The organism is Dyella flava (assembly GCF_016904955.1).
GTDB lineage: Bacteria > Pseudomonadota > Gammaproteobacteria > Xanthomonadales > Rhodanobacteraceae > Dyella_B > Dyella_B flava.
Genome location: NZ_JADIKE010000035.1, coordinates 284507 through 342177 on the forward strand (window position 1 = coordinate 284507; position 57671 = coordinate 342177).

Annotated in this window: 46 protein-coding genes, 1 tRNA gene and 1 pseudogene (1 of these 48 cut by a window edge); 26 read left to right on the forward strand and 22 right to left on the reverse strand. The window is 61.0% G+C overall.

Translation table 11 applies throughout. From position 1 onward, the window contains the following. The 12 genes from ISP19_RS11070 to metX all read left to right on the forward strand — a co-directional run. Window positions 1-1229 carry the 3' portion of an FAD-dependent oxidoreductase gene (locus tag ISP19_RS11070; RefSeq protein ID WP_204681978.1) on the forward strand. The gene continues 142 nt to the left of window position 1, outside the view, so 1229 of the gene's 1371 nt are visible here — the last part of the coding sequence; the start codon falls outside the window, past its left edge; the stop codon is at window positions 1227-1229. Beyond that, window positions 1222-1656, forward strand: a complete 435-nt coding sequence (locus ISP19_RS11075) for a DUF3293 domain-containing protein (RefSeq protein WP_204681980.1) — start codon at window positions 1222-1224, stop codon at window positions 1654-1656. Before ISP19_RS11070 ends, ISP19_RS11075 begins: the two co-directional genes overlap by 8 nt. Window positions 1657-1680: 24 nt before the next feature. Next, the gene (gene ccmA / locus ISP19_RS11080) at window positions 1681-2316 is read left to right on the forward strand and encodes a cytochrome c biogenesis heme-transporting ATPase CcmA (RefSeq protein WP_204681982.1); all 636 of its coding nucleotides are present in this window, start codon (window positions 1681-1683) and stop codon (window positions 2314-2316) included. Continuing rightward, the gene (gene ccmB, locus ISP19_RS11085; RefSeq protein WP_204681984.1) at window positions 2309-3004 is read left to right on the forward strand and encodes a heme exporter protein CcmB; all 696 of its coding nucleotides are present in this window, start codon (window positions 2309-2311) and stop codon (window positions 3002-3004) included. Before ccmA ends, ccmB begins: the two co-directional genes overlap by 8 nt. Before the next feature lie 210 nt (window positions 3005-3214). Further along, complete coding sequence (locus ISP19_RS11090; RefSeq protein WP_204681986.1) at window positions 3215-3973, forward strand: heme ABC transporter permease; 759 nt, start codon at window positions 3215-3217, stop codon at window positions 3971-3973. Continuing rightward, window positions 3970-4179: a heme exporter protein CcmD gene (gene ccmD / locus ISP19_RS11095; RefSeq protein WP_204681988.1), complete on the forward strand. Its 210-nt coding sequence runs from the start codon at window positions 3970-3972 to the stop codon at window positions 4177-4179. The genes ISP19_RS11090 and ccmD overlap by 4 nt, the downstream gene beginning before the upstream one ends. 25 nt (window positions 4180-4204) lie before the next feature. Continuing rightward, complete coding sequence (gene ccmE / locus ISP19_RS11100) at window positions 4205-4675, forward strand: cytochrome c maturation protein CcmE (RefSeq protein WP_204681990.1); 471 nt, start codon at window positions 4205-4207, stop codon at window positions 4673-4675. Next, on the forward strand, window positions 4672-6645 hold the full coding sequence (locus ISP19_RS11105; RefSeq protein WP_204681992.1) for a heme lyase CcmF/NrfE family subunit: 1974 nt from the start codon (window positions 4672-4674) through the stop codon (window positions 6643-6645). Before ccmE ends, ISP19_RS11105 begins: the two co-directional genes overlap by 4 nt. Beyond that, complete coding sequence (locus ISP19_RS11110) at window positions 6642-7184, forward strand: DsbE family thiol:disulfide interchange protein (RefSeq protein WP_204681994.1); 543 nt, start codon at window positions 6642-6644, stop codon at window positions 7182-7184. Before ISP19_RS11105 ends, ISP19_RS11110 begins: the two co-directional genes overlap by 4 nt. After that, entirely contained in the window at window positions 7184-7627 is a 444-nt protein-coding gene (locus ISP19_RS11115; RefSeq protein WP_204681997.1) for a cytochrome c-type biogenesis protein, read from the forward strand. The genes ISP19_RS11110 and ISP19_RS11115 overlap by 1 nt, the downstream gene beginning before the upstream one ends. Beyond that, window positions 7624-8688 carry a tetratricopeptide repeat protein gene (locus tag ISP19_RS11120; protein WP_204681999.1) on the forward strand — a complete coding sequence of 355 codons (1065 nt, stop codon included), beginning with the start codon at window positions 7624-7626 and terminating at the stop codon, window positions 8686-8688. Before ISP19_RS11115 ends, ISP19_RS11120 begins: the two co-directional genes overlap by 4 nt. 14 nt (window positions 8689-8702) lie before the next feature. Next, a complete protein-coding gene (metX, locus tag ISP19_RS11125; RefSeq protein ID WP_204682001.1) occupies window positions 8703-9803 on the forward strand; it encodes a homoserine O-acetyltransferase MetX in 1101 nt (366 codons plus the stop codon). A gap of 162 nt (window positions 9804-9965) precedes the next feature. Here metX and ISP19_RS11130 read toward each other — a convergent pair whose 3' ends face one another. Next, window positions 9966-10238, reverse strand: a complete 273-nt coding sequence (locus ISP19_RS11130) for an XAC0095 family protein (RefSeq protein WP_204682003.1) — start codon at window positions 10236-10238, stop codon at window positions 9966-9968. A gap of 582 nt (window positions 10239-10820) precedes the next feature. After that, window positions 10821-11138: a hypothetical protein gene (locus ISP19_RS11135; protein WP_204682005.1), complete on the reverse strand. Its 318-nt coding sequence runs from the start codon at window positions 11136-11138 to the stop codon at window positions 10821-10823. Between the two features lie 132 nt (window positions 11139-11270). Between ISP19_RS11135 and ISP19_RS11140 the strand changes: the two genes are divergently transcribed. After that, window positions 11271-11852 (forward strand): cysteine dioxygenase family protein, encoded by a 582-nt coding sequence (locus ISP19_RS11140; protein WP_204682007.1) that lies wholly within the window; start codon window positions 11271-11273, stop codon window positions 11850-11852. A gap of 28 nt (window positions 11853-11880) precedes the next feature. Next, a tRNA-Leu gene (locus tag ISP19_RS11145) sits at window positions 11881-11966 on the forward strand. 103 nt (window positions 11967-12069) lie between these two features. On the opposite strand, the gene ISP19_RS11150 is transcribed toward ISP19_RS11145, so the two are convergent. From ISP19_RS11150 to ISP19_RS11170, 5 genes are all read right to left on the reverse strand, one after another. Beyond that, on the reverse strand, window positions 12070-12474 hold the full coding sequence (locus tag ISP19_RS11150) for a nuclear transport factor 2 family protein (RefSeq protein WP_204682009.1): 405 nt from the start codon (window positions 12472-12474) through the stop codon (window positions 12070-12072). A 96-nt stretch (window positions 12475-12570) separates the two neighbouring features. Then, a complete protein-coding gene (locus tag ISP19_RS11155) occupies window positions 12571-12990 on the reverse strand; it encodes a styrene oxide isomerase (RefSeq protein ID WP_204682011.1) in 420 nt (139 codons plus the stop codon). Window positions 12991-13065: 75 nt separating this feature from the next. Beyond that, window positions 13066-13800, reverse strand: a complete 735-nt coding sequence (locus ISP19_RS11160; protein ID WP_204682013.1) for a DJ-1/PfpI family protein — start codon at window positions 13798-13800, stop codon at window positions 13066-13068. A gap of 330 nt (window positions 13801-14130) precedes the next feature. Then, a complete protein-coding gene (locus ISP19_RS11165; RefSeq protein ID WP_204682015.1) occupies window positions 14131-14271 on the reverse strand; it encodes a hypothetical protein in 141 nt (46 codons plus the stop codon). 112 nt (window positions 14272-14383) lie between these two features. Then, window positions 14384-15721 carry a PDDEXK nuclease domain-containing protein gene (locus ISP19_RS11170; RefSeq protein ID WP_239556724.1) on the reverse strand — a complete coding sequence of 446 codons (1338 nt, stop codon included), beginning with the start codon at window positions 15719-15721 and terminating at the stop codon, window positions 14384-14386. Window positions 15722-16077: 356 nt separating this feature from the next. Between ISP19_RS11170 and ISP19_RS11175 the strand changes: the two genes are divergently transcribed. Further along, window positions 16078-17019, forward strand: a complete 942-nt coding sequence (locus tag ISP19_RS11175; RefSeq protein ID WP_204682017.1) for a helix-turn-helix domain-containing protein — start codon at window positions 16078-16080, stop codon at window positions 17017-17019. 50 nt (window positions 17020-17069) lie between these two features. Here the strand turns inward: ISP19_RS11175 and ISP19_RS11180 are convergent, their stop codons facing one another. The 5 genes from ISP19_RS11180 to pgaA form a co-directional block, all read right to left on the reverse strand. Next, window positions 17070-17783, reverse strand: a complete 714-nt coding sequence (locus ISP19_RS11180) for a hypothetical protein (RefSeq protein ID WP_239556725.1) — start codon at window positions 17781-17783, stop codon at window positions 17070-17072. Window positions 17784-17970: 187 nt separating this feature from the next. Beyond that, window positions 17971-18426, reverse strand: a complete 456-nt coding sequence (pgaD, locus tag ISP19_RS11185; protein ID WP_204682019.1) for a poly-beta-1,6-N-acetyl-D-glucosamine biosynthesis protein PgaD — start codon at window positions 18424-18426, stop codon at window positions 17971-17973. Further along, entirely contained in the window at window positions 18423-19673 is a 1251-nt protein-coding gene (gene pgaC / locus ISP19_RS11190; protein WP_204682022.1) for a poly-beta-1,6-N-acetyl-D-glucosamine synthase, read from the reverse strand. The genes pgaD and pgaC overlap by 4 nt, the downstream gene beginning before the upstream one ends. Beyond that, a complete protein-coding gene (gene pgaB / locus ISP19_RS11195) occupies window positions 19670-21541 on the reverse strand; it encodes a poly-beta-1,6-N-acetyl-D-glucosamine N-deacetylase PgaB (protein ID WP_204682024.1) in 1872 nt (623 codons plus the stop codon). The genes pgaC and pgaB overlap by 4 nt, the downstream gene beginning before the upstream one ends. Before the next feature lie 2 nt (window positions 21542-21543). Continuing rightward, window positions 21544-23625, reverse strand: a complete 2082-nt coding sequence (gene pgaA / locus ISP19_RS11200) for a poly-beta-1,6 N-acetyl-D-glucosamine export porin PgaA (protein ID WP_204682026.1) — start codon at window positions 23623-23625, stop codon at window positions 21544-21546. 796 nt (window positions 23626-24421) lie between these two features. Between pgaA and ISP19_RS11205 the strand changes: the two genes are divergently transcribed. From ISP19_RS11205 to ISP19_RS11250, 10 genes are all read left to right on the forward strand, one after another. After that, window positions 24422-26905 carry a type VI secretion system Vgr family protein gene (locus tag ISP19_RS11205; protein WP_204682028.1) on the forward strand — a complete coding sequence of 828 codons (2484 nt, stop codon included), beginning with the start codon at window positions 24422-24424 and terminating at the stop codon, window positions 26903-26905. A gap of 45 nt (window positions 26906-26950) precedes the next feature. Further along, window positions 26951-28294 carry a hypothetical protein gene (locus ISP19_RS11210; RefSeq protein ID WP_204682030.1) on the forward strand — a complete coding sequence of 448 codons (1344 nt, stop codon included), beginning with the start codon at window positions 26951-26953 and terminating at the stop codon, window positions 28292-28294. Window positions 28295-28298: 4 nt separating this feature from the next. Beyond that, complete coding sequence (locus ISP19_RS11215; RefSeq protein ID WP_204682032.1) at window positions 28299-30188, forward strand: esterase/lipase family protein; 1890 nt, start codon at window positions 28299-28301, stop codon at window positions 30186-30188. 98 nt (window positions 30189-30286) lie between these two features. Next, window positions 30287-31300: a T6SS immunity protein Tli4 family protein gene (locus ISP19_RS11220; RefSeq protein ID WP_204682034.1), complete on the forward strand. Its 1014-nt coding sequence runs from the start codon at window positions 30287-30289 to the stop codon at window positions 31298-31300. Window positions 31301-31476: 176 nt separating this feature from the next. Further along, complete coding sequence (locus tag ISP19_RS11225) at window positions 31477-33369, forward strand: esterase/lipase family protein (RefSeq protein ID WP_204682037.1); 1893 nt, start codon at window positions 31477-31479, stop codon at window positions 33367-33369. 98 nt (window positions 33370-33467) lie between these two features. After that, window positions 33468-34478: a T6SS immunity protein Tli4 family protein gene (locus tag ISP19_RS11230; protein WP_204682039.1), complete on the forward strand. Its 1011-nt coding sequence runs from the start codon at window positions 33468-33470 to the stop codon at window positions 34476-34478. Window positions 34479-34654: 176 nt separating this feature from the next. Continuing rightward, window positions 34655-36547, forward strand: coding sequence for an esterase/lipase family protein (locus ISP19_RS11235; RefSeq protein WP_204682041.1), 1893 nt, complete (start codon window positions 34655-34657; stop codon window positions 36545-36547). Window positions 36548-36645: 98 nt separating this feature from the next. Next, on the forward strand, window positions 36646-37659 hold the full coding sequence (locus ISP19_RS11240) for a T6SS immunity protein Tli4 family protein (protein WP_204682043.1): 1014 nt from the start codon (window positions 36646-36648) through the stop codon (window positions 37657-37659). Between the two features lie 37 nt (window positions 37660-37696). Then, entirely contained in the window at window positions 37697-37984 is a 288-nt protein-coding gene (locus ISP19_RS11245) for a PAAR domain-containing protein (protein WP_204682045.1), read from the forward strand. 84 nt (window positions 37985-38068) lie between these two features. Next, window positions 38069-41572 (forward strand): ImcF-related family protein, encoded by a 3504-nt coding sequence (locus ISP19_RS11250; RefSeq protein WP_204682047.1) that lies wholly within the window; start codon window positions 38069-38071, stop codon window positions 41570-41572. Between the two features lie 453 nt (window positions 41573-42025). Here ISP19_RS11250 and lspA read toward each other — a convergent pair whose 3' ends face one another. The 4 genes from lspA to murJ all read right to left on the reverse strand — a co-directional run bounded on the left by lspA (window position 42026) and on the right by murJ (window position 48273). Then, a complete protein-coding gene (gene lspA, locus ISP19_RS11255) occupies window positions 42026-42511 on the reverse strand; it encodes a signal peptidase II (RefSeq protein WP_204682049.1) in 486 nt (161 codons plus the stop codon). A 134-nt stretch (window positions 42512-42645) separates the two neighbouring features. Then, window positions 42646-45504, reverse strand: a complete 2859-nt coding sequence (gene ileS, locus ISP19_RS11260) for an isoleucine--tRNA ligase (protein WP_204682060.1) — start codon at window positions 45502-45504, stop codon at window positions 42646-42648. 191 nt (window positions 45505-45695) lie between these two features. Beyond that, the gene (locus tag ISP19_RS11265) at window positions 45696-46649 is read right to left on the reverse strand and encodes a bifunctional riboflavin kinase/FAD synthetase (protein ID WP_204682062.1); all 954 of its coding nucleotides are present in this window, start codon (window positions 46647-46649) and stop codon (window positions 45696-45698) included. A gap of 16 nt (window positions 46650-46665) precedes the next feature. After that, on the reverse strand, window positions 46666-48273 hold the full coding sequence (gene murJ / locus ISP19_RS11270; RefSeq protein WP_204682064.1) for a murein biosynthesis integral membrane protein MurJ: 1608 nt from the start codon (window positions 48271-48273) through the stop codon (window positions 46666-46668). 251 nt (window positions 48274-48524) lie between these two features. Between murJ and rpsT the strand changes: the two genes are divergently transcribed. After that, window positions 48525-48788 (forward strand): 30S ribosomal protein S20, encoded by a 264-nt coding sequence (gene rpsT / locus ISP19_RS11275; protein WP_128897499.1) that lies wholly within the window; start codon window positions 48525-48527, stop codon window positions 48786-48788. A 76-nt stretch (window positions 48789-48864) separates the two neighbouring features. Here the strand turns inward: rpsT and ISP19_RS11280 are convergent, their stop codons facing one another. The 6 genes and pseudogenes from ISP19_RS11280 to cgtA form a co-directional block, all read right to left on the reverse strand. Further along, window positions 48865-49611, reverse strand: a complete 747-nt coding sequence (locus ISP19_RS11280) for a copper homeostasis protein CutC (RefSeq protein WP_204682066.1) — start codon at window positions 49609-49611, stop codon at window positions 48865-48867. Next, window positions 49611-50663, reverse strand: a complete 1053-nt coding sequence (locus tag ISP19_RS11285; protein WP_204682068.1) for a glycosylasparaginase — start codon at window positions 50661-50663, stop codon at window positions 49611-49613. The genes ISP19_RS11280 and ISP19_RS11285 overlap by 1 nt, the downstream gene beginning before the upstream one ends. Window positions 50664-50771: 108 nt before the next feature. Continuing rightward, a pseudogene (locus ISP19_RS11290) lies at window positions 50772-54182 on the reverse strand (ATP-binding protein); the annotation flags it as partial. Next, entirely contained in the window at window positions 54172-54843 is a 672-nt protein-coding gene (locus ISP19_RS11295) for a DUF4194 domain-containing protein (RefSeq protein ID WP_204682072.1), read from the reverse strand. The gene ISP19_RS11295 and the pseudogene ISP19_RS11290, both read right to left, overlap by 11 nt. After that, window positions 54830-56299 carry a DUF3375 domain-containing protein gene (locus tag ISP19_RS11300; RefSeq protein WP_204682074.1) on the reverse strand — a complete coding sequence of 490 codons (1470 nt, stop codon included), beginning with the start codon at window positions 56297-56299 and terminating at the stop codon, window positions 54830-54832. Before ISP19_RS11300 ends, ISP19_RS11295 begins: the two co-directional genes overlap by 14 nt. Before the next feature lie 223 nt (window positions 56300-56522). Next, window positions 56523-57590, reverse strand: coding sequence for an Obg family GTPase CgtA (gene cgtA, locus ISP19_RS11305; RefSeq protein ID WP_204682076.1), 1068 nt, complete (start codon window positions 57588-57590; stop codon window positions 56523-56525). Window positions 57591-57671: the final 81 nt, after the last annotated feature.

The following is a 57671-nucleotide window of genomic DNA, read 5'->3' on the forward strand; positions in this document are numbered from 1 at the left end:
CGATCAACCTCGCCCTCGCCGAGCGTGGCTTGCAGGCGCTGCGCACCGCCGGACTGTCCGACGATGTGCTGCCGCGCGCGGTGATGATGCGCGGCCGGATGGTGCACCCGCTCGAAGGTACGTCCGGTTTGCAGCGTTATGGCGTGGACGACAGCGAAGTGATCTGGTCGGTGTCGCGCGGCGGCCTGAACATGCTGCTGCTGGATGCCGCCGAGGCTGCCGGCGTCAGGCTGCATTTCGGCCAGTCGCTGGTCAACGCCGATCTTGATGCGCGGCGCATGGTGCTCGCTGATGAAGAGGGCACGATGCGTCCGCACGACGCACCGGTGCTGATCGGCGCCGATGGCGCAGGCTCGGCCCTGCGCACGGTCATGGACCACTATCGGCCGCTGGGCATCCGCGTCGAGCCGCTGGGCCATGGCTACAAGGAACTGGAAATTCCGCCCGCAGCAGGCGCCAACCGGTTTGCGATCGAACCGAACGCGCTGCATATCTGGCCGCGCGGCGGCTACATGTGCATAGCGTTGCCAAACACCGAAGGCAGTTTCACGGTCACCCTGTTCCTCCCGGCGCAAGGCCCGCACCCGAGCTTCGACACCGTGCCCGATTCTGCCGCTGCGGCAGCCTTCTTCCGCCAAGATTTCCCCGACCTGTTGCCGCTGATCCCGCGCTTTGCCGAGGACTACGACAGCCACCCGGTCGGCGGCCTGTCCACGCTCTATCTCGACCGCTGGCATATCGACGGCCGCGCGCTGCTGATTGGTGATGCGGCGCATGCCATCGTGCCGTTCCACGGCCAGGGCATGAATTGCGGTTTCGAAGACACCGTGGTGCTCGCCGACCTGCTGGCCGAGTCCGGACGCGATACCGGCGATGCCTTCGCCGAGTTCCAGCGCATCCGCCAACCCAACGCCAACGCCATTGCCGCGATGGCGGTGGAGAACTACATCGAGATGCGCGATTCGGTCGCCGATCCGCGCTATCTCGCCAAACGCGAGCTGGGGGCGCGGCTCGCCGAACGTGCGCCCAAACACTTCATGGCACGTTATCGCATGGTCACGTTTACGCACCTGCCCTACGCCTATGCGTATGAACGCGGCCGCGCCCAGGACCAACTCCTCGAACAATTGCTGCGTGGTTCGACCAGCGCCAACGACGTGCAACTCGATGCCGCCGTCAACACGCTGCAGGCTACGCTGCCCCCGCTACCCCAATTACGCCATGGATAACTCACTGATCGACACCTATCGGACCACCGACTACCGCGTGCGACTCGCACAAGGCGGGTGGGTTTCCATCCAGGTGGATGCTGCACTGCCAGCGTCATTGCATTCGCTTATCGGCGAACGCAACTGGGCCTTCATTACCGCCTGGAACCCCGGCTCGCAGGCACAACCGCTGGCCCAGAACCGCGCCGCGCAGCAAGCCCTGCTGATCGCCCTGCGCAAGCTGCCACGAACCACCTGCATACGTCCCGGCCTCGGCGTCGGCGACGCCTGGCGTGAAGCCAGTCTTTTCGTGGTCGGCCCCAGCCTTGCCGATATCGACGAGCTGGCGCAGCAATTCCAGCAGAACGCCTATGTGCACGGTCTTGGCCATGGTTATGCGCGCCTGCGCCTGAGCAGCGACAGACCGCCGCATGCACAAGCTGGATAGGCCCAATTCCCGATAATGCCTGGAATGAGTGCCAGCCCTTCCGCTACGCCACTGCTAGAGGCCCGCGCCCTGAGCTTTCACCGTCAGGACGAGCCCGTGTTCGGGCCGCTGGATTTCTGTCTCGACGCCGGCGAACTCACCCTGATCGAAGGCGACAACGGCAGCGGCAAGACCACCTTGATGCGCATCCTCACCGGTTTGCTGCACCCGGAGGAAGGCGAATTGTTCTGGCGCGGCCAGCCGCTGACCTGGGATCGATGCAGCGGCGAAGTGGTGTTTCTCGGTCACCAGCTGGGACTGAAGGCCGAACTCAGTCCGCGCGAAAACCTGCGCTTTGCGATCGGGCTGCACGGCCACCGCGAACACAGCCACATCGACGACGCGCTTGCCCGGGTTGGCCTGGCCGGTTACGAAGAAGAACCGGTGCGCAAGCTTTCTGCGGGGCAGAAAAAGCGCGTCGCGCTCGCTCGCCTGCTGCTGATCCCGGCCGCCCTCTGGCTGCTGGATGAGCCCTACGCCAATCTGGATCGCACCGGCATTGAACTGGTCAATGGCCTGCTGGAAGCGCATATCGCGCACGGCGGCGCGGCCCTGGTCACCAGTCACGGCGCCGTGCAATTCCACGGTGGCGAGCCGCAACGGATCCGTCTGCATGACTGATACGCGGCGTCCGGGCCTGGGTCATGCCTGCATGGCTGTACTACGTCGCGATCTCACCCTAGCCTGGCGCCAGCGCGGCGACATGGTGCTGCCGGTGCTGTATGCGCTGATCGTCACCTCGCTGTTTCCGTTTGCATTGGGTCCGGAAGAAGCCTTGCTGCGCCGCATTGCCGCAGGCGCCGTGCTGGTCACGGTGCTGTTGGCGATGCTGCTGGCACTCGATGCGATGTTCCGCAGCGATATCGAAGACGGCTCGCTGGAACAGCTGATGCTCGCCCCGCAACCGCTGGCGCTGATGCTGGGCATGAAAATCCTGGCGCATTGGCTGGCAACCGCCGTACCGCTGATCGTGATCGCGCCGCTGCTGGCCGGCATGCTGCACCTGCCGCCACCGGTCATACCCGTACTACTGCTGGCCCTGCTGCTGGCGACGCCGCTGCTCAGCCTGCTTGGCGGCGTGCTGGTCGCGCTGACGGCGGGGACAAGACGCTCTGGTATGCTCCTTGCGCTGATGCTGCTGCCGCTGTGCGTGCCGGTGGTGATCTTTGCCGCCGGGGCTCTGGCAGCCGCCCAAGAGGGGCTGCCGTGGATCGCCCCCATCGCATGGTTAGGCGCCGCCCTGGTCTTGGCTGTCGTGCTTGCCCCGCTGGCTTGCGCGGCCGCACTTCGTATTGCGCTGGACTCATGAGGAACGATCCATGTCCGTGTATCGCCCGCATCGTGCCTGCATCACCTTATGACAGCCGCAAAGCTGCAACCTTCCGTGCCGAATGTGCGACACACGGGTTTGTGGCGTCGCCGCTCCTTGTATCGGCATACACTCCCTATCTGCTGCGCCGGTGCTCGCGTCACGCGCTGCCTGCGCGGGCTAGACGGTCACCTGGATTAAGCCGCTGATATGGCCAACTGGATCCCACTGTGGTTGCACAAATTGAGCTCGCCACCGGTGTTCTACCGCTTCGCCGGTACGCTGCGGCCGTGGGCCATCGCGCTGGCGCTGGTGCTCGGCATCGTCGCCATGTATGGCGGCCTGGTGTTGGCTCCGCCGGATTATCAGCAAGGCAATGACTACCGCATCATCTTCATCCACGTACCCAGTGCGTGGATGAGCCTGTTCATCTACGCCGTCATGGGCATCGCTGCGTTCATCGCACTGGTCTGGCGCATCAAGCTGGCCGAAGTGGTGGCGATGGCGTCGGCGCCGATCGGCGCCGCCTTTACCTTCATCACGCTGGTGACCGGATCACTGTGGGGCGCGCGCATGTGGGGCACCTGGTGGACCTGGGATGCACGACTCACCTCGGAACTCGTGCTGCTGTTCCTGTACCTGGGCGTCATCGCGCTGTATCACTCCTTCGAAGACCGCCGGCAAGGTGCACGCACCGCCGGCTTCCTTGCGCTGATCGGTGTCGTCAACGTGCCGATCGTGCATTTCTCGGTGAACTGGTGGAACACCCTGCACCAGGGCTCGACCATTCGCCTGCTCGGTCCGTCGACGATCGCGTCATCGATGCTCTGGCCGCTGCTGACCATGATGGCGGCCACCAAGTTTTATTACTTCGCCAGCCTGTTCGGCCGCGTGCGCGCCGATCTGCTGGCGCTGGAAAGCGGCAAGGACTGGGTGCGCCAGATTGCCGAGAACGAGGTGCGCCGATGAGCGGTTCGCTGCAATCGTTCTTCGCCATGGGCGGTTATGCCGCCTATGTGTGGCCGGCGTACGGCGTGTTCTTTACGGTGCTGCTGATCGACTGGCTGGCCCCGCAATTCCGCCGCCGCCGATTGCTGCGCGACCTGCGCGGGCGCATGGCGCGCCAGAACGCACGCAACGAACGCACTGGCCGAAAATCCACGGCATCGACCTGAGCGACTGGAAACCTGTAAAGCAACCATGAATCCCACGCGCCAACGCCGACTCACCATCATCATTGCCGTACTTGCCGCCGTAATCATTGCCTCGGCGCTGACCGTGTATGCCCTGCAGCAAAACATGAGTTACCTGTTCACGCCGAGCCAGGTGCAGGCCGGTGATGCAACGAGCTACAAAACATTCCGGCTCGGCGGCATGGTGAAACAAGGCTCGATCGAGCGCAGCAATGATTCGCTGAAGGTCACCTTCACCGTCGTCGATGCCGCCGGCGCGATGCCCGTGGAATACACCGGCATCCTGCCCGACCTGTTCCGCGAGAACCAATCGGTGATCGCGACCGGCCATATGGCCGGCGCCCGTTTCGTCGCGACCGAAGTGCTGGCCAAGCACGATGAAACCTACATGCCCAAAGAGCTGAAGGACGCGATGGCCAAGGCCCACGCGGGCAAGCACATCGATGAAAGCGCCAACCAGGACAAGCAGCAACTATGACACCTGAACTCGGCCAACTCGCGTTGATCCTGGCGCTGATGCTGGCGCTGGCGCAAAGCATCCTGCCGCTGGTCGGCGCCTGGCGCGGCAACCGCGCGCTGATGGCGGTGGCACGGCCGGCCGCTACCGGGCAGGCGGTGTTCGTCGCGCTGGCCTTTGTCATCCTGGTGTGGGCGTTCCTGCATTTCGATTTTTCGGTGCAGTACGTCGCGGACAATTCCAACCTGCAACTGCCGTGGTACTACCGCATTGCCGCCGTGTGGGGCGCACACGAAGGTTCGATGTTGCTGTGGGTGCTGATCCTCAATGTGTGGACGGTGGCGCTGGCCTTGCTGAGCCGGCAATTGCCGGAAGTATTTTTGTCGCGCGTGCTCAGTGTGCTCGGCATCATCTCGGTCGGCTTCCTCTGCTTCATCCTGTTTACCTCCAATCCATTCGGCCGCCTGCTGCCGATGCCGCCTGACGGCGCGGATCTGAATCCGGTGCTGCAAGATCCGGGCATGACCTTCCACCCGCCCGTGCTGTACATGGGTTACGTGGGTTTCTCGGTAGCGTTTGCGTTTTCCATTGCCGCCTTGCTCGGCGGTTCGATGGAACAGGCGTGGGTGCGCTGGGCGCGGCCATGGACCAACGCGGCCTGGGGTTTTCTTTCCTGCGGCATCGTCGCCGGTAGCTGGTGGGCCTATGCGGAACTGGGCTGGGGCGGCTGGTGGTTCTGGGACCCGGTGGAAAACGCCAGCTTCATGCCGTGGCTGGTCGGTGTCGCGCTGATTCACGCGCAAGCCGTCACCGAGAAACGCGGCTCGCTGCGCGCCTGGACCATCCTGCTTTCGCTGTTCGCGTTCTCGCTATCGTTGCTGGGCACCTTCCTGGTGCGCTCGGGCATTCTTACTTCGGTGCATGCGTTTGCGTCGGATCCACGTCGCGGCACGTTTATTCTTTGCTTCCTCGCCGTCGTGGTGGGCGGGTCGCTGCTGCTGTATGCGTTGCGCGCGCCGAAGGTCGCCGGCGGCAAGGCCTTTGCCCTGATTTCACGTGAAAGCGCGATCCTGATCGGCAACCTGATGTTCACCGTGGCCGCGGCGATGGTGCTGCTCGGCACGCTGTTCCCGCTGCTCGGCGACGCCTTGAACATGGGCAAGATCTCGGTGGGCCCGCCCTATTTCGGCCTGCTGTTTCCGTTGCTGATGTCGCCGGTGGTGCTGCTGCTGCCCTTCGGCCCGTATCTGCGCTGGGGCAACAGCGATGTACCGGTGCTCAAGCAGGTCCTGGTGCGCGCCGGCATCGCGGCCGCGGCTTGCGCCGTGCTGGCGGCATTCTTCGTGCAGGGACAACTCAAGGCCATTGCCGGTGTCGCCACCGCGGTGTGGGTGGGCGTCGGCGTGGTGTTGTATGTGATCAAGCGCTGGCGCGAGATGCCGCCTGGCCGCCGCTATCCGGCCGAGATGGCCGGCATGCTGCTGGCGCATGTCGGCGTGGCGATCTTCTTGATCGGCGTGCTGTTGTCCGAATCGCTTAGCGTGACGCGCGATGTACGCATGGCGCCAGGACAAGTCGCCGTCGTCGGCGGTTACGAATTCCGCTTTGATGGCGTCACGCAAACCGTCGGCCCGAATTGGCACGCCGAACAAGGCGTGGTCACCGTGACGCGCAACGGCGCGGCGGTGGCCGTGATGCATCCGCAGAAACGCACTTACGCGCACGAGCAGGTGCAGACCGAGTCATCGGTCGACCCCGGCATCACCCGCGACCTGTACGTCGCGCTGGGCGAGCCGATGGATCCGAGCCACATCGAAGGCGCCTGGGCGCTGCGCCTGTATACCAAGCCGTTTATCCGCTGGATCTGGGGTGGCGGCCTGTTCATGATGCTGGGCGGTTTTGTCAGCGCAGCGGATCGCCGCTTCCGCGTGAAGCGTGAGGCCGATGCCCCGCAGACCATCGCCACGCCGGTGCAGGAGTCACAGGCATGAGCCGGCTGTTGCCCTTTTTCGCTTTCGTATTGCTGGCCGCCCTGCTCGGCTTTGGTATCTGGTGGAACAGCTCGCACGATCCCACCGCCGTCCCCTCGCCGCTGATCAACAAACCCGCACCGTCGTTTGCGCTGCCGATGCTGGATCAACCCACGCACTCGGTGAGCAAGGAGTCGATGCTGGGCAAGCCCTACCTGGTGAATGTGTTCGCCAGCTGGTGCTTCGCCTGTGGTGAAGAGCATCCGGTGCTGATGGCCGAATCCAAAAGCCTGGGCATTCCGGTGATCGGCTACGACTACAAGGATGATCCCAACGACGCGAAAGCGTGGCTGGCGCAGCACGGCAATCCCTATGACACGGTGATCACCGACGAATCCGGTCATACCGCCATCGACTTCGGCGTGTATGGCGCGCCGGAAACCTTTTTGATCGACGGCAAAGGCGTGATCCGCTACAAGCGCATCGGCCCGCTGACGCCGGATGTCATCACGCAGCAGCTCAAGCCGGCGATCGCGGCGCTGGAAAAGGAAGCGCCGTGATGAGCAAGGCTTTACGCGCCTGGCTGTTGCTTATGCTGATCGCCTTCACCGCCGTGGTATCGGCGCAGGCGATCGACCCCCTGCCGTTCCGCGATCACGCGGAAGAACTGCGCTTCCAGCACCTCACCAGCGAACTGCGCTGCCTGGTCTGCCAGGATGAAAACCTGGCCGACTCCAACGCCGACTTCGCGCGCGATCTGCGTCACAAGGTGTTCGAGCTGATGCAGCAAGGCAAAAGCGACGCCCAGATCAAGCAGTATCTGGTGGATCGCTACTCCGACTTCGTGCTTTACGACCCGCCGCTGAATATCCGCACCTGGCTGCTGTGGTTCGGGCCACTGCTGATCCTGATCGCGGGCGGTTTCACCGTGGGCTACACCATCCGCAAGCGCAGCCGCGCCGGCACGCCTGCCGCACCGACCGACAATGGGGACGATTGGTGAAATCAGTTTTCTATCTAGCCGCCGCAGTGATGATCGCTGTGGCGTTGGCATTGCTGCTGCTCCCGTTGCTCAAGCATGGCCGGCAAGCGGGACGCCCGCGCAGCGTGTTCGTCGTGATGCTGCTTATCGCGCTGGTGCTGCCCGTCGGCACGGCGCTGCTGTATCTGAAAATCGGCACGCCTGCCACGCTGGATGGCGTGCAGACCCAGGCGCAGACGATCACCAACATCGACCAGGCGATGGCCGAATTGCATGCGCATCTGGCCAGCAACCCCAATGACGCACAAGGTTGGGGACTGCTCGCGCAAGCCGACATGCAGATGCAGAAACCCGATGAAGCGCGCGACGCCTTCGACCACGTGCTGAAACTGACCCCCAACGACACCACCGCCATGGTGGGCTGGGCCGAGGCAAATGCCGCCGCGCGCGACGACCATGCCATCCAGGGCCGCGCCCGTGACTTGCTGCTACAGGCCCTCAAACTGGAGCCCAACAATCAGCGCGCCATGTGGCTGCTCGGCATCAGCGATTACCAGCAAGGCCAATACGCCGACGCCGCCGCCACCTGGCGCTTACTGCAACCGCAACTGCAACCCGGCTCCAGCGTGGCGCAGGCTGTGGCCCAACAGATCGCGCTGGCCGATGCGCGCGCCAGCGGGGCGCCTGCTTCAGCCGCGAGCAGCAGCCAGCCATCGTCGCCCGCCAACGCACCGGAACCTGCCTTGCGGGTGAAGGTCGCCCTGGCGCCGGCACTCAAGGCAAAACTTGCCGCAGGTGACACCGTGTTCGTCTACGCACGCGCGCAAAACGGTCCACCGATGCCGCTTGCCGTGGCGCGGCTGGATGCCCGCCAATTGCCGACCACGGTTATTCTCACCGACGCCATGAGCATGTTGCCGTCGATGAAGCTGTCGTCCATGCAACAGGTTTTTGTCGGCGCGCGCATCAGCCATAGCGGCGAAGCGGTCGCCCAGTCGGGGGATCTGGAAGGCGATGCCGGCGTCGTTGCAGTGGACAGCAAGACGCCGATCAAGATACTGATCGACAAAGTGCATCCCTAAGCAAAGGACTGGTCATGAGCGACGCCCGCCAATACTTCAAGCTGCCCTCGCCGTTCGCGATGAAACGCGGCGGCGCGCTGCATGGCGCACATGTCGCTTACGAAACCTGGGGTACGTTGAATGCGGCGCGTGACAACGCCGTGCTGATTCTTACCGGCCTCTCGCCCAGCGCCCACGCCGCCGCCAACGACATCGACCCTGCGCCGGGCTGGTGGGAGGGCATGCTGGGGCCGGGCAAGGCGATCGACACTACACGCTGGTTCGCCATCTGCGTGAACTCGCTCGGCAGCGACAAAGGCTCCACCTGCCCCGCGTCGATCGATCCTGCCACCGGTGAACCCTATCGCCTGACGTTTCCCGATCTGTCGCTGGAAGATGTCGCCAACGCCGCGCAGGGCGTGGTCGCCAGCCTGGGCATCGACAAGCTGGCCTGCCTGATCGGCTGCTCGATGGGTGGCATGAGTGCGCTGGCCTACATGGTGCTGCACCCCGGTAGCGTGCATGCGCACATCAGCGTGGATACCGCGCCGCAGGCGCAGCCCTTTGCCATCGCCATCCGTTCCTTGCAACGCGAAGCCATCCGCCTCGATGCGCACTGGAACGACGGCCAGTACGACAACACACGCTATCCCGATATCGGCATGAGCATCGCGCGCAAGCTCGGCGTGATCACCTATCGCTCGGCGATGGAATGGAACGGCCGCTTCGCCCGTATCCGGCTCGACCCCGAACAACGCGAAGGCCAACCCTTCGGCTTCGAATTCCAGGTGGAGTCGTATCTCGAAGGCCACGCGCAACGCTTCGTCCGCACCTTCGATCCCAACAGTTATCTGTACCTGTCACGCGCCAGCGATTGGTTCGACATCGCCGAATATGGCAACGGCAGCATCATGGAAGGCTTGAAACGCATCCACATCGAACAGGCGCTGGTCATCGGCGTCAGCACCGACATCCTGTTTCCGCTGGAGCAGCAGGAGCAGATCGCGGAAGGTCTGGAGGCCGCTGGCGCGAACGTAGAATTCGTAGCGCTGGATTCTCCGCAAGGCCACGATGCGTTTCTGGTGGATATCGAGAACTACAGCCGCGCCATCGGCGGCTTTCTCTCACGCATCTAACGATGCTCGCGTATGTTGCCCGATTGGGTAGCTTGGGTAGGTTGGGTTAGCGCAGCGTAACCCAACGGAATTCCATCGAAGCGACAAACATCGTTGGGTTACGCTCCGCTAACCCAACCTACCTAACCTACCCAACCTACGCCAATGCATTGAAGCCTCTGATCATTGCAATGTCTGGCCGCGAGGCTCGATGCGGTGACGCTTCTCCAAATGTTCCAAGGCCTCACCAATCAGTCTGCTGATCAGCTGAAAGGTGAGTTGCATTTCCCAGCGGGGAATCATCACCGTCCCGTCTTCGCCGGTGGGCGCGTCCTCGTCGCTACCGATGTTCGCCATGATCAACAGCAGTTGCTGGAGGTTTTTCAGTTCGTCGTACTCTTTGGCGGACAGCAGATAGTGTCGCGACCCGGTCGGGTCATCGTAGGTGTCTTGCATCGGTATGCTCCACGGGTTTAGGTCGCCCGCGCATTGCGCGCGGGCGAAGGGACTGCAGGAAAAAAATCCTGCTCGTTTCAGCGGAATGGCCAACTTCCGCTGGAACGATTACCCACTTGGGCCCGACGCCGCGCAGTCTGAGCGGCGGTGAAGTAGCGCAAATGTCGGCGTGGCGGGGTCACGCGTAGGCGTGCGTGCCGTAAAATCGGGGATAACCATGGCTAACTGCCTCTGAGTTGGTTGTGGCCAGCGGATCGTTTTGGGGCGCAATCCCAGGCGATCCGCGCTACTTCTCTAGTGTCGGGCGTGTCGTTGTCATCACTCGGATGGGCACGCCCGACACGCATACGATTGCATAAGCAAGATCGATGTTGTTCAAGAAGAGGCGAATTTTTCGCAACGGAAAATCCGCCGCCTTTGCTTTGCTCCCTCTCCCCTCCGGGGAGAGGGCTGGGGTGAGGGGCCGCGCTTGCGGGGAAGCTCACATAGCGTCGATGTTTCTTTGGGGCTCAACGCGAGGTTGACCCCTCACCTCAGTCCTCTCCCCGGAGGGGAGAGGAAGAAAAGCAACAAGCCACGCAGCTACAGCGCAATAGGCTCAAACTCCGCAAACATCGCCTCCGCCTCCGGCAACTCGCGCAGCGGCACATAATCGCAAGCATTGGCAAAGCGCTCCCACAACTCCGCCACACGCGCACTGTTGTGCGCCGCCTCAATCCCGCCCTGCTTCCATTCGAACACCTCGACAATGGTGCCGTCTTTCGCACGCATCGCCTGGGCAGGACGCTCGGTCACCAGCCCCAGGGTGCGCAGACAGGGCACGTGCTCGCGCACCAGCGCCTCCAGCTCCCATTCGCACCCCGGCTTGGGACGGTAAGCTACAATCACCATCGCACCCATGGACCCCCCTGACAAAGGCTTGATCAAGTACCGATCCCGGCAAGGCTAGCAGAGATGCCTTCCCCAGGCTTCAGCCGGTTTGTTCTTCCATCAGAGGTTATCTGCTAACCCTGGATTTACCCGAGACCGCCCATGCTCACTACGGAATTTCCCGGCTCTCAGAAGCTCATCAGCGCCATCGACGAAGCCGTTTCCAAGGGCTCAACGCCCGCCATCACCGACAGCTTGCGCAATAGCCTGTGCAAACTGTTCCGCGACAAGGAAATCGCGCTGCCCGAATGCGTGTTCGAAACCGCCAACGATCACTACGCCCGCCGCGAGCTTTATCACAGCGACCAGCACGGCTACTGCGTAGTGGCCATGACCTGGGGCCCCGGCCAGGGCACCCCCATCCACGACCACTGCGGCATGTGGTGCGTGGAAGGCGTGTGGAGCGGCGCCCTGGAAGTGGTGCAGTACGAGCGCCTGACCGACGAGGGTGAGCTTTGCCGGTTCCAGCCGGTCGGCTCCGTCCAGGCCGGCCCCGGCTCCGCCGGCAGCCTGATCCCGCCCCACGAATACCACACCATCCGCAACCCCAGCGACGACACGGTAGCGGTCAGCCTGCACGTCTACTCCGGCAACATGACCCACTGCGCCGTATTCCAGCCCAAGGGCGAGGACCACTGCTACGAGCGCTCCGACCGCCAACTAAGTCTCGACCCGGTCCACTGAAACCGGCATAATAGGCGTTCGCTCACGGGCCGGTGTGGCGGAATGGTAGACGCGGTGGACTCAAAATCCACTGGCAGCGATGTCGTGTAGGTTCGAGTCCTATCACCGGTACCAACAGCGCGTTTCAAGCAGTATCAACATAGCTTTGGAACAACGATAAGCCCGCACTTTGCGGGCTTTTTCGTGTCTGATAGGCCCGCCCCGGGTTGAAAGCAAACTAGGCGTCCCGACGCCCCTGCGTTGATTGAAGTAAATCGGCCATTCGCTGATGAACGAGATTGATTGCCTTCAGCGGCCTAAGCATTACCTTGAATTCGACAATTTTCCCGGCGTCGTTCCACTTAATAAGATCGACTCCGTTGACGAGTATTCCATCAATTTCGGTCTCGAATTCCAGCATCGCGTCCGACGTACCCACAATCTCGCGCACATAACGGAACGTTGAATTGAAGAATACGGTGAATGCCGCACTCAGATAAGCGGCAGCTAGTGCCTTGCCACGTTGTGGCGCGTGGACGACAGGCGAGTAGAAAACCGCATCCTCTCCGAGCACCGATTGGAGGCCTGAAGGGTCTTGGGTGCGCACCAAGCGGTGCCAGGTTTCGAGCGGGTGTTCGTTCACTTCGTGGCTCCCCTTACATCCGTCGTGAATAAGGCCCCCGCAAAAGGTACCAGGTGGACTTATCAAGAAAACTCAGCCTGGAACCGTTTCTAGAGTTCATAGTGAGACATAACTCGCATAGACAAGCGTGAACGAAGCTGCGAGCGAAGCGATAGAGCCGAGCATGTTGCCGGCAAAAATGAGTTTTGCGGTGAGCGGACCGCCGGTAGAAAGGCCACGGTAACCAGTCATTGCAGCGAGCGGAAGGGAAAAACAAAAGGCATAAGCGGAAACCATGAGCGTGATTGCAATGAACCATTTGAGTTGAGCCGCAATGGCAAAGGACGACAGCAATGCCGCCACTGCGAACATGAGTATTGCGCCGATGGGAAGGCTTGCGTGAACAACCCGCCAAGAGTGAATGATGTGAGCGGGTGCGTTGCGATTGATGGCACGCCCATAGGGAGCACCGCAAAGCAGCCCAAATAACAAAACGATGCTTCCGTGAAACGCGAGATGACGTGCTGAAAGGTCCATGGGGATCCACGATGGGGCTAAAACCAATGCTCAGCGGCGTGACCTCGAAGCGGGCACATCAGCTAGAGCGCCTTGTTATGCACTGTTGCGAGCGAGGCCTAGCCTGCTGCGGATTTTGTTCAACGCGTTGCGCCACAGAATGACGGGAACAGATAACGTGTTGCGTGGATTTTTAGCGCGGTCCAGCATCTCCGCCCGCGCCGCTTCAAAGACTGCCTTGGATGCTTTGGAGGGATGACCCGATTGGAAGGATGGCTGCGGATCGTACTCGAGTAAAAGTTGAACAATCTCCGCGCGTTGACGCCCGCATAATTCACCAACCACGAATAAGGCGAGATCGATTCCAGCCGACACGCCAGCTGCCGTGACAATTTTTCCCGATTGGACGACACGCTTTTCGCGCTGTGGCTCTGCTCCAAATTGCGGCAGCATGCTTTGTGCAATCCAATGAGTGGTAGCAGGATGTCCTTTGAGGATTCCGGCGGCACCCAAAATCAATGCACCCGAGCATACCGACAAGGTGTAACGACTGGTTTGGTGAACTTTAGTCAACCACTGAAGCAACCGCCCATCTGCCATTGCGGTAGTTGTGTTCGCTTCCGATCCCGGCACGAGGACGATGTCGGGTGCCGACGTTTCTTCGTAAGAGTGCGTTGCGCCCAACACTAGAACGCCACTGTCCGTCACGATGGGGCCCGGTTTATGACTAACGAATCTCAGCTCGCAATCCGGAATGTTTCGCAGCACTTCATACGGCCCGATCGCATCGAGTGTGGTCAGCCCCGGATACAGCACTATCGCAATCTGCACGACTTGTCCCTTGAATGCCTAACTACCTAATAGATAGATATGCTTGCCCGGTTATATATCTCCGAAAACTCGCCGAACGCAGCCGTTAAAGCACAGAACGTTTAGAACTTTACCGGGCCTACGCCCGGCTAACAAACGAAAAGTTGGCAAAAAAGGTACCAGGTTGACTTATCAAGGAAACTCAACCTGGGACCGTTTCTGCTGCAGTGTGGCCCAAATTAAGCGCCCCATTGGGCCACCCGCAACCGGCCGATTGACCCCACCCACTCGGCCCGTAAAGCTTTTTGGTCTGGAGCGGACACTTCCAACCTCGCCCCTCGAACACCTCCCCTACTGGCAAAGCTCCACCACCCGACTCAATACCACGTCGCGACCGGCACGGATGTCTTGCAAGCTAGGCGTGACGATGACGTCCGGCGTCACACCCTGCAGGTGAAACACAGTAACGCCATCGTGATGCGTCACGCGCATGCTGGTGAAGCTGATGCGATAGCCAGAGGGCGTATCGAAAAATGGACCGGAGGTAGTTAAACGCCCTTAACTACCTCCGATCCACTTTCGGCGTGGTCCACTTTCGGCGGCGTCACCGCATACCTCGAAGTTCTGCCAAAAATGCCGTGCCGATCTCCACGGCCCGCTCCGCCCCCACCGGATCTACATCGACGCCATGAACGGCCTCATTCATGACCCGGAGGGATTCAAGAAACCGTTCCGTGCTGGCCGGTGCGAGGCCATGTTGATGCAGTTCGCGCAGCATATTTCCAATGCCGGCTGGCACCTTCAGAGGAAGTCCGTTGCCGGACAGAAGATCCCGCAGGACCCGCTCGATCTCGATCCGCAACTTGACGACGGACATCAGCGGAAACTCGCGTGCGAATTCTTCGGCAGTCGGCAATGCTTGCTGCAACTGTGGCGGCAGCGCTGGTGAGAGCCGGTATTGGGCGACACCCATCGGCTTGCCGGAATCGCGCAAGGCATATTCGACGATCACCTCGTTACGGCCTTTGCACAGAATGATGCCGATGGTTGGTTGATCGTCCTTGTGTCGAAGCTGGTCGTCAACGGCGGAGAGGTAGAAGTTCATCTTGCCCGCGAACTCGGGTTTGAAGTCCTCGATCTTCAGCTCGATCACGACGAAGCAACGCAACCGCAGGTGATAGAAGAGAAGATCGAGATAGTAATCCTGGCCGCCGACTTCGAGATGGTATTGGCTACCGACGAAGGCAAAGCCCTTGCCAAGCTCTAGGATCAAGGCGCGCAGATGCTCGATCAGACCACGTTCGAGATCGCGCTCCAGCATATCGGGACCGAGCGCGAGAAAGTCGAAGGTATAGGGGTCTTTGAGGATTTGCTGGGCCAAGTCGGACTGTTCGGCTGGCAGCGTCCGCGAGAAATTGGTGAGCGCGTTTCCCTGGCGTGCGAACAGCTTGCTCTCGATCTGGTGAACAAGGACAGCACGGCTCCAGCCGTGTTCGATAGCCTGCTGGGCGTACCATGCACGCTCCTCGGTCGCCTTAACGGTATCGAGAAGGCTGACGTTATGCCCCCAGGGCAATTGTGCAACGACCCGTTGCACAAATTCGCCATCAGGCCATGCCCCGGCAAAGGCACGCATATATTTGAGATTTCGGGCTGAAAGGCCCGTCATCTCAGGGAAGGCCTGGCCCAGATCGACAGCCAACCGGTCGATAACCTTGGCGCCCCAACCTTCACGCTCCTGTCGAACCAAAATGTCGCGGCCAATGCCCCAATAGAGCAGGATCAATTCACGATTGACTGACAGGCTAGCGCGGTGACGGGCCTCAGCAATCTTCCTCTTCAAGTCACCGACGAAGGCTGCGTAGCTCGGTACGGCAATCTCAGCGGTCGATTTCGCCGCCTTGGCACGACTCGATGCTGGTTTGGATGATCGGGGATTCAAGTGGCTACCTCCTCAGATGAAAATTTCGTTCGTTTGCTTCCTGGCGGCACGTTGCGGCCATTTCCCTTGTGGTGCCGATAGGGTGGTAGTTGCTCTGACTGGCGGCCCCCTTCCCGCCTCGCCGAATAAAAGCTGCGACATCGATACAAGCCCCGCTCCCGCTTAGCCCACCCTAATTCGGGCCTAATTCTCCGCGAGGAAGCTATATCCAACCACTCGCCAATCCGCGTAATCCAGATTGCGGAACCGGCGGGAAATACAGGTCGCAACCCATTAATCAGGTGATGAAGGTATCTGCATTCAGGCGGAGACCTCATCCGCCAGCCTCACGCTGACGCTTTTACGGAGACGGTTACATGCTGCAAATTGTCACTCAACCTTTGCTGGACAATTCTGCCGCAGCTCGCTCGGCCGCGCGCGCCGCTTTTGCCAAATCCACCACTCGCGGTGAAAAAGTGTGGCAGAAGTCAGTGCCGCAGGAGACCCGCTCTGAATGCGCCGTCGTTTCCAAGCGCACAGATCCGCTCAAGACCGAATGCTCTGCATTGAGCCTGAAAGACAAGCTGGTAATCAGCGTTTTCCCGCAATCGGTACGCGCGACAATCGGCATAGATGGAACGATCCTGCACGATGGCGTCATTCCCGCCGGCTCGGCACTGGTGACCTTGCCAGGACAGGTGACTACAGGGATGTTTGCGGCGGGCGCCGATGCCACACAGCTTCATATCAGCTGGGATTTTGTCGTCAAACACGCCGGGCAGAATGCTTCTGAAGCGCTCAAGAGTTTTTGCGGGTTGTTTCAGGATGGCGCCATCGGAAATCTTGCGCTTGCACTTGATTACTGCAACGCGAATGGATGTGCGCCTGGCTGGGCTGAGCGACTGGGTGCGTTTATGGTTGCCCGACTTTTTCATCTGCACTGCCATAAGGTGGGCAGCCACACGGCACAGGCCAAAATAGCCATGCCGCTTTGGCGCATCAAGCGGGTCAATGATTATCTGGAAGCGCATTTGAGCGAGCCGATCTCGCTTGCGGATCTCGCCAAGGTGGCTTCCCTTTCACCCATGCATTTTGCTGCGCGCTTCAGGCAGGCCACTGGCCATCGTCCCCATGAATACCTACTGCTCCGCCGTATCGAGCGAGCCAAGAATCTCCTGCTGTGTCCCAGTGTGTCGTTGATCGACATCGCGCTGGAGGTTGGTTTTCGCACCCAGTCGCACTTCACTACCGTATTTAAACGGTATGTGGGTCAGGCACCGAGCTATTGGCGCAATCAGCAGCTCATGAACGTCGCCTAGCCCACTCTGCGGCCAGACTTTGGACTTGCTCACGGCAGCCGACACGGCTGTTACATGTTCGGCGCAGGCGTGCCATCCGACCATTTGCCCACCGTGATCATCAACACGTTGACCGGCTCGGGCGCGCCGTGAAATTGTGGATTCAACATAACCGGTGAGCCCGGCAGATCGGCGCCCCAATCCACGTTGGTGCTGGTGTAGAACATCAGGTGCGGCATCCAATGGCCGTACTGCTCATCGAGAAAGCCCTGCTTGGACATCATGTAGGACATGGCACCCGGTTCCAGCGCCGGTAGCTGCTTGTTCGCCAAGGCGGCTTCGATGGCTTTTTTGATTTGCTCTCTGGATCGTCCCGCCAGCACGAGTTCGGTCCTTTTGTAGGTCATGGGCAGGATCGACTTGGCGGCCGGCGGATTGAAGCAGATCGGTCCGCGCAGTTTTGGATCCCAGAACAGGGGAGCGTCGAAGGGAGACATCCATCCCCGCTCGACCACACAGACAAATCCATTGGTGCCTTTGACGGCGGTGACATAGCCATGCGCTTGAAGCACCAGGACGGTGGCGTGGTCGGAAATCGACGCCGGTGCGGCACTGCGCGCCATGGCTATTTCCGTGGCGCGGTCGGCGATCAGGTATTGGGAAAGCGGCGCCATGCTTGGGTAGCTGGGTGGCGGTTGCTGGGCCGGCGCGGCGGCGCCGGGGAGCAGCGAGGCAAGCGCGTACAAGATGATCAGATAGCCGAAACGGCGGAGGTGCTTGTTCATCGTTGGACTCCCTTTTCCGGTCTCACGCAGTGGGCCAGAGGCACGCAAGGACTTCCGGGCCCGACCCTATGTCGGGCCCGGAAGTCGCCATGCTTCTGAATGACGATTGGGCGGCGGCCAAATCGACATCCCCCTTGCCGAGCCCGATGACGGCATCGGGCAACCTGAGCCAACGCAAGCAAGCCGGTCAGGCGTCCTCAACGGTCAGGTACATGCTGCCCTGGTCGTTGAAATGCACCACGGAGCGGCGGCTTGAACGCAGCTGTTGCGCGGTACCGAAGGAGGCATCGAGTGCCGGCGCCATTTCCGCCAGTTCGATAAATCGATTGGCGCGACGCTTCTGCTTCCCTGCAAAACGCATGCGGTTGTAGAACGCCCAGGCGCTCAGCGACAACGCGGCGATCACGGCTACCTGCAGCACCATGCCCAGATCGTTGGCTGCACGGAAGGGATGATCCAAGCCCAGCTTGACGTAGACATCCTGCAGGCCCAGCAACCACGCGACCAGCGTGATCAGCGGCAGCCACAGCGATACCCACAGCGTCCACGCCAGCATGGTGATGATGGTAAAGATCGCGCGCTGTAGCGGCTTCTGACGTTCCGGGTGATGAATAATGGGATCGGCTTTGGGATCGGCTTTCATCGCACACCTCGATCAGGACTGGTCCATACGGCGCGCGTCCCACGGCGTTTGAGCACGGCCCTGGGCAACGCAAAAATAGATGTGGTGGTGGTAAGCATCCAGTAGGCAATCGGATACCAGATCATCCAGTAGAAATTGCGGCCAATACGCTTCTCGTAGCGCCGGTCGATCAGCAGGCTGATCAGGAACTGCAGCATGCAAACAATGCCCAGCACCACGCCGTTCCATTGCGGCAGCAAAGTCGGCACATGCATGGAAGGTGGCAGTGTGATCACCAGCCCCAGCAGCCAGAGCAGCACCATCGCGCCCATCACGTAGGACCACACCAGGCTGATCAGGTATTCGATCGCCACCATCCACATACGGCGTTGGCGCCAGTGCAGCAGCTTGGCCCAATAGCGCAGCAATACTTCCGATCCGCCCTGGGCCCAGCGCAAGCGCTGCTTCCACAGTCCACGCAAGGTTTCCGGCATCAGAATCCAGCACAGCGCATTCGGCTCGTAGCGGATTTCCCAGTGCCGCATCTGCAAGCGCCAGCTGACGTCGATGTCTTCGGTCACCATGTCGGTATTCCAGTAACCGACATCGTGCAGCGCGACTTTGCGAAATGCGGCGATCACGCCGGACACCGTGAAGATGCGCCCATAGACGCGCTGCGCGCGCTTGATCAAACCGATGATCGAAGAGAACTCGCCGACCTGGAGCCTGCCCAGCAAGGTGGACCGATTGCGGATACGCGGATTGCCGGTGACCGCACCCACGCGTGCGCTCGACAGCAAATGGATCATCAGCCAGTGCACGGCATAGCGATCAAGCAGGGCATCGCCATCCACGCACACCAGATAATCGCCCTTCGCCGCCAGCGTGGCGGCGCGCAGCCCCATCGCCTTGCCCTGATTGCTGGCCAGATGCAGCACGCGCAGTTGCGGATGTTCGGTCATCAACTGGTCGAGCTGTGCGCCGGTGTCGTCGGTCGAGCCGTCGTTGACGGCGATGATCTCGAAGTCCGGCCAGCTCTGGTCGGCCAGCTGCGAGATGGTTTCGCGGACATGCTCACTCTCGTTGTGGCACGGCACGATGATCGAGACCATCGGGTACGACACCAGTCCGGGCGGCCTGACCCGCGAGGGCTCGCGACGCTCCCAGCGCAGGAAGTAGATGATTCCCCCGCTCATCCAGACCAGCGACATCGCCAGCGGATAGAAGAAGGCGAACTCAAGCAGGATATGGACTATGCCCCCGTTCATCGCGATGGCTCCGGATAGGGATAGTCGGCTATCGAAATGGACGGCCGAATGACTTCCAGCCGAGGCTGGTTCTTGATGAAGTCGTCGGGGTAGTACCCGAGGTGACGTGCCCCCTCCACTTGCAGCAACTCGATGCGCTTGTTCATCTGCGCTTCGCTGATCGGCTGATCGCTGCGCCAGTCGTGTGATGCCAGTTCGAACAGCGTGTGATCCATCGCACCCGGAATGGCTTTTACGTGCGCCACCAGGTCGCGATACCAGGAGGCGCTATCGCCCTGCTCGTCCAGCTGCGGCATCGCCATGATGGCGGTCATGTCGTAGCCGGCCAGGAAGGCAGGCAGGCTTTGTGCAAACCATGCCTCGGCAGCGGGATCAAAGATCGGGCGCGTGTAGATGTTGCGCACGGTCTTCACCAGCGGCCGCCAGCGGCGCACGCGATCGGTCAGCGCATGGGTGAAACCAATCAGTTCAGCCGTGCGCTGTGCGGGCGTCAGGTTGGCCCACGGGCCGAGGTTGTCGGTATCGCGCAGATAGGCGTCGTCGGAAAACAACAGGCCCGCGGCGTCGGCATGCATGGCGAGGTCTTCATAGACATCGCCGATCCATTGCTGCACACGCGGATCCCATGGCGCCAGCCGATAGTGATCGCCACCCGGCTTGGGCTCGCCAGCCAATGACGGCAGATTCGGCGCATCCGGAAAACGGAAGGCCAGCACCGGCATCCATGCGTAGACACGCACCCCGGCGCGTGTGCGCAGCTGCCACTCCACCCGCGAGAACAGATCGGCGCGCATCGGCAGGTGACGATTGGGGAAGTACACGGACTCGGCTACGCCGTCGCCCTTCGGATCGGCATACGCCTGCAGCCACACCTGGCTGGGCTGCATCCGCTTGATGCGATCCAGCAACACGGACAGGTTGCGTTCCTGCTGCTTCGGATCGGGATCGTAGACATAGTCGAGATCGACCTGGACCGCGCGCACGGGAGGGTTACGGTCCTGATGGCGGATCAACCAGCCAAGGCGGTTGGCGTTGATGTTGCCGCTGATCAGCAAGCGCGGAATGGTGTTGTCGATCTGCACGTCCGGCAGCTTGTCGTCCAGGCTGAAGGACAGCGTCAGGCCTTCGCTGGCGGCGATCTGCGCGGCGATCTTGTTGTACGAGCCGTACGGCCAGATGATGGCGCGCGGGCGATGGCCGGTTTCCTGGAAAATCTCGTCGGAGCTGTGGCGAAGATCCGCGCGCAGACGCTCGATATAAGCCGCTTCGCTTTCATAGCTGTGCGTGGCCATGTCGTAGCGCAGGGTGGTCACGGACGGCATCTGGTTGTTCTGCGGATTGCCCGGAATACCCATGTGCATCTGCCAGGTATGCGAGGCGAATTCGACCAGGCCGGACTTCTGCACGTCGCGAATCTGATCCCAGCTCATGAAGCAGTCGCGCGTGCACTGCTCGCCGTTGTAGGCCATCTTCTGGCCCGGCGGCATATCAATCCACGAACCGACCAAGGCTGACACGGCGGGATAGTTGTACGCACGCAGCAAGGGATAGACGCGCGTGTAGAAGCTTTCCAGGCCGTCATCGAAGGTCAGCAGCACCGCATGCGCGGGCAACGCCGGACCGCCACGCGATGCCTGCACGACCTGTTCCAGACTGACCACGTGATAGCCATTGGCCTTGAGCCAATCGAAGTGCGAAATCAGGTGATCGGTACTGATGGCGTCCGGATCACGGTCGCCCAGCGCACCCACATCGTCGCGAACATCGTGGTAGGTCAGCACGATAAAGGCGGGCCGCGGCGCCAGCACGGCAGCCTGGGCGACGCTGGCGATCATGATCAATAACAGGGCGAGAATTAGCCGACGCATCATCATTCTCCCCAGTGCATGCTGAGGTCGAGCACGACACGTTGCTCATGCCGACCGTCGTAAGGCTGGTAATGCCAGCTCACGCCCCAGCCAAAGCGCAAACCGAGACGCGGCTGGAAAATCTGTCCGTAACGCGCGCTGACCATCACGCCCGTTCCGTAATTGAGTTCCTGGTACCCGCCGACGGCCACATCGATGCGCTGGTTCCAGCTGCGGTCCTCGTATTGGCTGAGCAGGTTCTGCAAGCTGCCGGTCAGCGCGTACGAATGGTCGTCGCGCGGATTGAAATACGGGCGATCGGTTTCGCTGTTGTGCGAACCGCCGATTTCGACGCCGCCATCCAGGGTCAGGTTGGGTGCGGTATGCAGCCGCTGCACGAAGTCGGCCAGCCAGCCTTCGCGCAAATTGCCATCGGTGAAGCGATCGCGATAAAGCGCCAGGCGCGCCGACGTCAACTCGCTGGGTCGCCATTGCACGGCGGTGCTGACCGAGTTGCCGGTAATGCCGTAGTACTGCGCGCGCAGCGGCACGTCGTTGCTCGCGCTGCTCCAATCGGTGGACCACGTCCATTGGTCGCTGATCGCCCAATTGAAACCCGCCGCGACATCGGTGCGGTGCACGAAGCGATCCGCCGAGGGCAAGGCTTCGACATAGAACATCAGCCCATGCAGATAGGTTTGCAGCCCCAGGCCGGCGCGCTCGCGCGCCACCTCGCCTTCGGGCAAGGACGCGGTGGCGTATTGGGCCAAGGCGAGCACGCGCCAGTGGTTGTCGATCAGCGGGCTGGCCAGGGTGGCCTCGGTTTCCTCGTCGCGATCGCCGTAATCGGGGCTGTTGCCCCAACCATTGTCGTGGGTGAGATCGAATTGCCAGCCGCGATACTGATCCCAGGCACTCAGGGCATCCTGCACGCGCCCGCTGCGCCCGGCTTCCTGCTGAGCCTGGGCCAGATCGGCCTCCTCGTCGGCGTAGTCATACAACGCCTGGTGTGCCGCGGCCTGATCGAGCGCCGCGTTGGCGTCGCGTTCGTCCCAGTTATCGGCGATCTTGAGCGTATCCAGCGCACGGCGCGGCCAACCGCGAGCCAGTTCGGCCATCGCCAATTCGCGGCGGATATCGGCATTACCGGGCGCCTCGGCGCTCATGGCGGCAAGACGGTCGTAGGCGGTTTTCAGCAGGCCTTCGTCCATCTCGACCGAGGCTGCGCTGGTATCGGCGTCGACCTTGCGCTGGTTCTGCGTGTTGCCGCGTACATTCGGCAGATGCAGCCAGCGCGCTTCGCTGTCGGCGAGTTTATGGATGGTCGACAACGCATCCTGCATGCGCCCTGCTTGCAGATACGCATAAGCCAGGCCGATGCGTGGATCGGTTTCGGTGGGATCGTACGGGCCGGGATCACGACGGATGCTGTCTTCGTAAAGCACGATGGCGTCGCGCGAGTCGTGTTTTTGCATCATCGCGTCGGCGACGGCTTGCTCGGCATAGGGCGGCAATTGGACGCCCTGCTGTTTCAGCTGCGCGTAATTGGCCAGCACGTCACCGGCCCGGTCCGCCTGGTCGAGCACGGCCAGCATGTCCATGCGCGCACGCAGGCGGATGTCCGCAGGGGCGCTGGGATCGTTGGCCAGGCGTTCAATCGCGGCAGCGGCCTGGTCGGCCTCGGCATAGGGATGGTGCGCATCGGCGGGTTCGCCATGCGCCCAGCGCACCAGGTGTGCGTCGTAGTCGGCAAGCAGGCGGTAGCGCTGGGCAGTGTTGGAAGGGAGTTCCGCCCCCAGCTCCTGCGCGCGCGCCGCTGCGCCCAATTCGGAAAGCAGCGTGACGTTGAGTTGCCGCGCCTCCGGGTTATCCGGCCAGCGCGCCAGTACTTCCTGGCAATAGGCCAGCGCCTCGACCCGCTTTCCGGCTGCCTGGGAGGCACGCGCCTGCGCCAGCAGGCTGCCCGCATCGGCCGTGGCCTGGACTGACTCCTGCGCGCACACGATCTCGGCCGCGCCGTAAAGCGTGATCATCACCAGCAAAGCGATGGCTGTGCGTCGCACGTGCACCTTGCGCTTCTTCCATGATGTGATTTCGAAGGACATGCGAGCCCCTGCATCGGCGATGCATGAAGTCAGTCGAGGGACCCCCCCGTTTGGCGCGTAACGAGTCGACCGAATAGACCGGCCGCTCACTCGCTCCTGGTCTTTGTTGCAGGCGAGGCAAGAACTACGCCACATGTGATGCAGTTCACATTTTTAAAGCCAATCTCTTAGCTGGTAATGAGCTTGTTGCCGCAAGTGGCTGAAAAGGCCCCTGGCCCTCATTACTGGTAACCCGAGCACCTTCGGCTTTGCCGGACAGTCGGCCGGGCGAACCGTCAACAGGTTTCGCATGCGCCAAGGCGGATTGCCCGTATGCGTCCTATTGCGACCTAAAGTGCCCGATCAAGACTCCGAATCAGGACCGGCGCGTTCATATAAACACCTATTTCAAATCACATTTGGGTGCACCAACAGGTGTCCGAGGCGGCGCGCCCCCCTATTGGTCCCCCGACCATCGCGCTTGGATTCGCGCTGCCCGATTATGCGGGCGCCCCGAAGAGCCTCTCCGTGCGCGGCATTCCGGCGGCCTGCATTCACGCATTACTTGAACTGACATAAGCAAGTGCCATGCGCGCCAGCACCCACCCTGGTAGAACACCTACACGTCACGCATAAAAACCCTACGAAAAACGCGCCATTCGCCTGATGTGCGCGCCCATGGAGCAGCCACATCATTCAACCACCCGCGGCCATATCTCGGCCTGCTTATGGGTACAGGAGCGCACCTGCGCACACCGCACCGTCCGACATGCGCGACGCGTGTGCCGTGACTTGGGCTTTTCAAAGGGACTTCCGCGTGACATCGCTTGCACAGATCAGCCAGGCCTATCATTTGCACATCGCCGGCACCCAGGCACTGTTTTCTGTCCAGAGTTTCAAGGGCAAGGAAGCACTCAGCACGCCCTATCGTTTCGAGATCGACGTCACCTGCGCAGCGGCGGACCTGGCCACCGCCTCCGTGCTCGGCAAAACGGCGAGCTTCACCATCCAGCCCATCGATACCGCCGCCGCGTCGCTGCGTCGCCTCGTCGGCGAGCTGGCCGATACACTCGCCGCCCCGGCGCCTGCGCGCCTCTTCCGCGGCCTGATCACCCAGTTCGACCAGCTCGACACCTCCGCCGACCAGACCCACTACCGCCTGGTCCTCGAACCGCGCCTCGCCGACCTATCGCGCGAGGTCACCAGTCGCCTGTTTCAGAAGCGCAGCGCACCGGAGATCCTCGAAGACGTGCTGCGCCACGCCGGCTTCACCGCCAACGATTTCCAGTTCACGCTGCGCGCCGGTTATCCCACGCGGGAATACACCACCCAGTACGACGAAACCACCCTCGCCTTTCTCCAACGCATCGCCGCCGACGAAGGGATCTGGTTTCGCGTTATCCCGACCGATGACCGCGACGTCATCGTCTTCGGTGACGATATCGACGCCTACCAGCGCAGCGGCCTCAGCGTGCCCCTGCGCGCCGACGCCGGCCTGGAAAGCGCGGGCGCCGAAGCGATCACCTCGCTCACTCAGCAGCGCCGCCGCGTCACCCAAGCGGTGCGCCTGCATGACAACAACCCCCGCACCACCGGTGTCTCGCTGCTCACCGACGCCAACGTTGCCCGCGACGACCGCACCACCGCCGGCACCGACTACCGCTGGGGCGAGCATCCAACCGACCCCGAGGATGCCCAGCGCCTCGCCCGGCTGCGCCATCAGGCGCACCTCACCCAGCAGATCGTCTACGACGGCACCGGCAACGTGCTCGCCCTCGCGCCGGGCAGCGTGCTGCGGCTGCGCGACAAGCCCCTGCCCGATGCCTCGCACGGCCTGATGATCACCGCCGTCACCCACACCGCCGCCCGCGATCAGCCCTACATCAACACCTTTACCGCCATCCCCGCCGATCGCCCCTATCGCAGCCAACCCCTGCCCTGGCCCAGCATCAACGGCCTGCTGCCCGCGCGCATCGTCTCGCCGGGCAACTATAAGTACGCCTATCTCACCCAGGACGGCGAGTACCGCGTGCAGCTGCCCTTCGACCTGGACAGCTGGAGCCCCGGCGGCAGCAGCCGCCCGGTACGTCTGGCCAAACCCTACAGCGGCCGCGACTACGGCCATCACTTCCCGCTGATCGACGGCGCGGAAGTCATCCTGGGCTTTACCCAGGGCGATCCGGATCGCCCCACCATCGTCGGCGCCGTGCACAACAGCCAGCGCACGGATCTGGTCACCCACCAGAACAACACCCGCAACCTGATCCGCACCGCCGCCGGTAACGAGCTACGCATGGAGGATTACCAGGGCGTTGAACACATCCATCTCAGTACGCCCACCCAGACCAGCGAACTCAACCTGGGGCATATGGTGGATGGGCAGAACACGCCGCGCGGCATCGGGGCGGAGCTGCGTACCGATGGGCATGCCAGTGTGCGGGCGGCCAAAGGCGTGTTCGTCAGTGCCGATGCGCAGCCGGGGGCCCATGGCCAGCAATTGGAGATGCAGGCGGCCATCGGGCAACTGCAACAGGCGCTCGCACAGACCCAGGCGCTGACGGAGGCGGCCCAGGCCGCCCAAGCCATCGCCGCCGATTACCGCAAGCAAAAAGACTTGTTCGAGCAATCACTCGATCAGCTGAAAAAGGCGGGCATCCTGATCAGTGCGCCCGATGGCATCGGCCTCACCACCGGCGGCTCGCTGCAACTCAACGCCGCGCAAAACCTCATCGCCAGCGCTGGCGGCCATCTCGATGTCGGGGTCATGAAGCGCATCACCGTGGCAGCAGGCGAGTTGGTCTCGGTGTTCGCGCAGAAGCTCGGCATCAAATTATTTGCCGCCAAGGGCAAGGTGGAGATTCAGGCGCAGAGCGATGCGATGCAACTGCTGGCGGACCAGAACATGACCATCACCAGCGTCAACGGCCGGGTCACGATCGAGGCCAAGGACGAATTGCTGCTCAAATGCGGCGGCTCCTATTTCCGCATGTCCGCCACCGGCATCGAGGAAGGTACGCGTGGTGATCGCACGATCAAGTCGGCGGCGTTCGCCCGGCAAGGGCCTTCATTCGTGGCACAACACATGAACAGTCTTCCGAGCACGGCCTTCAATGATCCCTACGTGCTCCGCAGCAAGATCACCGGCGAAGTGCTCAAACAGCAGCCATACGAAATCGTTCGCGCAGATGGCACGCGCATCAAAGGCACTACCGATGACTTAGGGCGAACGAGCATACAGAAAAGCCACGATGTGGAAGATGTTGTGATCCGTGTGCCACCCCATCACGGAGGCTCGACATGAGCCTACGACAGCACGCACTTCCCCCCATCCCAACAGAGGTACGTTATGGCGGTTGATTTCTCACTACTACCCTCCGAAGAACCTGCACAGATCAGCGCACCATCACGACCCGTCTGGACCATTGCCTTCTTCCTGATGGTGCTTGCCGGTGTTTTTGCCGTGCTGCTTTTCTGGCCGAAAGACATGCCAACCCAAACATGGAAGTTTTGGACCAGCCTGGTGCTTTTTCCGATAGGCATCCCTGCGCTCATCGTGCTGCGCCGATACAGCATTTACGAAGGAGACCAACTGGATGCTTCGTTACACAACGAAGCCGTGCGTGACTTCAACACTCGTGTTTTTGAAGCGGCAAGCACTCCGCTCGTGCTGATGGACGCGGCCCACCGCTTTTCTGCGGAGCCCGACAAGAACACCGCCAAGGCCGTCCGGGACGGCGCCGTAACCCTGACGTCTCAAGATCCCATCGCCAAGAAGGGGGAGCCCGTCAAAGCCCGTTGGCTGATAGTGCCTGGCATGCGCATCACGGCGGGTAAAGCTGAAGATGACCGCCATCGTCGCCAACAAGTGACAGTATGGCTGTTCAACGAATTGCTGGACGAGGTTTTGCCGCGCATTGAGTCGCTTCCCGCCTGTATGCCCTTAACCATTCATCTGGCCCTGGCCAATGGGTTCACGCATGAAGAAAACCTGCATCTGTGGCGGCAATGCTGGCACGCCCGCTCGCTTCGCTCAGCGGACGTTACGCCTCCAAGCACAACGCCAGCCGACCTTATGTTGCTCGACACTTGGCTGGATCAGACGCTCGAGCAGGCACAGCTGCACGCCACACTTTTGGTGGCTATCCAATTACACCCCCTGCTTTCCGATGCACCGGATGCCGGCACCGCCGAGGCAGGCACGGCCCTGTTGCTGGTGCCAGAATCCTTAGCCACGCAGCATCGGTTGCCGCACATAGCCCACCTGCATCGTCCAGTGCAAAGCCTGCTCGATCAACCGGGCGATGCACTTTCGCATGCCTTGCAATGGGCCGGCATTGAAGGTGCACACATCGCGACCGGCTGGCAGACCGGCTTGGATGTGGCGCAAGCGGGCGCGTTGATCGAACCGTCAAAGAAAATCGACCTCGCCGCTCGCATCACCGATCTCAACCAGACCGTGGGCCATGCAGGCGCTGCCGCGCCTTGGCTGGCCTTGGCATGCGCCGCCTCATCACTTTCGGAAGAAAAGCAACAAATCGTTCTCGTCGGCCAGAACAAACACATCCATTGCGCCGTGATGAAGCACGTGGGTACCGATGCGGCAACGCAGGCACCCGCGAACGAGGATTCGCGTGATCGCCTAGCCGCACCACACCTCCCTTCCCCGTCGATCTCGCAAGCCTATATGTAGCCCTATGAGCAACAGCACATCTGACACCAGCCGCTCCGCGCCCGATAGCAACACAGCGCCCAGCGCAGACAATGACGATGTCGTCCGGATCGTTGGCGGTTTCGACGACGACGGTACGCCTTACGCACGTGCCGTGCTCACCCCCAACGAAGATCAGCGCACCAAGGAAATTCTCGTTGATCATCGTCCCGCTATTCCGGTCATCTTCCTGCCCGGTGTGATGGGCACGTTGCTGTCAGACAAAACGACGGGTAAACCGGTGTGGTCTCCGCCGAATCTGGATGCTATAGGCTCCGGCATCGTTGGCGTCGCGTCGGTTCTTGCAGGCTGGCCCGTTGGCGCGGCCAAGCGCGCCAAGCACTTCGACCCTGATCAGGCCGTGGTTGATCCGCGCGGCCCCATCAAGCTCGGCAACAGTGGACTTACCGAAGAGGAAGCCCGTCGGCGCGGCTGGGGAGCACTGCATCGCTGGAGCTATCAGCCCACGTTGGCGTGGCTCGAATATACACTCAACCATCCCATGCTCGCCGGCCTTCCACATGGTGAATGGGTGCAGGGCGATGCGGAGGGTGTCCACGCCGCCTTGAAAGCCGTGCTGGGCACCGACCCTGCCGACTATGGCGGCTACGGCCAAGGCCGTCAGATCGATGCTAACTCGGAAGCTTTCAAGTCGCTGGTCCGCTATCGCTACCGCGTTTACGCCATCGGCTACAACTGGTTGAAGTCCAATGACATCTCCGGCAAACAGGTGCTGGATGGATTCGATTACACGGATCAGAAGACGAAGAAAGTCACCCGTGTCATGGGCATTCGTGAGATATGCCGTGAAAACAACGTCGAAAAGGCCATCATTATCACGCACTCCATGGGTGGACTGGTGGCACGCATGGCCTCGCAGTTCCACGGCGGCGCCGATGCAATTTATGGCGTCATCCACGGTGCACAACCGGCCACGGGCGCTCCGCTGTTCGCCAAGCGTTTTCGCACCGGCGCAGAAGGCACCACCTTCCAAGACCGTCTAGCCAACCAAAGCCTGCTGGGTCGCAATGCGGCGGAATTTGTGGCCGTGGCCAGCAGTGCGGAGGGACCAATGGAATTGGCGCCGATGCCGGATTACATCGATGGCGCACCCTGGTGGATTTTTACTGACAAGAAAGGCAAAGAGATTATGGCGTTGCCCGAGGACAGCGCATTGGACGAAATCTATATCAATGACAAATGGTACGCCTTGCTACCGGACAGCTCCTTGCTCGATCCCGCGGGCATAGTGAAGAAAAAGCTGGAAGAACAAAGGAATCCTGCTTGCATGCACGATTACTTCAAGCAGGTAATGGCCGACGTAGTTGATCGACAAAAACGGTTAAGAAACAACTATCACCCAAACACCTATGCCATCTACGGAAATGGCGAACTAACGAAAGCTAGTGCGATCAACCAGGAGCCGCCAAAGCTGGAAACCAGTGCGCCCGAAGAGAAGCTGATGACCTGGGGCAAGGTGGTATGGCAAGGCGATTTCCCCGAAGGAGTGGATGAGAAGCAATTGAAAGCAGCGCAACTCGTTCACGACAATCACAAAGGGGAGCTAACTATCATCGTGGGTGGGCGCACGGTCAAGGTCACCGTACAACAGAAAGCCATTGCTCAGAAAAATGGAGAAAGAGATAACGGCATTATCGCGGGTGACGGCACCGTACCGATCTGGTCTGCCGAAGCGCAAGCTCGCGGAGTAACTCCGAACCTATCCATGGCCTCAGGTAAGGCTAAAGGCGTGCAGATGGTCTTCGTGCAGGGTGGATACGAGCATCAGTTTTGCTTCGATCACCCCTGGTCGCGCTGGGCCACGCTGTACAGCATGGCGCAAGTTGCGCACAGCATTAAGGCAAGATTTCAATGATCTTTCATCCGCTCTCTTCGTGCTTAGTGAGTGTTCTCTTTTCTCTTTCGATATATGTGTTGACCTCCATCGCGTGGACAGTTTCTGCGGAGCCCCTAATGAACAATAACCCCTTACTTGCCGATTCTCGTCCATGGTGCATTGGTCGTTTCGTCATCGATCGCCCAGCGCACAGTGAGATTTCCGCCGAGGAGTATCGGTATTGGGGCGACAAAGTCGACATCACCAGAAACGTCACCATTGGAACCTTCGAATACAAAGTCAAGGCTCGTGAAAATGAGTTGAAGAACTACAAACGCACAAATTCCATTTCCTATAAAGAAATGTTAGCAAAAGGACTAGATTCCATGATCTTGGAAACGGAGGTTCCATGGCTGGAAAAGACCTCCTCCCCAACACCAACTTCTCGCCTCTTTATTTTCAGGAGACGCGTAGATCATCCAGATCTGCTCATCGATGAAGAGGGATATCTACTTGCGGGAAGCACAATGCTCACCATGAAATCACCGCTCCGCCCAAGTGACATCGAGAAATCCATCGAGCGAACAACCGACATCTACAGGAACATCACCTATCGCGATGACTGGACCGTTCCTGCCGAACGAGGTTTCTGCATCAATGGCGCCCTGATCGGCGGCCCTTCGCGTAATAGCGAAGACGTCACACAATCCATCATTTTGATGCCGGGACGTCGCTCCTTGCTTGTGATCCAAATGAGCGCGGCCATCGAGGGTGATCCCGACACGTCGCTACTCGAGGCCTTACCCGACTTAAAACAACAATTACACAACCAAGGCTATAGCCACTACGTCCACATCCTTCGAAAAGGCAAACGCCAAGTAGCTGGCATGGACGCAGAAGAAGTTCTGCTCTCGATCAGGGACGGCAAGACACAACTGTTCCGCTTCTATCTACTTGCACCCGGCAACCCCGCAACGACAGCCCAACCCCGTATCGACATTCAATTGGAGCTTGGTGACGCGTTGACCGATTATGACAAGGAGCAGAGCGAAACGCAGGAAACCATGTCCTCGCCTGTCGATGAAGCCGGCGCGATCCAGGCGTGGGACACGCTACTGAACAGCATGCGTTTGCGGCCAGGGGCGATGTAACGACGCGTTGCTGGCGATATCGAGCGCGTAGCTTCGCAGCGCCGGTAGATAGCCTTCTGTTCGCAACGGGCCTATTTGCTTGCGCACACCATGAATCCACTAATAAAACCACGCGCAATCACGCAGCGCATCACACCTCCCTTCCCCGTCGATCTCGCAAGCCTATGTGTAGCCCTATGAGCAACAGCACATCTGACACCAGCCGCTCCGCGCCCGATAGCAACACAGCGCCCAGCGCAGACAATGACGATGTCGTCCGAATCGCTGGCGGGTTCGACGACGACGGTACGCCTTACGCACGCGCCGTGCTCACGCCCAACGACGATCAGCGCACCAAAGAAATTCTGATCGATCATCGCCCCGCTATTCCGGTCATCTTCCTGCCCGGTGTGATGGGCACGTTGCTGTCAGACAAGACCACCGGAAAATTCGTGTGGTATCCACCCAATATGGACGCCGTGGGCTCCGCTATTTCCGGCATTGCATCCGTCATAGCCGGACGATTCGCCAGCCCCGCCGCACGCGCGAAACGCTTCGATCCGCAGAACGCCGTGGTCGATCCCACCGGTCCGGTTATGGTCGGTAATAGCGGCCTGACCGAGGACGAAGCTCGTCGGCGTGGTTGGAGCACCGTGCATCGTTGGAGTTATCAGCCGACGTTGGCCTGGCTCGAATATACGCTCAACCATCCCATGCTCGCCGGCCTTCCCCATGGCGAATGGGCGCAGGGTGATGCGGAGGGAGCCAAAGCCGCCCTGAAAGCCGTGCTGGGTACCGATCCGGCGGACTACGGCGCTTATGGATCCGGCGGCTCCATCGACGCCAACTCCGACGTATTCAAGTCGCTGCTCCGTTATCGCTACACCGTCTATGCCATTGGCTACAACTGGCTTCAATCGAACCAGAAGTCGGGCGAGGACGTGTTGAATGGCCTTGATTTCAAAGACCAGAAAACGAAAAAGACCACCCGCATCATGGGCATCCGCGAAATCTGCCGGGAAAACAAAACAGAGAAGGCGATCATCATCACCCACTCGATGGGCGGCCTGGTCGCACGCATGGCTTGCCAATTTTCGGACGGTGCCAAAGACATGTACGGCGTGATCCACGGTGCGCAACCGGCCACGGGGGCGCCTCTGTTCGCCAAGCGTTTTCGCACGGGTGCTGAAGGCACCACTTTCAAGGACAGGCTCGCCAATAAAAGCTTGCTAGGCGCTGATGACGCCCAATTTGTCGCGGTAGCAAGCAACGCGGAGGGGCCTATGGAATTGGCGCCGATGCCTGATTACTACGATGGCAAGCCGTGGTGGATTTTTGTGGATAAGAACGGCAAGGAGCGTATGGCATTGCCACAACAAAGTGCCCTCGACGAGATTTACCTCTGCGACAAATGGTATGGCCTATTGCCTGACAGCTCCTTGCTGGACCCTGCGGGAGTAGTAAAAGAAAGATTGGACAAAGAGAAACATCCGCCAAGCGTTCTCAAAAACTTCAAAGACACGATGCGCGCAGTGGTCAAGCGACAGGACAAATTACGTAACTACTACCACCGCAACACCTATGCAATGTACGGAAATGGCGCGCTAGAAGCAAAGCCTACCGATGGCAACCAAGAAGCACCGAAGCTGGAATTCAGTCAGCCAGACGAGAAGCTGACAACCTGGGGCACGGTGATTTGGCAGGGCGACATTCCCGACGGCGTTGAGGAAGATGAATTGAACACCGCCCAACTGGTCTATGACGATCACCATGGCGTGCTCAAGCTTATGGTAGCCAGCAGGATCATAACGCTCACGGTGCAGCAGAAAGCCATCGCACCGAAGAAGGGAGAAAGAAATAATGGCATCGTCAAAGGTGACGGCACCGTGCCGATCTTCTCCGCCGAGGCGCAAGCTCGCGGCGTGACCTCCTCCCTGTCAATGGTTTCTGGTAAAGCCGAGGGTGTACAGATGGTCTTTGTGCAGGGTGGCTACGAACATCAATTTTGCTTCGACCATCCTTGGTCGCGCTGGACCACGCTGTACAGCATGGCTCAGATCGCGCACAGCATTAAGGCAGATATCCAATGACCTGTAGCTTCAGCGCTTTCCGCGCACTGTGCCTATCTCTCTTTTTCTTGGTGAATGGCCTATCCGCATTTGCGCGAACGGCCCATGTGGAGCCTATGATGACTGATAACCCCTTACTTTCCGATCCTCGCCCGTGGTGCATCGGCCGTTTCGTCATCGATCGTCCAACTCATAGTGAGGTAAGTTACGAAAAATACGAATTCTGGGGAGACAAGATCAACATCATCAATAACGTCAGTCTTGGAACATTCCAACACAAGGCCAGTGAGCGTGAAGATGAACTAAGAAAGAAGAGGCGCACCATCCTCATCCCATATAAAGAATCGGTAAAAAGAGGTTTGCCGAATGGGGTTCTTGAAACCGACGCCTCGTGGCTAGAAAAGGTCTTATCGCCGACTCAAAATTCTCGCCTTTTTATTTTCAAAGAGGACGGAGAAAGCGATGCCTCATTTAGTGCCGACGGCTATGTACTGGCTGGCACAACAATGCTAACGATGAAGTCTTCTGTCGCAGACGATGGCGTACAGAAGTTTATCGACCTTACAACCGCTGAATATCAAAGCATCACCTACCGCGAAAACTGGACCGTCCCCGCAGAACGCGGCTTCTGTATCAACGGCGCTCTAATCGGTGGCCCTTCACGCAACAGCGAAGTCGCCGAACAAACCATTTCTATGATACCTGGCAAGCCCTCTTTGTTCGTTATAAAAATGCGCGATGCGGTTGAGGCAGATCGGAAATTCTCATTACTAAAGACACTGCCTGATCTACGCAATGACCTCAAAGAGAGAGGTTACAGCCACAACGTGCGCGTCCTGCGCGAAGGAAATCGCCAAGTAGCCGGTATGGATGCTGAGGAAGTATTGCTCTCGATCAAAGATGGAGAAACGCAAGTGTTCCAATTCTACTTGCAGGCCCCAGGCAATCCCGACACAACCGCACAACCGCACACCGAAATTCAACTATTGCTAGGCGACGAACTCTCCGACGCTGACAAAGACAGCGGCATGAAGCCAGAAGACATGTCCTCGCCTGTCGACGAGGCCGGCGCGATCCAGGCGTGGGACACGCTACTGAACAGCATGCGTTTGCGGCCAGGGGCGATGTAACGACGCGTTGCTGGCGATATCGAGCGCGTAGCTTCGCAGCGCCGGTAGATAGCCTTCTGTTCGCAACGGGCCTATTTGCTTGCGCACACCATGAATCCACTAATAAAACCACGCGCAATCACGCAGCGCATCACACCTCCCTTCCCCGTCGATCTCGCAAGCCTATGTGTAGCCCTATGAGCAACAGCACATCTGACACCAGCCGCTCCGCGCCCGATAGCAACACAGCGCCCAGCGCAGACAATGACGATGTCGTCCGAATCGCTGGCGGGTTCGACGACGACGGTACGCCTTACGCACGCGCCGTGCTCACGCCCAACGACGATCAGCGCACCAAAGAAATTCTGATCGATCATCGCCCCGCTATTCCGGTCATCTTCCTGCCCGGTGTGATGGGCACGTTGCTGTCAGACAAGACCACCGGAAAATTCGTGTGGTATCCACCCAATATGGACGCCGTGGGCTCCGCTATTTCCGGCATTGCATCCGTCATAGCCGGACGATTCGCCAGCCCCGCCGCACGCGCGAAACGCTTCGATCCGCAGAACGCCGTGGTCGATCCCACCGGTCCGGTTATGGTCGGTAATAGCGGCCTGACCGAGGACGAAGCTCGTCGGCGTGGTTGGAGCACCGTGCATCGTTGGAGTTATCAGCCGACGTTGGCCTGGCTCGAATATACGCTCAACCATCCCATGCTCGCCGGCCTTCCCCATGGCGAATGGGCGCAGGGTGATGCGGAGGGAGCCAAAGCCGCCCTGAAAGCCGTGCTGGGTACCGATCCGGCGGACTACGGCGCTTATGGATCCGGCGGCTCCATCGACGCCAACTCCGACGTATTCAAGTCGCTGCTCCGTTATCGCTACACCGTCTATGCCATTGGCTACAACTGGCTTCAATCGAACCAGAAGTCGGGCGAGGACGTGTTGAATGGCCTTGATTTCAAAGACCAGAAAACGAAAAAGACCACCCGCATCATGGGCATCCGCGAAATCTGCCGGGAAAACAAAACAGAGAAGGCGATCATCATCACCCACTCGATGGGCGGCCTGGTCGCACGCATGGCTTGCCAATTTTCGGACGGTGCCAAAGACATGTACGGCGTGATCCACGGTGCGCAACCGGCCACGGGGGCGCCTCTGTTCGCCAAGCGTTTTCGCACGGGTGCTGAAGGCACCACTTTCAAGGACAGGTTCGCCAATAAAAGCCTACTGGGTGCCGATGACGCTCAATTTGTTGCTGTCGCGAGCAACGCCGAAGGGCCGATGGAGTTGGCGCCGATGCCTGATTACTACGATGGCAAGCCGTGGTGGATTTTTGTGGATAAGAACGGCAAGGAGCGTATGGCATTGCCACAACAAAGTGCTCTCGACGAGATTTACCTCTGCGACAAATGGTATGGCTTGTTACCGGATAGTTCTTTGCTGGATCCAGCGGGAATTGTGCGAGAGAAGCTCAAAAAAGAGAATAGGAACACGAGCGTACATGAAAACTTTCAGAAGACACTGCTTGCAGTGGCTCACAGGCAAGAATTGCTGCGTAACAACTATCATCCAAATACCTATGCGATGTACGGAAACGGCGCTCTCGAACCCAAAACTTCCGATGGAAGCGAAAAGTCTTCAAAGCTGGAATTCAGTCATCCAGGCGACAAGCTGACAACTTGGGGAACGGTGATTTGGCAAGGTGACATTCCCGATGGCGCTGGGGAAGATGAACTGAAAACCGCCCAACTGATCCATGACGATCATCATGGTGTGCTCAAGATATTGGTAGCTGGCCAGACCGTAACGTTCACCGTGCAGCAGAAAGCCATCGCACCGAAGGGGGGAGAAATAGATAACGGCATCGTCAAAGGTGACGGCACCGTACCGATCTTTTCTGCCGAATCGCAAGCTCGTGGAGTAATCCCCGCCCTGTCGATGGCTTCGAGTAAAGCCGAGGGTGTGCAGATGGTCTTTGTGCAGGGTGGCTACGAGCATCAGTTTTGCTTCGCTCACCCTTGGTCGCGCTGGGCCACGTTGTACAGCATGGCCAAGATTGCGCACAGCATCAAAGCGAAAGTCCAATGAACCTTAGCGTACCCTCTTCGCGCGTGCTACCTGCACTTCTGTTTGTATCACTGTTCAATCTTTCCACCTTTGCGCGGACGACCTCTGTGGAACCTATTATGAATAACAATCCCTTGCTTGCAGGCTCTCGCCCTTGGTGCATAGGTCGATTTGTAATTGACCGTCCCGCCCATAGCGAGATTGGCTATGAAAAGTATGAATTCACCGGCGACAAGATTGATATTACTCGAAACGTTAGCCTTGGAACGTTTCAATACAAAGTCGACGCACGCGAAGATGAACTAAGGGAAAAGAAGCGCACCATTCTCATCCCGTATAAAGAATCAGTCAAAAGAGGGCTTCCAAATGGGGTTGTGGGAACCGAAATACCGTGGCTGGAAAAGGCTGTTTCTCCGTCACAAACATCGCGTTTACTGATTTATAGGCAATATGGAGATCATCTGAATCTTCCGCTTGATGGAGAGGGGTACGTACTGACAGGAAGCACCATGCTTTCCATGAAATTCGATTTAGGAGGCAGCGTTATCCAAAAGGTCATCCTCGACGAAAGCGATTGGTACAGAAACGTTTCCTACCGCGATAACTGGGATATTCCCACCGAACGCGGCTTCTGCATCAACGGCGCCCTGATCGGCGGCCCTTCACGTAATAGCGAAGTTGCCGAGCAAACCATTTCTATGATACCTGGCAAGCCCTCTTTGTTCGTTATTAAAATGCGCGACGCGGTTGAGGCGGATCGGAAATTCTCATTACTAAAGACACTGCCTGATCTACGCAATGACCTCAAAGAGAGAGGTTACAGCCACAACGTACGCGTCCTGCGCGAAGGAAAACGCCAAGTGGCAGGCATGGACGCCGAGGAAGTGTTGTTGTCCATCAAAGATGGCAAAACGCAAGTATTCCAGTTTTATTTGCAGGCTCCAGGCGACCCCAACACAACCGCCCAGCCGCATACCGAAATCCAGCTGTTACTAGGCGACGAACTTTCCGACGCCGATAAAGACAGCGGCATGAAGCCAGAAGACATGTCCTCGCCTGTCGACGAGGCCGGCGCGATCCAAGCGTGGGACACGCTGCTCAACAGCATGCATTTGCGGCCGGGTGCCATGTGATGGCGCTATGAAGAGCGCGCAGTCAAAGGAATGAGCCATGAGACGTTACGACATCCTGAAAGGCGATTCGACCACCGCTGGCGGCACCGTCGAAGGCGGCGATGCCAACGACATGGTGAACAACCGCGAACAAGCTTTTGAAAACGATCCTGTGTGGTGCCCCGCCTGCAACACCCTGGGGCGCATCGTGTGCGACGGACCACGTATATCAATGAAGGGGCCCGATGGCCGCGAAGCCGCGTTGAGCGACGACCTGTGCGTATGCCGATGCAGCCCGAGCCCGCGCCTGATCCCCTCTCAGAGCACCTCTTACGTGGACGTTTGATGCACTAAGGTCGTTTTGGGCCCAATGTGGTTGTCGCCGCGACGCGGCCACTATGACGGACCTTTTGCAGAAATACGGAAAGCCATGACTAAACTACGGAAAGATCAGCTGTCCATTCTGATATTGGCGCTCCTCGCTATCGGCGCCATCCTGCTTTTCGGGGAACGCCTGGGTATCAAGACTCCGGACGAGCGAAGTATCTGGGTTTCAGCGGTAGCGCTTTGCTCCGTCGTGCTGACCATCATCGCTGGCCTCGAGCTTTGGGGCCGCTGGTCGGGAGCGAAGCATACACTTAGAAAATGGCTTCACCTTCGCCTGCCTGAAATGGTCGGCACCACGCAGGCCAGCGTGCTTGCGTCGCGTCAGGCGACCGCAGCGTCTTCGGACACCTTTGCTCTTCTTTTTCAGGAGCTGAAACGCCGCCACGGCTGGCACTGGCGTTATCGCGATCGCTGGCTGCTGGTGTGCGGCGATGACGCGGCGGTCGATGCCTTGGCACCGGCACTACGCAAGAACGGTTATGCCATCCACCCGGGCATGGTGTTGCTGCACACCGGCTACGGCGACACGCTCGACGCGACGCGATTGCACGCTATCGCCCGCATGCGTCGCCGCCGTCCCGTGGATGCGCTGGTGCAGGTTTTGCCCCATCAGGACGACGGCGCGACCTCGTTCCAGGTAGATGCCCTTTCCCAAGCATGGTTCTCGCAGGCCAACGCGCTGCGCTGGGCCGCGCCCACCTACGTGCTGAACGTCGTCACCGTCGACGGTGCCATGCCCGAGCAAGGCGAAGCGATTGCCTGCCTGTGGCAAGGCCGGGTCGAGGCGGAGCGGGAAATCGCCGCACTGACCGACCTGTCGCGCGTGCTGGCCGATACCGCCGTGCAGCGCATGAGCGAGCAGCGCCAGGTGCGTTACCTCGCGCAACTGTCGGGCTACATCGCCGCGCAGGCTGCCGCGTTGGTGGCGTGCCTGGCGCAGATCGGCCGTGGTTATCGCCGGCAGGCGCTTATCGCCGGTGTGCTGTTTGCGCCAGCCTTCAAGCCCAAGCCCGATCGCGTGGCGGGCTTCGATCACGCCGTGCCGTCGCATCAGGCCACCTGGGACACCATCGCCGCGCACAGCCGACGTGTGCGTGGACACCGCATGGGTTTCTCGTGGCCGAGCGTGTGCGCCTGGGCCGTGACCGGCTGCGCGGTGGCGTGGCTGCTGGGTACGCTGGTGTCGTTCACGCTCAACCGCAACGCGATCGTGCGGGTGCAATCGGCGCTGCAAACGGTGCGCACCGCCACCACGCGCACGCAATCCTTGCAGGCGCTGGATGTCGTGCAAAAGCAGCTGGATACGCTGGAGGCACATCAGCCGCATGGCGCGCCGTGGCGCCTGCGTTTTGGTCTGAACCGCGACCGGGCCTTGCAAGCGGCGTTGTGGCCCTCGTATGCCGCGGCGAGCGCGCGTGCGCTGGTGCAGCCGTGGCGTGCCGAGCTGGAGCAGCGGCTGCAAAAGCTCGGCACCTTGTCCGACCAGGCCTTGGCGAGCGGTGGCGAGGATACGGTGAAAGGCGCGTATGCGGATCTGAAGGCCTATCTGATGCTGGCCGACCCCACGCATGTCGAGGCGCCCTTCCTCACGCAACAGTGGCTGGCGGCATCCGCCGCGCAGCGTCCACGTGATACGTCGCTGAGCGGAGGGGCGTGGAACGACCTGATGCAGCATCTGGTCACCTTTCATGTGGAGCACCTGGCTCAGGCGCATCTGCCCGGAGGTGTCTCGTTGGCTGCGCCAGCCCAGCCGGCCCTGGTGAACGCGGCGCGGCAGACCTTGGTCGGGGTGATTGGCCTGCAGAATTCCACCGATGCGGTGTATCAGCAGATCCTGGCGGAGAACCGCGACAAGTATCCCCCGCTGTCCCTGCAAACGCTGCTGGGCGATAGCAGCAGCCGCGGCGTGTTCGCCACCTCGGAAACCGTGGCCGGCGTATTTACCCGCCATGCCTGGGATGAGCGCATCGGCAAGGCGATCGACCAAGCCGGTGCCACGCGCACGGTGGCGGGCGATTGGGTGCTGAGTGATAGCCGGGCTGCTTCTGCCGCACCCTCGGCCGATGCCCTGCGCACTGCGTTGCGCGAACGCTATTTCAGCGATTACGCACGCGCCTGGCAGCAGTTCCTCAACAGCGTGCGCTGGCAGCCGGAGGCCTCGCTGTCCGGCACCGTCGACCAGATGAACCTGCTGGCCGATCCGCAGCGTTCCCCGCTGTTGGCGTTGTTCAAGGTGATCGTGTATCAGGCCGGCACGGGGACGGAGGTGGCGTCGCTGTCCGATACGCTGGTGAACAAGGCCAAACAACTGGTGCACCGTGATGAACCCAATCCGTCCAGGAGCGCGGCGCCCGCCGATGCTTCACCGCTGGCCAACGCGTTCGGGCCACTGCTGCAACTGGCGGGCGGCGATGATACGGATGCAACGCGGAAGGAGGCGCTCAGCGCCGCCGGCAGCGACATCAGCCTGGCGCGGTATCTGGAGCGCGTGACAGCGGTGCGCCTGAAGCTGCAGCAGATCATGCTGAGCACCGATCCGGATGCGATGGCGCGGGTGACCGCGCAGGCCATCCTGCAAGGCAGGACGTCCGAGCTGGCCGACAGCCGCGACTACGCCGGCCGGGTAGCGGCCAGCCTGGGGCAGCAATGGGGTGGCTTCGGCGATGCGCTGTTCCAGCGTCCGCTGGATCAGGCCTGGGATGCGGTGCTGACGCCGGCGGCGGCCAGCCTCAACGACACCTGGCGTAGCACCCTGTTATCGGACTGGCATGCCAGCTTTGATGGGCGCTACCCCTTCGCCGATAGCGACAACGATGCATCGCTGCCGGAGCTCGCGCGCTTCCTGGCGGCGAACCACGGCGTGCTGATGCAGTTTGTGCAAACCCAGCTGGGTGGCATCCTGGAACGCCAGGGTGATCACTGGGTGGAAGTGCAAGGCGCGGGACGCCAGGCGCTGCACGTCGACCCGGCCTTTCTGGACGCGCTCAATCGCCTGCAACACACCGCCGGCGTGCTGTTTCCTTCCGCCGATTCACGCGTGCGCTACGAACTGCGTGCCGTGCCGACACCCGGCATCACGGACTTTTCCATCGTGCTGTCCGGCCGCCAGCTGCATTACTTCAACCAGCGCGAAGCCTGGATGCCGTTCGAGTGGCCTGGCGATGCGCTGGACAACCTCACCCGCATCGACTGGCAAACCCAGCAAGGCGGCTTGCGCTCCACGCTGGAATTCGAAGGCCGCTTCGGCCTGATCCGTTTGCTGGAGCGCGCCACGGTCAAGCAAGAGGACAGCGCCCGTTATCTGCTGACCTGGACGCCGTCGTTAGGCAGCACACCGGATCTGCGCGTGCAGTTGCGCAGCGAAACCGGTAAGGGACCGCTGGAGGTGTTGGCGCTGCGGCATTTTCTGTTGCCGACGCGCATTTTTAAGGGCAGCGACGCAGCACGGCGGGTCGCGGGCGGGCCCCTGCCACCCGAGGGCGTCGCCGCATCGGGCGAGGCGCCCTCTTCCAAGTTGCCGCGCATTGCACTGCCGGAAAGGGATTGAGCATGTTTGCGAATCTGCTGAAACGCCCCCTGCCCTACGAACGGACTAGGGCCTGTCAACGCTATTGGCGTAGCCCGCGCCGCAAGATGTTTACGCGCCAGCCAAGAAAGAGTGAGGGAGTGTACGCCGGTACACGACTGAGCGATGACGCCGGATGGCGGGCAAACAGACCCTAAATCACCTCAACGAATCGATCCTTCCCCAAGTCGTCGAGCTTCTGGAAGGCATCAAATTTATCGATGCACCCTCCTCCGCACCCGTGAGTAGCGGCACTACGGCAGTGCCCCATCTGCTATCGATACGAAAACCATCGAGACCATAAGCCAAGTGTATTACCCCTGCGAAATTTCGGTCAGGTAGCAGCTGCTGCCTACCTCGGCAATCCCGTACGGGATACACGCTCATGCGCGCATACAGTGCGGTAACGGACATGTGGAATAGATCAGAGCACCCCTAAGGACGCGATGGACGCAAACCAAACAGGATCAGCAACACGGCACCCACGCAAACCCCGCAGTCGGCAACGTTGAAGGTGGGGTAGTACCAGTCACGGTAGTAGACCTGGATAAAGTCGGTAACCTGCGCCGCGTGCAGGCGATCGATCAGATTGCCCAGCGCACCACCGATCACCAGCGACAGCGGCAAGGCAGTGCGCCATTCACGGCGCGCGGTACGCGCCAGCCAGATCACCAGTGCGACGCTGATCACCACCGCCAACACGACGAAGAACCAGCGCTGCCAGCCACCACTCTGGGCGAGAAAACTGAAAGCCGCGCCAGTGTTGAAGGCCAGCGTCCAGTTGAGAAACCCCGGAATGACCGGATGTGGCGTGCCCTCCGGCTGCAGCGCGGTGAGCGCCCACCACTTGGTGAGCTGGTCGGCGACGATCAGCAACACGGAAACCAGCAGCCAGGGAAGTGCGTTGGGTTTGGAGTTCATGGAGTTTCTCTAAAGGGACAACGCCCATCACCTGCACATGAATGCGAAGAGCCATGCTTGCCTTGCCGCCATTCCCGCTTGCACGGGAATGACGGCGCGAAAAACGATGACCGCGAAAAAAGGCTAAACCGCGATCAGAACCAGCGACGCTCTTCGCCCGGCCCTTCCACATTGCTCACGCAACGACTGCAAATGTCCGGATGCGCCGGGTTGCTGCCCACGTCCTCGCGACGATGCCAGCAGCGAATGCACTTGGCCGCGTCGCTCACACTGGCGGCCACATGCACTTCGCCACCTTCCAGCGGCAACGCAGCCGCATCGGCCGGACGTGACTGCAACGGGGCGAAGCTCAGCTCGGACGTGATGAAGAAGAAGCGCAATTCGTCCGCTGTCTCGGCATAGCGCGCGGTGGTGGCCGGATCGGCATGCAGCACCAGCTTGGCTTCCAATGCGGCACCGATACGCTCGGCCTTGCGCATGTCTTCCAGCACACGCGACGCGGTATCGCGGATCGCCAGCAGGTCGGCCCAGTAACGGCGCTGCTCCGGCGAAGCTTGCGTGTTCACCAGACCGTCGTACCAGGTTTCGAACAACACGCTTTCGCTGCGCTCGCCGGGCATGTGCTGCCAGATTTCTTCCGCGGTGAACGACAGCACCGGCGCCAGCCAACGTACCAGCGCTTCCAGGATGCGATACATCGCGCTCTGCGCACTGCGCCGGCCGAGGCTTTCGGTCGGCATGGTGTAGAGGCGGTCCTTGGTGATGTCCAGGTACAGCGCGCCCATTTCGTTGGTGCAGAAGTTCTGCACGCGCTGCACGATTTCGGGGAAGTCGTAACGTTCGTACGCGGCGACGACCGCCTGCTGGACTTCATAAGCCTGGCCGATCGCCCACTGATCGAGCAGCAGGCTGTTCTCCACCGGCACCAGATGTTTGGCCGGATCGAAACCATCCAGATTACCGAGCAGGAAGCGCGCGGTATTGCGGATACGGCGATAGGCGTCGGCCACGCGCTTGAGGATTTCGTCGGAAACCGACATCTCATTGCGGTAATCCGCGCTGGCCACCCACAGGCGCAGGATGTCGGCGCCGAGGGTATCCATCACCTTCTGCGGCAACACCACGTTGCCTTGCGACTTGGACATCTTGCGGCCCTGCCCGTCCACGGTGAAGCCGTGCGTAAGCAGCGCCTTGTACGGCGGTTGGCCGTCGAGCATCGACGAGGTGAGCAAGGAGGAATGGAACCAGCCGCGATGCTGGTCCGAACCTTCCAGATACAGGTCGGCGGCGAAGGTGGAGACATCCACGTGCGAACCGCGCAACACGTGCCAATGCGTGGTGCCCGAGTCGAACCACACATCAAGCGTGTCGCGATTCTTTTCGTAATGCTGGGCTTCTTCCGCGCTCAGGAAATCACTGGGCTCGACGCTCTGCCATGCTTCGATGCCGTGCTGCTCGATGCGCTTGGCCACTTCTTCCAGCAGTTCCGGCGTACGCGGATGCAACTCGCCGGTTTCGCGGTGCACGAAGAAGGCCATCGGCACGCCCCACTGACGCTGGCGCGACAAGGTCCAGTCGGGACGATTGGCGATCATCGCGTGCAGGCGCTGCTTGCCCCAGGCGGGATAGAACTTGGTGGCCTCGATGCCTTCCAGCGCGGTTTCACGCAGCGTCTTGCCGCCATCGTTCGGCGTGGTATCCATGCCGGCAAACCACTGCGAGGTGGCGCGATAGATGATCGGCGTCTTGTGCCGCCAGCAATGCATGTAGCTGTGCGTGTACTTGTTCTGGTGCAGCAGCGAGCCGGCCTGCTCCAGCGCTTCGACGATCCTGGGATTGGCCTTCCACAGGAACATGCCGCCGAACAACGGCAAGCTGGCGGCGTAGTGGCCGTCGCCCATCACCGGATTGATGATCTCGGCGTCCTTCATGCCGTGCGCCTTGCACGAGAGGAAGTCTTCCACACCGTAAGCCGGCGATGAGTGCACGATGCCGGTACCGGTATCCAGCGTCACATAGTCGCCGAAATACACCGGCGCCAGCCGCGCATAGCCCGGATCGGCCGCGTACAGCGGATGGCGGAACTTCAGGTCACCCAGCGCCTGCCCCGGGGCCGAGGCAATGACCTGCCCTTCCAGACCATACGTCTTGAGGCATTCCTCGACGCGCTCGCTGGCAAGAATCAGCAAGCCCTTCGGCGTATCCACCAGGCTGTAGCTGAATTCCGGATGCAGGTTGAGTGCCTGGTTGGCGGGGATCGTCCACGGCGTGGTGGTCCAGATCACGATCTGGCCGTTGGGCTTGGGCAGTTTTTCCAGGCCGAAGGCGTTGGCGACTGCGGCGGGATCGTCAAAGGCAAAACCGACGTCGATGGCGATGTCGGTCTTGTCTTCGTATTCCACTTCCGCTTCGGCCAACGCCGAACCGCAGTCGAAGCACCAGTTCACCGGCTTCAGGCCACGGTAGATGTAGCCCTTGCGCAACATTTCCGACAGTGCGCGAATCTCCAGGGCTTCATTGGCGTGATCCATCGTGAGGTACGGGCGCTCCCAGTCGCCCAGCACACCCAGTCGCTTGAAGTCGGCCTTTTGCGCTTCGATCTGCTCAGCTGCATAGGCGCGCGCCTTGCGCTGCACTTCTGCGGCTGGAAGATTCTTGCCGAACTTCTTTTCGATCTGGATTTCGATCGGCATGCCGTGGCAATCCCAGCCGGGCACATACGGCGCATGGAAGCCGGCCAGCACTTTCGACTTGACGATGATGTCCTTGAGGATCTTGTTGACCGCATGGCCGATGTGAATCGCGCCGTTGGCGTACGGCGGACCATCGTGCAGCATGAACATCGGACGGCCGACGGTCCTGGCCTGGATCTGGTGGTAACGCCCCGCCTTTTCCCACTCGGCCAGCCAACCCGGCTCGCGCTTGGGCAGGTCGCCGCGCATCGGGAAGCTGGTTTGCGGCAGGTTGATGGTGCTCTTGTAGTCCTGGGTCATCGCTCGGTTGCCGTGTTTACGGTGGTCCCGCTTCGATGCCTGGGGAGGAACCGAAGCCTCGTGCTATTACTTGCCGCGCGCGGCGGCAAGCGCACGCGCTTCGGCGGGTGCCTCAAATAATAATAATCGCCGCGCTCGCCATGGCAGGCGCGGAATGGGTAGCTGGCTTGGACTGTTGCAGGCTCATGACCTTACTCGCCGATCAGTACCGGGTTCATACCCAGGATCTCCCGGGCCGAACGCGCATCATGACTCATTTGAGCCTTTAATGCGTCCAATCCGTCAAATTTCATCTCGTCGCGCAGCTTGGCAACGAATTCCACCGCCATGCGCTGGCCGTATAGATCACCCTCGAAATCGAACAGGTGCACTTCCAGCAGGGGTTCGAGCACTTCGTTGACGGTCGGCCGCGTACCGAGGCTGGCCACCCCGGGCCAATTGCATGCGCTCTCGCCCAGGCCCACCCGTACCGCGAAGATGCCGTGGACCGGCGTGACCCGTTCGCGCAGGTGGATATTGGCGGTGGGAAAGCCCAGGGTACGGCCGAGCTGTTTGCCGTATTCCACCTTGCCCTCGATCACGAAGGGCCGGCCCAGCAGCGGCGTGGCCCCACCAAAGTTGCCGGCCGCGAGCAAAGCCCGCACCCGGCTGGCCGATACGCGTTCGCCCTCCAGCAGCACGGCCGGCATGGTGCGGGCCACAAAGCCCCGCTCCGCCCCGATCCGTTCAAGCATGGCGACATCGCCTGCGCGCTTGTGGCCAAAGCGGAAATCCGCCCCGACCCACACTTCGCGCACATTGAGCCGTTCGACCAGCACGCGCTGGATAAAATCTTCGGCCGACATGGCCGTCAACGCCCGGTTGAAGCGCATCAGCAGGGTGTGCTCCATGCCGGCGGCGGCGAAGCCGAGCAGCTTTTCGCGCACGCTGGACAAACGTGGCACCGGCTCTTTCGAAAAGAACGCTCGCGGCAGCGGCTCGAAACTCACCACGATCGGCGTGCAGTCGAGGGCCTGCGCCCGTTCGCGCACTTCATTCAACAAGGCTTGGTGACCACGATGCAGACCGTCGAAGGCACCGACCGCAACCACACTGCCGCCGGGGGCTAAACACGGCCCCGCAACGTCCCGGGACAGTTTCATCATCCGCCAAGTATAGCGGTCAGTCGTGTTGCAATTCGCCTAGCCGAAAACCTGTCGCGAAAAGTACGGCGACATAGGTCGCGCCACCGGCACATACCAGCAAAGCCAATCGCCACACGCGGCCGATCACCTGCATCTGCGTCCAATCCGGCCAATACCAGCGGCCGAGCAGCAGCACGAGGATCATCGCGGTACAGGCCAGTGCCAGCCGGGTCAGATGACGGCTCCATCCGGCTTGCCGCTGGTAGATGTCGGCCTGTTGCAACCAGCGCCACAGCAGCAGCAAATTGACATAGCTGGCCAACGCACTCGCCATGCCCAGCGCCAGATGCAAACCAGGCACTTTGGACAAGCCATCCAGCAAGGGACCGGCCTTCAAAGCCGGCGGTGCCCACATGGCATACAGCGTCAACAGGAACACGCCATTGAGCAGCATGTTGGTGATCAGCGCCACCACACCGGCACGCATCGGCGTATGCGTGTCTTTGCGCGCATAAAACGCCGGCAGCAGCACTTTCACCGTGGCGTAGGCGGGTACGCCGAAACTCAGCGCCGTGACCGACAGTGTGGCCATGCGCGTATCAAACGGCCGGAACTGCCCGTTCTGGAACAGCGTGGCGACCAGCGGCTGGGCCAGCAGCATCAGGCCGAACATGGCCGGCACGGCAATCAGCAAGGTCGTGCGCAGGCCCCAATCCAGCGCCTTGGAAAAACCTTCGTGATCGGTAGCAACGTGATGGCGCGACAGCGAAGGCAGGATCACCGTGCCCAGGGCCACACCGAACACGCCCAGCGGCAATTCCAGGAAGCGGTCCGCCTGCGACAACCAGGTCTGCGAACCGGAAATCAGCAGCGACGCAATCACCGTGTCGAACAGCAGGTTGATCTGCGACACCGACGAGCCAAAGAGCGTCGGCAGCATCTGGCGCATGATCCGTCGCACATCCGGATGGTTCCAGCCCCAACGGGGCAAGGTCAGCAAATCGAGTTGACGCAAGGCCGGCAACTGAAACAGCACTTGCAGGATGCCTGCGGCGAACACCGCCCAACCCAGCGCCAGGATCGGCGTCTGCAAATGCCGGGACAGCCACCAGGCGCCGGCGATCATGCAGAGGTTGAGAATCACCGGCGTCAATGCCGGCAGGCCGAACCGGTGGAAGCTGTTGAGTGCACCACCAGAAAGTGCCGTCAACGACACGAACAGCAGGAAGGGAAAGGTCAGCCGCAACAGCTCCACGGTGAGGGTGAATTTGTGCGGCTGATCAATCGCACCCGGCGAGAAGACCGTAGCGACCTGCGGCGCAAACAACACGCATAGCGCCGCCACCACCAGCAACACACCACCCAAGGTGCCCGATACACGGGACATCAACTCTTTCAGCTGCGCATGCGTGCCTGTCTCCTTCACCTCGGTGAAGACGGGAACGAACGCGGTGGAAAACGAGCCCTCGGCAAACATGCGGCGCATGAAATTGGGAATGCGGAATGCCACCCAGAACGCGTCGGTGGCGACATTGGCCCCAAACACATGGCTGATCGAAATATCCCGCAGCAGGCCCAGTACGCGCGAAACCATGGTCATGCTGCTGAACGAAAGCAGCCCGCGTAGCATGCTGGGGGATTTCATGCGGGAAGGAGTCCTTGAGCTTTTCCCCCTCTCCCCTCCGGGGAGAGGGCTGGGGTGAGGGGGCAATCTTGCCAGAATGGTAAGATTTCTCCCGTGCGCTTATGGGTTTTATCGCAAGAGCGGCCCCTCACCCTAGCCCTCTCCCCGAAGGGGAGAGGGGACCGCATCCGGTTAACAGCTTGACCGACCGGCAAATTGCCGTCATAATTGCCGCCTTTTTCCAACCCCAGTATTTATTTCGGAGTTCTACCTTGGCCAACATCAAGTCCGCGAAGAAGCGTGCGCGCCAGTCTGAGCAGCGCCGCCTGCGCAACGTCAGCGCCCGTTCCATGGTCCGCAGCGCCCTGCGCAAGGTCGTCAAGGCCATCGAAGCCAAGGACAAGGCCGGTGCCGTGGCTGCTTTCACGGCTGCCCAGCCGGTGATGGACCGCTACGCCGCCCGTGGCCTGATCCACAAGAACAAGGCTGCCCGTCACAAGAGCCGCCTGAACGCGAAGATTCGCGAGCTGGCCTGAGCGCTAAAGTGACATAAGGGTTGGCGAGAAGCCGGCGGAAACGCCGGCTTTTTCGTGCGTACCCAACCCCTCCCGGTTACCCGGAAGGGAAAGCGATGGAAGCGAGCGCGCTCTTCATCGCCCGCACTTCGGCGACGCTGGTTTGGTCGGTATCCGGGGAAAGCCCCTGCAAGGCCGGATTGAGATAGCGCATGGCAGAGCGACGGACAGACCGCGCCGAGCCATGAAATTCGTGCGCCCTGCTGAGCCGGGCCACTTCCGCCAGATTCTGCGAGCGGATCCCCGCGCCGGCCAGAATCCTGATGCGTCCAGCGGCCTGCTCTACCAATCCGGCAATCGCTGCCGCACCGGCCAGGGCATTCGCGCATCCGCCCGAGGTCAGCACGCGTTCGCAACCCAGTGCGACCACCTCTTCCAGCGAACGCCGCAGATCCGCACTGGCGTCGATCGCGCGATGAAAGGTCACTCCCAGCTTGCCCGCCGCGCTGACCAGCTCCCGACAACGCGGATCGACCACGCCATCGGCATCCAGTGCACCGATCACCACGCCATCGAAGCCGAGCTGCGCACAGGTCTCGATATCACGCCGCATCATCTCGAAGTCGGCGTCGTCATAAAGAAAATCACCGTCACGCGGCCTGACCAGCACATACACCGGGATGCGCACGCGATCGCGCACGACTGCCAGCATGCCGTGGGATGGTGTGATGCCGCCTTCGGCCAGGCTGCTGCACAGTTCAACGCGATCAGCGCCGCCTTCCTGCGCAGCGAGCGCCGAACCAAGCGAGCCGGCGGCAATTTCGAGCAAAGGTTGTTGCGTCATCAGGTATACGTCGTCTGGTAAAGGCTGGGCGAGGCCAGCAGGCGATCTTGTTTCTGTGCGTCGCAGACGGCATAGGTGAAGCCTTTCTGGATCGCAAACGCGCCGCACTCACCATCGCGGCGCAGTGCGAGGAAACCGACCTGCATATCCTTGGTCGCCTCGGGACGTTTCTTCACGATGCGTCGCACGGCTTCTTCGCAGGCTTCCTGCGGACTGCGTCCCTGCCGCATCAACTCCACCACCAGAAAGCTGCCGGCGTTGCGTATGACCTCTTCGCCGACGCCGGTGGACGTGGCAGCGCCCACTTCGTTGTCGACATACAGGCCGGCGCCGATGATCGGGCTGTCGCCCACGCGGCCGTGCATCTTCCACGCCATGCCACTGGTGGTGCAGGCGCCGGCAAGATGGCCATTGGCATCCACCGCCAGCATGCCGATGGTGTCGTGATTGTTCTTGCCACCCGGCATGCCGAGACTTTGCAGGCTGCGGTGATAATCGATGTTCTCGCTGTTGGCCACCGGGGTGTACTTGGCCTGCTTCAGCCACTCGTGCCATGCCTTGGCCGATTCCGGCGTCAGCAGGTCTTCCCTGGTGAAGCCTTCCTGCAAAGCAAATTCCAGCGCACCGTCGCCCACCAGCAACACGTGCGGCGTGTCTTCCATCACCTTGCGTGCGACCTTGATCGGATGAGCGATATGTTCAAGCGCCGCCACCGCACCACAGCGGCCATCGCCATCCATGATGCTGGCGTCCAGCGTGACCTTGCCGTCGCGATCGGGATAACCGGCACGCCCGACGCTGTGATTGTGCAGATCCGATTCCGGCACCTGCACGCCGGTCTCGACCGCATCCAGCGGCTTGCCGCCTTTGCCCAACACCGTCCATGCGGCCTGGTTGGCAGGTATGCCGAAATCCCAGGTAGACACCACGCGCGCGCCGACTCCGCCCGGCACCGTGCCGGATAGCGCTGCGCCTGCTCGCGACAGGCGAGGCAACGCCAGCGCAGATGCAACCAGCAGTGAGGATTTCAGGAAGTCGCGGCGGTCACTCATCGGGCTCTCTCTGTGAAGGTAGATATCTGCAGATGTCCCGCTGCAGCATAGACATCCTTCAGACGATCTTCTTATGCCATAGGTCGCCCACGCGCGGGGTCAAACCACTTCCGCCTCCCGCGCACGCTCAGGCAGCGCCAGCCGCCGCTCGGCCTGGTCGTATTCGATCAGCAACACGCCCGAGTCGTGACGGCCGGTGATGTCGACGAAGCAAGCGCCACCGATAAACGGCTCCAGCGTCATCACTGATTTCAGCGGCGTGGCCACGACCATCTGGAAGCCGAAGTTCTCGAAGATGTTCATGGCTAGCGCAGTGAATTCGTTGTCGGCCTTGTCGAAGGCCTCATCGAGTACCACCGGCGCGTAGCGCGGCAGATGACCATCGTCACCACCCAGCTGATAACGCAGCGCCGCAGCCAGGCAGGTCGTGGCAAGCTTCTGCCGCTGGCCGCCCGACTTGCCCGCACCGCTGCGGTAAACCTCGACCTGGCGACGCGTATCGGCCTCCACTTCCACGCCAACGAACTCGACGTGCTGACGCACATCCAGCACCTGTTCGCGCCAGCGCTTGTGTTCCGGATCGTCAGCAGCCAGCCTGCTTACCAGTTGGCGCAGCACGCCGAACTGGGTTTCGGCCAGTGCACGATCTTCGGTCTGGTGATGGGATAACACATCGCGCAGTTGTTGCTGGAATTCACGCACTTCGGCAAGACCCCGATCGGTCAGCTCGATTTGCAGCAAGGTGCCGCGATTGAACGGGACACGTTCCAGGCTTTCGTTGACCTCTTCCATGCGCTGGCCGATCGATTTGCGCGCTTCGCTCATGTGTTTCTGCAACACCAGCAGATTCTGCTTGCTTTGGCTTTGCAGCAACTCAAAGAAGCGCGCCTCGTGCTTGGGCAGACCATCCAGTTCAAGACGGCGCAGACGGGCGAGGAAACCTTCGGCCGCGTCGAGATTGGGCGTGAAGTCGCCACTGTCCTGTGGCCAGCGACGGCAGAAACTGCGGAAGCACTCTTCGGTCTGCTGGACCAGACGGTTGTCTTCGTCGACCTGGCCGTTGAGCGCCTCGTTGAGGCCGCGCTCCAACAGACGGAACTGGTCGGCAAGATTATCCAGCGACAAGGGCGGATGTGCCGGTAAACGCTCCGGCAAGCCACGCGCCTGCAGCGGCGTCAAGGCCGCTTGCGAGGCTTTCTGCTGGCAGGCCTCACGCTTCTCGTTGAGGCTGCTGCGCTCGCGCTGCAAGGCATTGCGCTCACCTGCCGCGTCTTCAAAAGCGTTTTGCGCACGACGCCGCAGTTCGCGCTCGGTATCCAGGCGCTGGGTGATCTCCAGCAGGGTCGCGTCGCCTTCACGCCATTGCTTGAGCTGAGCCTCGATATCGCCCAGGCGCTGCAGCTTGGGCGCGACGTCGATCTCTTCCCACTCCGCGCTCGCCAAGGCGCCGGCGAGTACACGGCGATCGCCTTCGCGCGCATTGTCTTCGCGCAGGGCCTTCAATGCTTCGTCGGACTTGGCGATCGCCTGCGCCCACTGCTGCCCTTCTTTTTCATAGACGGTCAACTTGTCGCGGTTGTCGAAGCCAAGCACCCAATGGCGGCGATCATCCACGGCGCGGCGGTCGTCTTTCTCATAACGATCGCCCGGATGTTTCACCTGGCCTTCCCGGGTGATCGCCCGATCGGCGTTTTTCAGCGCGGTGGCGGAGTCCGCACAGCTGTAGTCGAAACGGCGGGCCAGTTCGGCGGATAGCCAGTCGCGATGCGCATGATCGTGCAGCTCAAGCCGATGCAGCATCGAGCGCGCATCAAGCTTGCGCGCATTCAATACCTCACCGCGCCCGACCCGGTAATACACCAGCTTGCTGCCGAGGTGAGTCTTGTTGACCCAGGCAGATACTTCACCGTAGTGCTTTTCGTCCACCAGCAAGGCGAGTGCAAAACCATGCAGCACGCGCTCAATCGCGCCACGCCACGCCGCGTGCTCGGACTTGACCTGCAGCAGCTCGCCGACGAATGGGAGTGCGTTTTCCGACAGTCCCAGCTCCTGGCACAACCGCGCACGCACCGCCTGGGTAGGCGCGGGAATGTTGGAAGGATGCCGATTCAGCGCCTCGATTTCCCCTCGCACTTCACCAAAACGCTGGGTGGCCTGGTCACGCTCGCGCTTGAGCACGTCCATCCGCTCTTCGAGTGCGGCCGCGCGTTCACGGGCACCGTCGATAAGTTCACGCGCCTGCCCGGCAAGTTCGGCGAAGCCATGCGCGGTACCTGGAATGGTCCAGCCCAGCTCGCGACAGGTCTGCTCGACCTTGTTGCGCCGGCGCAGCCGTTCGTCACGCTCGCGGCCGACTTGTTCGCGCTCGCGTTCCAGCTGGTCGATCGCATCACCGCCCTGCTCGCGACGCTGACGCTCAAGATCGGCCAGTTTCTGGTCGTGGTTGTCCAGCGACTGGCGACGCTGCGCCAACTCGCCGGCCAGGGCCTGGTCCTGTACCTGCAGCTCGGCAAGGCGCGCATCCAGCAAAGCCAGACGCCGCTGCTCGCGATAAAGATCCACGCCGTGCTGCAGCTCTTTCAGCTCGCTGGTCGCGCGGCGCAATTGCAGCAGCGATTCGTGAGAAGTGCGGGCAGGTGCCAGGGTATCTACTTGTTCGCGCGCGATCACGACCGATTTATGCGCGGCATCGAGTTCGCCGAAATCCGCCACCAGACGATCGGCCGCGCCGAACGTCTGCGGCTCATCGAGCATGAAGCCGCGCAGGAACTGATTGAGATCGCCCAGGTTCTTGGCCGACTGTGTCTTGTGCAGCAGCTTCAGCGCCATCTCGTTCTGGATGCCCAGCAGACGGCGGAACCGCTCGGCATACGCGGCGAAGGTGTCGAAGTGGTGTACGTCCTCGCCCAGACGGGTCTTGAGACGGCGGCGATCCAGATCGAAGCCTTGCAATTCCGTCGCGACATCGAAGGTGCGCTCCGTCACCATGTAATGCTTCTGCACATCGGCGGCGGCCGAACTGTTGCCGCTGATCCAGAACAGACGGATCAGGCTGACCGTGGCGCCCAGGTTATTGCGGTATTCGAGTACCAGCGCCGACCACGTCGCCCCTTTGCGCAGGTACTGCGTGGCAATTTCGCCGGAATCACTGTCCTGCTGATCGGCCCAGGCACCACGTACGTAGGAAGCCAGGCTGCGATCTCGTCCACTGCGCTCGGCTTCGCGTGCCGCGGCATTGAAGTCGACCAGGTTGGGCGGAACCAGCAGTGCCGACATCGCATCCAGCAAGGTGGATTTACCCGAACCGGAGCGACCGACAAACAGGAACCCCTTCTCGGCAATCGGTACATCGACCAGGCCACCGAACGTGCCCCAGTTGAACACCTGCAGGCGACGCATGCGGAACTGTTCGTCGCGCGGACTGGGCAAATCGGAAAGGAACAACGATGGTGCGACCGGACGCGCCGTCTTTGCCGCTTTTGCGCGCGCCTTGCGTGGCGCGCCTTTCTCATTCGCCATCCGGCTTCTCCTCGCCCTCGTCGGCTTCGCGCAGTTCGCGATAGGCAAGCGCCAGCGCCTGCACGTCTTCTGCGGAGAACAGCAGCTTCAGCGCTGGCGATACTTCATAGCGATCGTCGCTGCCGCGCAGCTTGTCCAGTATGTGATTGTCTTTCATCTTGCCAATCGCACCGGCCACACGTTTGGCAAAGCCGGCGCGGTCGGTGGATACGCTTTTTTCGTAAACCGACAAGGCGTCCACCAGGGCCGCCTCTTCCACCACCGCGCGGTGACCATGCGCTTCCGCCTCAGCCAATTGCTGGCGCAGGTGCAATAACAACACCGAATCGATAAAGGTCAGTGGCGATGTGCGCAGCAGCACGGGTGTTTCCAATTCGCCGGTGTCGAACTGGCGGGTGAAGGCGACGCCGCCTTCGCGGTCGATCACCAGCTCCAGGAACAGCTCGCACAAACGCGAACGGATGGCGGTTTCCTGGCGCAGCAAAGCCGTCCATAACTGGCTGTGCCGGCCCGCATCCAGGCTGGGACCGGCCAGCAATTGGCACAATGCACGACGCGCATCGAGCGGCAGGTTGCCGCAATCGCCGTCGAATAGTGCCGAGTCCTTGGGCTTCTCGGCCACGGGCTCGATAAAAACGGTGTCGTCCTCAAGCAAATTCATGTCGCTTCTCCTTCAGGAACCACGCGAGAGGAATGCGGGCGTGACGCTCATTGCCGTCCTTGCCACGCCAGGTAATGGCTTCATGCTCATCCTGCGCCACAACGCCATGTCGCGTGGCCAGGGACAGGTAACCGATGATGCTGCCCAGCCCTTGTTCGGCCGGCCGCTGGGCGAGCACACCACCAATCGAAAGTTGGTCGTGCGTGGCAAGCAGCTCATGCAGATCGCGTCGCAACCCGCGGTAATTGATTTCCGATTGCGCTACCAGCTCGCCCACGCTGTCGAGCGAGATCGCCGCGCCGCCGCTCTGCGCAATGTTGCCATCGACGCGGGCCTGACGTGGATCATGCAGGCGCCATTGCGATAGCGAGCGCAATCGGCTGGTGGTGAGTTGCAGGGTATAGGGTGTGCGTTGGCGCACTTGCACCGAGTCGCGCAGTTGCAGTGCTTCGGCCTGAGCCTGCTTGAGCAACTGGTTCAGGCGCCGCTGCTCCAGATAGCCGCGGCTCTGCACGAACCCACGCAAGCTGCGCGCAAAGTTCTGCATGACGTCGTGCACATGACTGCCACGCTCCAGCATCACACCGGTAAGACCGCGCAGGAATTGCCGTTCATGACGTTGCAGCTTGCGGGCGAAGCCGCGTGACAGCACCGTGTCCAGGGCCGCATCCAGTTGCGCGCTTTGTTCGACATCGTTGAGCAGGTTCCAGAAGGCGTTGAAGCTGCGACCGGCTTCGCTGTCGCCGATCAGGTCCACGCCTTCGAACAGGCGGTCAAGGATATCGCCACGCTCGCCTTCGTCATCGATGATGCGTTCGCGGAATTCGCGATTGAGTTGTTCAAAATCATCGCGGACGCGGCGGAAGTCTTCGTTCAGATCATCGGCGAGCTGGATGATTTCACGGGTACGCTCCAGGGCGCGCTTGCTGTCCAGGGTCGCAACCTTGCCCGAGGCGGCGCGCGCGATGTCCGCCTCGATGCGATCGCGCTCCGCATAGAGCGCGCCAAGGCGCGCCGCCGGATCCGTTTCGGTCTGTTCGGCCAGTTGCACCAATTGCTGGATCACCAGCGACAGGCGGCTTTCGGTTGCGACGCTGCGCGACGCATCCAGACCGGCAATAAAGCGGATGGCCTGGGTCGCCTGGGAAGAAAGCTCGTATTCCTCTTCGCTTGCGCCCTCCGGCAGCCGGCGTTCGAGGTAGCCCTGTGACAACCAGTGCGCTACGTAAGCCTGCGCCGTGCGCGGCAATTCGAGCGGAAGATCAGATGCATTGATCGCATCCAGATGATGCTGCAAGCGCTCGTGCAGGATCGAACCCGGCAGGCGCCGTTCGCTATCCAGCAACAGGGTTTGCAGCAATCCGATCAGTTCGGGGGCATGGTCGGCGGCGAGCAACCGCCACAGGGGCTGATCACGCAGGCGCCGATAGCCTGCGATACGGGCTTGCAACGTCATCAAATCGACTCCCTGTCCCCTTCGACATGTGCAGGGAGAGCACGTGCACGTACCCGGCATCGAGGCGCGAGGAGAGGACTTGGGTGCGGGGATTGCCTCGCCATGATCTCCGCCATCTGCTTCAAATCAAAACTCCCATGTCGCGAGCCGTTCCACTTACCTCTTCAGCAAGATCGGCCCCTCACCCGAGCCCGCTCTCCCCCAAGGGGAGAGGGTGTCAGAATCACTCGCCGCGCAGGCGCACATCGCCCGGCAACATATCGGTGCGGCCTTCGTGCGCAACCCGCTGTGCTTCGAAGAAGCGCTGCACTTGCTGGCATACGGTCAGGGTGTTTTCGCGCGCGATGGCCGAGACCAGGAACCACGGCTGGGTCCAGCCGAGGCGCTCGACGATGTCCTCGGCCACCGCCTGGCGCTCATCCTCAGGCAGCATGTCAGCCTTGTTCAACACCAGCCAGCGCGGACGCTGCATCAGCTCCGGATCGAACTTCTCCAATTCGTGCTCGATCGCGTGCACCTGTGCCACGACATCGGAACCGTCGATCGGCGCGATGTCCACCAGATGCAGCAGCAGACGCGTGCGCGCCAGATGGCGCAGGAACTGGATGCCCAGGCCGGCGCCTTCCGCAGCGCCTTCGATCAGGCCGGGAATATCGGCGATCACAAAGCTCTGGTCGGTGCCAAGGCTGACCACACCCAGATTCGGGTGCAGCGTGGTGAACGGATAATCCGCCACGCGCGGCGTTGCCGCCGACACGGCGCGGATAAAGGTCGACTTGCCCGCATTCGGAAAGCCGAGCAGGCCCACGTCGGCCAGCAGTTTCAGTTCCAGCTTCAGCTCGCGCACTTCGCCCGGCGTGCCCGGCGTGGATTTGCGCGGCGCGCGGTTGACCGAACTCTTGAAGTGGATATTGCCCAGGCCACCCTTGCCGCCCTGCGCCACCAGCAGGCGCTGACCGTGCCCGGTAAGGTCGCCGATGATTTCGTCCGTATCGACGTTGGTGACGACCGTGCCGACCGGTACGCGGATGGAGGTGTCGTCGCCACCCTTGCCGTACATATCGCTACCCATGCCGTTCTGGCCGCGCTGTGCCTTGAAGCTGCGCTGGTGACGGAAGTCGATCAGGGTATTGAGGCCTTCGTCGGCAATCAGCCAGACCGAACCGCCTGTGCCGCCGTCACCGCCGTCAGGACCGCCGAACGGAATGAATTTCTCGCGGCGGAAACTGATGCAGCCATTGCCGCCGTCTCCGGCCTGGACTTTGATGATCGCTTCGTCGACGAATTTCATGGCTGCGCAACTTTCTTAGGTTTGATGCGCCATCAAGGCGCTGCTTGGGCTGGGTCAGCAGGGAAGCAAGATTAAAGGGGT

Excerpts from the sequence above, each read along its gene's own strand:
- ISP19_RS11075 (WP_204681980.1), top strand. The coding sequence starts at position 1,222 with ATGGATAACTCACTGATCGACACCTATCGGACCACCGACTACCGCGTG.
- ccmA (WP_204681982.1), top strand. The coding sequence starts at position 1,681 with ATGAGTGCCAGCCCTTCCGCTACGCCACTGCTAGAGGCCCGCGCCCTG.
- ccmB (WP_204681984.1), top strand. The coding sequence starts at position 2,309 with ATGACTGATACGCGGCGTCCGGGCCTGGGTCATGCCTGCATGGCTGTA.
- ISP19_RS11090 (WP_204681986.1), top strand. The coding sequence starts at position 3,215 with ATGGCCAACTGGATCCCACTGTGGTTGCACAAATTGAGCTCGCCACCG.
- ccmD (WP_204681988.1), top strand. The coding sequence starts at position 3,970 with ATGAGCGGTTCGCTGCAATCGTTCTTCGCCATGGGCGGTTATGCCGCC.
- ccmE (WP_204681990.1), top strand. The coding sequence starts at position 4,205 with ATGAATCCCACGCGCCAACGCCGACTCACCATCATCATTGCCGTACTT.
- ISP19_RS11105 (WP_204681992.1), top strand. The coding sequence starts at position 4,672 with ATGACACCTGAACTCGGCCAACTCGCGTTGATCCTGGCGCTGATGCTG.
- ISP19_RS11110 (WP_204681994.1), top strand. The coding sequence starts at position 6,642 with ATGAGCCGGCTGTTGCCCTTTTTCGCTTTCGTATTGCTGGCCGCCCTG.
- ISP19_RS11115 (WP_204681997.1), top strand. The coding sequence starts at position 7,184 with ATGAGCAAGGCTTTACGCGCCTGGCTGTTGCTTATGCTGATCGCCTTC.
- metX (WP_204682001.1), top strand. The coding sequence starts at position 8,703 with ATGAGCGACGCCCGCCAATACTTCAAGCTGCCCTCGCCGTTCGCGATG.
- ISP19_RS11130 (WP_204682003.1), bottom strand. The coding sequence starts at position 10,238 with ATGCAAGACACCTACGATGACCCGACCGGGTCGCGACACTATCTGCTG.
- ISP19_RS11135 (WP_204682005.1), bottom strand. The coding sequence starts at position 11,138 with ATGGGTGCGATGGTGATTGTAGCTTACCGTCCCAAGCCGGGGTGCGAA.
- ISP19_RS11140 (WP_204682007.1), top strand. The coding sequence starts at position 11,271 with ATGCTCACTACGGAATTTCCCGGCTCTCAGAAGCTCATCAGCGCCATC.
- ISP19_RS11155 (WP_204682011.1), bottom strand. The coding sequence starts at position 12,990 with ATGGACCTTTCAGCACGTCATCTCGCGTTTCACGGAAGCATCGTTTTG.
- ISP19_RS11165 (WP_204682015.1), bottom strand. The coding sequence starts at position 14,271 with ATGCGCGTGACGCATCACGATGGCGTTACTGTGTTTCACCTGCAGGGT.
- ISP19_RS11175 (WP_204682017.1), top strand. The coding sequence starts at position 16,078 with ATGCTGCAAATTGTCACTCAACCTTTGCTGGACAATTCTGCCGCAGCT.
- ISP19_RS11180 (WP_239556725.1), bottom strand. The coding sequence starts at position 17,783 with ATGAACAAGCACCTCCGCCGTTTCGGCTATCTGATCATCTTGTACGCG.
- pgaD (WP_204682019.1), bottom strand. The coding sequence starts at position 18,426 with ATGAAAGCCGATCCCAAAGCCGATCCCATTATTCATCACCCGGAACGT.
- pgaC (WP_204682022.1), bottom strand. The coding sequence starts at position 19,673 with ATGAACGGGGGCATAGTCCATATCCTGCTTGAGTTCGCCTTCTTCTAT.
- pgaB (WP_204682024.1), bottom strand. The coding sequence starts at position 21,541 with ATGCGTCGGCTAATTCTCGCCCTGTTATTGATCATGATCGCCAGCGTC.
- pgaA (WP_204682026.1), bottom strand. The coding sequence starts at position 23,625 with ATGTCCTTCGAAATCACATCATGGAAGAAGCGCAAGGTGCACGTGCGA.
- ISP19_RS11210 (WP_204682030.1), top strand. The coding sequence starts at position 26,951 with ATGGCGGTTGATTTCTCACTACTACCCTCCGAAGAACCTGCACAGATC.
- ISP19_RS11215 (WP_204682032.1), top strand. The coding sequence starts at position 28,299 with ATGAGCAACAGCACATCTGACACCAGCCGCTCCGCGCCCGATAGCAAC.
- ISP19_RS11220 (WP_204682034.1), top strand. The coding sequence starts at position 30,287 with ATGAACAATAACCCCTTACTTGCCGATTCTCGTCCATGGTGCATTGGT.
- ISP19_RS11225 (WP_204682037.1), top strand. The coding sequence starts at position 31,477 with ATGAGCAACAGCACATCTGACACCAGCCGCTCCGCGCCCGATAGCAAC.
- ISP19_RS11230 (WP_204682039.1), top strand. The coding sequence starts at position 33,468 with ATGACTGATAACCCCTTACTTTCCGATCCTCGCCCGTGGTGCATCGGC.
- ISP19_RS11235 (WP_204682041.1), top strand. The coding sequence starts at position 34,655 with ATGAGCAACAGCACATCTGACACCAGCCGCTCCGCGCCCGATAGCAAC.
- ISP19_RS11240 (WP_204682043.1), top strand. The coding sequence starts at position 36,646 with ATGAATAACAATCCCTTGCTTGCAGGCTCTCGCCCTTGGTGCATAGGT.
- ISP19_RS11245 (WP_204682045.1), top strand. The coding sequence starts at position 37,697 with ATGAGACGTTACGACATCCTGAAAGGCGATTCGACCACCGCTGGCGGC.
- ISP19_RS11250 (WP_204682047.1), top strand. The coding sequence starts at position 38,069 with ATGACTAAACTACGGAAAGATCAGCTGTCCATTCTGATATTGGCGCTC.
- lspA (WP_204682049.1), bottom strand. The coding sequence starts at position 42,511 with ATGAACTCCAAACCCAACGCACTTCCCTGGCTGCTGGTTTCCGTGTTG.
- ileS (WP_204682060.1), bottom strand. The coding sequence starts at position 45,504 with ATGACCCAGGACTACAAGAGCACCATCAACCTGCCGCAAACCAGCTTC.
- ISP19_RS11265 (WP_204682062.1), bottom strand. The coding sequence starts at position 46,649 with ATGATGAAACTGTCCCGGGACGTTGCGGGGCCGTGTTTAGCCCCCGGC.
- murJ (WP_204682064.1), bottom strand. The coding sequence starts at position 48,273 with ATGAAATCCCCCAGCATGCTACGCGGGCTGCTTTCGTTCAGCAGCATG.
- ISP19_RS11280 (WP_204682066.1), bottom strand. The coding sequence starts at position 49,611 with ATGACGCAACAACCTTTGCTCGAAATTGCCGCCGGCTCGCTTGGTTCG.
- ISP19_RS11285 (WP_204682068.1), bottom strand. The coding sequence starts at position 50,663 with ATGAGTGACCGCCGCGACTTCCTGAAATCCTCACTGCTGGTTGCATCT.
- ISP19_RS11295 (WP_204682072.1), bottom strand. The coding sequence starts at position 54,843 with ATGAATTTGCTTGAGGACGACACCGTTTTTATCGAGCCCGTGGCCGAG.
- ISP19_RS11300 (WP_204682074.1), bottom strand. The coding sequence starts at position 56,299 with ATGACGTTGCAAGCCCGTATCGCAGGCTATCGGCGCCTGCGTGATCAG.
- cgtA (WP_204682076.1), bottom strand. The coding sequence starts at position 57,590 with ATGAAATTCGTCGACGAAGCGATCATCAAAGTCCAGGCCGGAGACGGC.